The sequence below is a fragment of the Nocardioides sp. genome, assembly GCF_050246775.1.
Taxonomy (GTDB): domain Bacteria; phylum Actinomycetota; class Actinomycetes; order Propionibacteriales; family Nocardioidaceae; genus Nocardioides.
This window is the reverse complement of record NZ_JBFWVK010000002.1, coordinates 281721-338201: the sequence shown is the minus strand read 5'-3', so window position 1 is coordinate 338201 and position 56481 is coordinate 281721. Positions and strand designations below refer to the sequence as shown.

Genomic DNA, 56481 nt, shown 5'->3' with positions numbered 1-56481 from the left:
AGTAATCATTCAATGCCTTCTTGGATCGGATTCCCTCATGACCACTTCAGTCACCGCGCCGGCGGCTCCGGCCAGTCCCCCGCCGGCCGAGCCGGGTCGAGCCCGACGGCTGCCCCTGTGGGTCGCGATCGTGGCCACGTCACTGCCGATGTTCATGGCCACGCTGGACAACCTGGTGCTGACCAGCGCCCTCCCGGTCATCCAGGTCGACCTCGGCTCCTCGGTCGATCAGCTGGCGTGGTTCCTCAACGCCTACACCCTGACCTTCGCGACCTTCATGCTGCCCGCGGCCACCCTGGGCGACCGGATCGGTCGCAAGCGGGTGATGCTCGCCGGGATCACGCTCTTCACCATTGCCTCGATCGCCTCCGCGCTCAGCACCTCCTCGGAGGCTCTGATCGTCGCCCGGGCGTTCCAGGGCCTGGGTGCGGCTGCCGTCATGCCCCTGTCCCTCACCCTGCTCGCTGCGGCCGTCCCGCCCGCCATGCGGGCTGCGGCCATCGGCATCTGGGGCGGGGTCTCCGGTCTCGGCGTCGCGCTCGGCCCGGTGATCGGCGGCGCCGTGGTCGAGGGGGTGAACTGGCAGGCCATCTTCTGGCTCAACGTGCCGGTCGCGCTCGTCGCCATCCCGTTGCTCCACCTCGCGGTGGACGAGTCGCGCGGCACGTGGCAGAAGCTGGACGTGCGCGGCACCCTGCTGCTCGGCGGTGCGGTGTTCCTCGGCATCTGGGGGATCGTGCACGGCAACGACGACGGTTGGTCCTCCCCGGTGGTGCTGGGCTCGCTGGTCATCGCGACCCTGCTCCTGCCGGCCTACGTGCTGCACGCCCGTCGCCGGACGTACGCCGTACTGCCGCTGCGGCTGTTCGCCAGTCGCGGCTTCTCCAGCGCCAATGCGATCGGCCTCTTCTTCACGCTGGGGATGTTCGGCGCCGTGTTCCTGCTGGCGCAGTACCTGCAGATCGTGCAGGGCTACAGTCCCCTCGAGGCCGGCATCCGGACCCTTCCCTGGACGGCCGCCCCCATGGTCGTGGCCCCCTTGGCCGGTGCGTTCGCCTCCCGGACCGGGCTGCGGTCCCTCCTGCTGGCGGGTCTGTTGCTGCAGGCCGGTGCACTCGTCTGGTTGGCAACGCTGGCCGAGAACCTGTCGTCGTACTCCTCGTTCGTTCCGGCGCTCGCCATGGCCGGGATCGGGATGGGGCTGACCTTCGCACCCAATGCGACGGCCACCCTCGATGGACTTCCGGAGAGCGACTTCGCGGTCGCGAGCTCGGCCAACTCCACCATCCGCGAGTTCGGAGTGGCCCTGGGGATCGCGGTCCTGGTGGCGGTCTTCGAGGGCAACGGCGGGCAGCTCACCCCGACCGGCTACACCGACGCGATCGGTCCGGCTCTGCTCACCGGAGCGGGCGCGGTGGCCATCGCCGTGGTCGCAGCGCTCTTCGCCCCGGGGCGCAAGCGCTGAGGCGCCCCGGCCCCTGGGTGGCTCTCAGGCCGCCCAGAGGTCGGTCCACGCGTGCCCGAGCTCGGCCAGCAGGTCGCGCAGCAGCGGGAGGCTCACGCCGACCACGTTGTGGTGGTCCCCCTCGATCCCGGTCACGAACGCTCCACCGAGTCCGTCCACGGTGAAGGCACCCGCCACCTGGAGTGGCTCGCCGGTCGCGACGTAGGCGGTGATCTCGGCGTCGCTCACATCGGCGAAGTGCACCGTCGTCGAGGCGATGGCGGCCGCGACCCGGCCGGTGGCGACATCGTGCACGCTGTGGCCCGTGTGCAGGACCCCGCTTCGTCCGCGCATCGCCTGCCAGCGCCGGACCGCCTCGTCGGCCGAGTCGGGCTTGCCCAGGGCCTCGCCGTCCAGCTCGAGGACGGAGTCGCAGCCCAGCACGACGGCATCGTTGGGCACCCCGGGTCGTCCCAGCACCGTGGCCGCCTTGAGCTCCGCGAGCTGCAGGGCCAGCTCCGCGGGGGCCACGTCGGTGATCACCGACTCGTCGACGCCGCTGACGATCACCAGCGGCTCGACCCCCGCCTTCTGAAGCGTGGCCAGGCGGGCCGGGGACTGGGAGGCCAGGACGAGTCGGGTCACCCGCCCGAGGCTACCCACCCCCGATGGTCCCGAACATTCAGCACCGCGACACGCCGTCGGTCGGTGCCGAACGTTCGGGACTATCCCAAGGCGGAGGGGAAGGCGTCGCGGAACGACCGGATCCCCGCCGCGGAGGTCGCGGCGAGCATGGCCCGGGCCACCGCGCGGGTGACACAGTCGGCCGCGGCCTCGAGCAGCGCGTGGAACTCGAACGGATCGGGCGCGCCGCGCACCGCAGTGGCCAGCGTGAACAGGGTGTCCCCGTCGAACATGGTGTGCACCGGTCGGATGGCGCGGGCCAGGCCGTCATGGCCGATCCCGGAGACCTTGGAGCACTGGGCTTTGGTGAGGGTCCGGTCGGTCGCGATGACCCCGATGCTGGTGGCCAGGTGGGCTCCGGGGGTGAGCGTTGCCGCCTCTCGTGCGACCCGGAGCTCCTCCGGGCTCGGCCGCCCCAAGGTGGGTAGGTCGCCAGGCAGGCAGAACCGCGCGGAGTACAGCTCACCCGTGGCCGGATCCACACACGAACCGATCGCGTTGACTGCGACCAGGGCGCCGACCGTCGTGCCGTCCGGCAGTACGGCGGACGCCGTACCCACGCCGCCGCGCAGACCGCCGGCCCTGGCACCGGTGCCGGCCCCGACGCAGCCGAGCGCAGTGGAGTCGTGGGCCGCCGCGTAGGCCTGGGCTCCCAATGCGGCGTCGGGGGCGTTGCCGAAGACGCCACCGCGTCCGAGGTCGAAGAGGATCGCGGCCGGCACGATGGGAACGACCTCGCCCGGTGCCCCCATGGGGTAGCCGATGCCATCATCGAACAGGGCCCTGGCTACGCCGTCGGCGGCTGCCAGCCCCAGGGCCGAGCCGCCACTCAGCACGACGGCATGCACCCGCTCGACGAGATTGCGTGGATCGAGCACGTCGGTCTCGCGGGTGCCAGGACCCCCGCCTCGTACGTCGACTCCGCCCACCGCGCCGTCCGGGGGCGCCAGCACCACCGTCGTCCCGGTCAGCCAACCCTCGTCGGTGCGTTGAGCGTGCCCGACCCGGATGCCCTCGACATCGGTGATCGCATTCGTCGGCCCCGGCTGCATGCGTCCAACCTAGGCCCGGCGTGGGGGGAGGTTCATCAAGGTATGCAGGCGAACCTCCCGTTTCCACGGTGAATTCGCCATGGGAAGCGGAGGTTCGTCGAGGTGGGTGAGCCTTCGATTCGCTCTGCGAAGTCCAGCGCGGCCCGCTTGCCGTCCACATACCCGGAGTTGAACCCGCTCATCCACAGGTGCTCTGCTTCGGCTGTTGCCACGGCGTACGCCGACTCAACGATGGAGCGATGGACCCACTCCGCGTTCTTGACGACACCCAGGGCTTCTTCACCCGCAGCCAAGCCCGGGAGTTCGGCTACGACGACAAGGCCGTCTCCCGAGCACTACGACTGAAGGTGTGGCACCGGATCCGGCGCGGCTACTACACGCACACCGACGTCTGGGCGGGCCTGGATCAGGTGTCCCGGCATCTCGTCCTGGCTCACAGCGTTGCAGACTCCCTCGGCGACCGCGTCGCCCTGAGCGGGCCCACCGGGTGCCTGGCGCACGGCATCGCCACCTGGGACCTGGATCTCACCCGAGTTCATGTCACCCGGTTGGACGGCGGTGCTGGACGCATCGAGGGTGACGTCGTACATCACGAGGGCTTCTGGGCTCCCGAGGACCTGCGCAGAGTTCACGGCAGCCTCGTGCTGTCTCCGGAGCGGTGCGCTCTTGAGGCGGGATCACGAGTCAGGGGCGGGGCAAAGCTGGTGCTCCTCGACTCGCTGCTGAACCTTGGACTCGCGACACCCAAGGCGCTTGAGGACCAGTTCCGGCTCATGTGTCACTGGCCGTTCATGCGCTCCATGCAGATACCGGTCCGGATGGCCGATGCTGGTGCGCAGAGTCCGGGCGAGAGTCTGGGGCGCTACCTATTCTGGGCTGCACACCTCCCCGCTCCCCTTCTGCAGTTCACCGTGTACGACGAACGGGGAAACCTGGTGGGCACCTGCGACTGGGGCTGGCCCGACCATGGGCTGCTGGGCGAGTTCGACGGCCGGATCAAGTATGGGCGGCTTGTGCAGCCGGGGCAGTCCGCTGGTGATGTCGTCTTCAGCGAGAAGCAGCGCGAGGATCTGCTTCGCGAAGTCACCGGGTGGCCGATGGTCCGCTTGATCTGGGAGGACCTCAACCGCCCCAACCTGACGACTCAGCGCATGAGACGTTTTCTGCATAGACTCGGATGAGGCCTCACTGACCACGATGAACCGCCCCTTCCCACGATGAATTCACCACGGACAGCGGAGGTTCGGCTGCATACCTTGATGAACCTCCGCCAGGAACGACCGGAATCGTCAGCGCGGCAGACCGCTGGCCCGCCAGCCGCCCGGGCCGGCTGGGGGTAGGACGCGCAGCTTGCGCTGGTGTGCCTGCCAGGCGGGGGTGCGGCGGTCCGGGGCGGGGGCAGGTGACGAGCCCAGAGCCGAGAACACAGCCACGAGGGCGGCGATCTCCTCGTCGGTGGCGTCGGGGTTGATGACGCGAAGCAAGGGGGTCTCGACAGGCTCGACCACCGAATCGACAGGCTCGACCACCGGAGGCTCGCTCATAGGGGGATGTTCCCGTGCTTCTTGGCCGGCAGCGTCTCGCGTTTGGACTTGAGGAGTCGCAGGGCGCGGACGATCTCGAGGCGGGTCTCGTGGGGGGAGATGACGGCGTCGATGTAGCCGCGTTCGGCGGCGATGTAGGGGTTGGCGAGGGTGTCCTCGTAGGTGGTGATGAGTTCGGCGCGGCGTTCCTCGGCGTTGCCGGCGGCGGTGGCCTCGGCGATCTCCTTGCGGTAGAGGATGTTGACCGCGCCCTGGGCGCCCATCACCGCGATCTGGGCGGTGGGCCAGGCGACGTTGATGTCTGCCCCGAGGTGCTTGGAGCCCATCACGTCGTAGGCGCCGCCGTAGGCCTTGCGGGTGATGATCGTGATCAGCGGGACGGTGGCCTCGGCGTAGGCGTAGATCAACTTCGCGCCGCGCCGGATGATGCCGTTCCACTCCTGGTCGGTGCCGGGCAGGAACCCGGGGACGTCGACGAAGGTGATCACCGGGATGTTGAAGGCATCGCAGGTCCGCACGAACCGGGCGGCCTTCTCGGAGGCATCGATGTCGAGGGTGCCGGCGAACTGCATCGGCTGGTTGGCCACGATCCCGACCGGGCGCCCCTCGATGCGGCCGTAGCCGATGAGGATGTTGGGGGCGAACAGGGCCATCACCTCGAGGAACTCCTCGTCGTCCAGGACGGCCTCGATGACGGTGTGCATGTCGTAGGGCTGGTTGGGCGAGTCCGGGATGAGGACGTCGAGGGACAGGTCCAGGTCGGTGACCGACTCGATGGCTGGTTCGTCGTAGAGGACCGGCTCGTCGAGGTTGTTCTGCGGCAGGTAGGACAACAGGGCCTTGACGTAGTCGATGGCGTCGGCCTCGTCGGCGCCCATGTAGTGGGCGTTGCCGGACTTGGTGTTGTGGGTCCGGGCGCCCCCGAGCTCCTCCATCGTGACGTCCTCACCGGTGACGGTCTTGATCACGTCGGGCCCGGTGATGAACATGTTGGAGGTGCCGTCGACCATGATCGTGAAGTCGGTGACCGCGGGGGAGTAGACGTGCCCCCCGGCACACGAGCCCATGATCATCGAGATCTGCGGGATGACGCCCGAGGCGTGCACGTTGCGACGGAAGATCTCGCCGTAGAGCCCGAGCGAGACGACACCCTCCTGGATCCGGGCGCCGGCGCCCTCGTTGATCCCGATGATGGGGCACCCGGTCTTGATCGCCAGGTCCATCACCTTGGTGATCTTCTCGCCGTAGACCTCACCCAACGACCCGCCGAAGACGGTGAAGTCCTGGGAGAACACGCACACCTGACGCCCATCGATGGTGCCGTAGCCGGTGATGACCCCATCGCCGTAGGGGCGGTTGGCCTCCAGCCCGAACGCCGTCGAGCGGTGCCGGGCGAGCTCGTCGAGCTCCACGAACGACCCGTCGTCGAAGAGCTGCTCGATCCGCTCCCGCGCCGTCTGGCGGCCCTTCGCATGCTGCTTCTCGACCGCCTTGGCCGAGCCCGCATGCACCGCCTCATCCAACCGCCGCCCCAGATCAGCGAGCTTGCCCGCCGTGCTGTGCACATCGATCTCGGGGATCCCGGTCTCGGCTGACGTCGCCTCTGCACTCACAAGTGGCCTCCTTGGCTCTCCGTGCGTCAATGTAGTGCGCATGGCGGACAACGGCGTATGGCGCACATCACTCGACACCTCGCGGCTCGGCGCAGCACCCTGGCCGGTCGAGGTGCTGGCCGAGACGGGCTCGACCAACGCAGTCCTGGCTGACCGGGCCCGAGCCGGCGGCGCTGAGCAGGTGCTGGTCACCGAGCACCAGACCGCCGGGCGCGGACGACTGGACCGGACCTGGGACACCCCGGCACGGGCCGCGCTGACGTTCTCGGTGCTCCTGCGCCCTGCTGTCGAGCCCAGCCGGTGGCCGTTGCTTCCGCTGCTCGTCGGCTCCGCGGTGCGTACGGCGGTCGCGCGACTGGGCGTGCCGGCCACCGTGAAGTGGCCCAACGACGTCCTCATCGGTGAGCTGAAAGTGGCTGGGATCCTGGTCGAACGGGTCGACAGCCCCGCTGGAGCCGCGGCGGTCGTCGGCGTCGGACTCAACGTGTCCACCACCGCCGATGAGCTGCCGGTGCCGACGGCGACGTCGCTCACGCTGGAGCTGGCACGTGACCAGGGCCCCGGCCACGAGCCGGACCGCACCGCGCTGCTGCTCGATCTCCTGACCACCCTCGAGCGGGGGTACGGCGACTGGGTCGAGAAGGGCGACGGCTTCCTGCGGACGGCGTACGTCCCGCACTGCTCGACGCTGGGCCGTGAGGTCCGTGTCGACCTGCCTGGTGCGCGGACGCTGCGGGGCACCGCCCGGGACCTGGACGGCCTGGGCCGGTTGGTGGTGGACACGGCGGACGGGTCGACGTCGGTCGACGCCGGCGACGTGGTCCATGTCCGCCGGGACGATCAGTGACATGATTCGGTCGTGGCAATTTCCCGCAGTCTCCTGAACGACGGAGAGCATGTCGTCGTCGGCACTCGTACGCATCCCAAGGTCCTCGCACTCCCGGTCCTGCTGCTGGTCGTCCTCCTGGCTGCCGGAGTGGTGGTCGGCAACCTGATCGGCGACGCCGGTCAGAACGTGCCGCGCCTGGCGATCTGGGCGGTCGTGCTGATCGCGATCCTCTGGTTCGTCGTCCGCCCCGTGATCACCTGGTACACGACGACCTACACGTTCACCAACCGTCGCCTGATCACCCGCTCCGGCCTGATCGCCAAGGAGGGTCGCACGATCCCGCTCAACCGGATCAGCGGCGTCGACTTCGAGATGGGGGTCGTGGACCGCATGTTCGGCTGCGGCACCCTGGTCGTCTCCGACGCGAGCACCGACGGTCGCGTCGAGCTCCATGACATCCCGCACGTCGAGCAGGTGCAGCTCCAGGTGGCCGAAGAGCTCAACAGGCTCAGCGGCGAGCGCCATCACGATGGCTCCTGAGCGACGACACACCCGCGAGGACCTCGAAAGAGTCATTCTCGGCGAGCCGGCCACCCTCAGCGCCGGCGAGGTCGCCGAGCTCAGCGGTGCCGACGTCGAACTCACCCGGCGGCTGTGGCGGGCACTGGGCTTCCCCGAGCTCCAGGGCGAGATGCTGTTCACCGACGCGGACGCCCGAGCGGTGAGCACCTTGGTGAGCATCGTTGACGAGGGGCTCATCGACCTCGACACCGCCCTGAACATGACCCGCGGCGTGGGACAGACCATGGCGCGCCTGGCCGAGTGGGAGACCGCCTCGGTGGTGCCCAACCTGTTGAACATGGAACCCGACCAGAGCCGCTTGGACGCCTCGGTCGACCTGCTCGGTCGGATCGGTCGTCCGTTCGAGGAGCTGCTGATCTACTCCTGGCGCCGCCACCTCGCCGCGGCGGTGGCTCGGGCCGAGGCGTTGGGTGCCAACGACGAGGAGCTCAGCACGACCGAGGTGACGGTCGGTTTCGCCGACCTGGTCGCCTTCACAGCCTTGTCCAACGAGATGGCCGAGCACCGCATCGGTGACCTGGTGGAGACCTTCGAGTCGCGGGTGCACGACGTGATCGCCGCCCACTCCGGGCGGGCCATCAAGAGCCTGGGCGACTCGGTGCTCTTCGTGAACGACGATCCGGTGCGCGCGCTCGACACCGCCGAAGGCATCATCGAGGTGATCGGCCGCGACGACCGGATGCCCGACGTCCGCCTCGGGCTGGCCTCCGGCAACGTGGTGCTGCGCCTCGGCGACGTCTTCGGCCCACCGGTCAACCTGGCGGCCCGGCTGACCACGGTGGCTCGGCGCAATCGGGTGATCATCGACGAGGCCACCGCCCGGATGCTGCCGGGAACGGCCTGGGAGACCCGGCGACTGCCGCCTCGGCCGTTGCGCGGCTTCGGTCTCGTGGAGCCCGTGACCGTCCGCCGGCACTGAAAGATCTGGCGTTCTCTGGTCATTTTGGGGTTGTTGTGTGGCCCGATCGGCTGATCTTTGGAGATTTCACCGCCGATGGGCGTGTCGCATTTCTAACCTTGGCCCATGGCTCAGGTGCAGGACGTCCGGATCGACCCGGACGCACGAAAAGTGTGGCGGGCAGGACGGGAGATCCCGCTGTCGCGCAAGGAGTTCGACCTCCTTCAAGCGGTGATCACGCGACCGGGTCAGATCGTGCGCCGTGAAGAGCTCATGAAGGAGGTCTGGAACACCACGTTCTACACCTCGTCCAAGACGATCGACGTCCACCTGGGCTGGCTGCGCCGCAAGCTCGGCGACAACCCCCGCAGACCCACGCTGATCACCACGATCCGTGGTCAGGGACTCCGTTTCGAGCAGGTCCCGCCGCAGCACTAGCCTTGCTGCCTGTGACCTCATCTCTCGCTCCGACCCTCGCCATCATCGGGGGCGGTCAGCTCGCACGGATGCTCGCTCAGCCGGCCATCGCCCTCGGACTTCCGTTGCGGCTGCTGTCCGAGGCGCAGGGAGGGTCGGCCGCTCAGGTCATCGTCGACCACGAGGTCGGGGACTACCGCGATCTCGCCACCCTGCACCACATCACCCGGGGCTGCGCGGTCGTCACCTTCGACCACGAGCACGTCCCGACCGCGCATCTGCACGACCTCGAGTCCGGCGGCATCGCCGTACGTCCCGGCCCGGAGGCCCTCGTGCACGCCCAGGACAAGGGCGTGATGCGGGCCAGGTTGAGCGAGCTGGGGGTGCCCTGCCCGCGCCACGCGCTGGTCACCACGGCCGAGGAGGTGGCCGCGTTCGGCTTCCCGGCGGTCCTCAAGACGACCCGGGGCGGGTACGACGGCAAGGGGGTGTGGGTGGCCTGGTCTCTCGAGGACTGTGCCGACGCGTTCAGCACCGCGGCCGCTGCCGGCGTCCAGATCCTGGCCGAGGAGCTGGTCGACTTCCGTCGCGAGCTCTCCGCACTCGTCGCCCGGTCGCCGAGCGGCCAGGCTGCGGCGTACCCCGTCGTGGAGTCCACCCAGGTCGACGGTGTGTGCCGTGAGGTCATCGCCCCGGCGCCCGACCTCGACCCGGAGCTGGCCGGTCAGGCGCAGGCGATCGCGCTTCGCATCGCGGGGGCGCTCGGCGTGACGGGCATCCTCGCGGTCGAGCTGTTCGAGACCACCGATGGACGGATCCTGGTCAACGAGCTCGCCATGCGGCCGCACAACACCGGCCACTGGAGCCAGGACGGGGCGGTCACCTCGCAGTTCGAGAACCACCTGCGGGCCGTCATGGACCTGCCGCTCGGCTCGCCGCTGCCGCGGGCACGCTGGACGGTGATGGTCAACATCCTCGGGGGCGCCTCGGAGACCGGCCGACTGTACGACGGCTACCCCCACGCCATGGCCCGCGACCCGTTCCTACGCGTGCACCTCTACGGCAAGGAACTACGCCCTGGGCGAAAGGTCGGCCACGTCAACGCCTACGGCGACGACCTCGATGATTGTCTGGAGCGAGCGCGGCACGCAGCCGCCTGGTTCCGTGGCGATCTCGGCAACGAAAGCGAGTAGGGCAATGACTTCTGGGACTGTTGGCATCGTGATGGGTTCGGACTCCGACTGGCCCGTCATGAAGGCTGCAGCCGACGCGCTGGCCGAGTTCGAGGTGAGCTTCGAGGCAGACGTGGTCTCGGCGCATCGCATGCCCGAGGAGATGATCACCTACGGCCGCAGCGCGGTGGATCGGGGCCTGTCGGTGATCATCGCGGGCGCCGGCGGGGCGGCACACCTGCCCGGCATGCTGGCCGCGGTCACCCCGCTGCCCGTGATCGGGGTGCCGGTGGCACTCAAGCACCTCGGCGGGCTGGACTCGCTGCTCTCGATCGTGCAGATGCCCGCGGGCGTGCCGGTGGCGACGGTGGCCGTGGGCAACGCCCGCAACGCCGGTCTGCTCGCTGTCCGGATCCTGGCGGCCTCCGATGCGGCCCTGCGCCAGAGGATGGTCGACTTCCAGGCCGCCTTGCGCGACACCGCTCACGAGAAGGGCCAGGTGGTGCGGCGGGAGTCCGCCGGCCCCACGCGCCTGGGCTTCTGAGGCCCTCTCAGACGGCGAGACCGTGCTCGTGGGCGAACACCACGATCTGCACCCGGTCGCGCAGGCTGAGCTTGCGCAGGATGGCTCCGACGTGGGTCTTGACCGTGGACTCGCCGGCGTAGACGAGCGCCGCGATCTCGGTGTTGGACAGACCACGGGCGACGGCGGCGAACACCTCACGCTCCTTGTCGGTGAGTGACTGGTACGCCGCCGGAATGGCCGCGCGCGAGCGGAACTGCCCCTCCAGCAGGGCGGACAGGTCCTCCGGTGCGAGGACGGCGTTGCCGGCGTGCACGGTGCGGATGGCGTCGCTGAGCTGTTGGGGCGTCGTGTCCTTGAGCAGGAAGCCGCTGGCTCCGTGCCGGATGGCGGTTGCGGCGCGGTCATCGAGGTTGAAGGTGGTCAGGACGATCACGCGCACCGGCCGGTCGCGCTGCTGGACCCGGGTCGGCGCGAAGATCTGCCGGGTCGCCTCCACACCGTCCATCTCAGGCATCCGCACGTCCATGAGCACGACGTCGGGGGACACGCTCTCCACGAGGCGGACCGCCTCGATACCGTCGGCCGCCGAACCGACGACCTCCATGTCGGGCTGGGCGTCGATGATCACGCCCACCCCGGCCCGGAACAGTTCCTGGTCATCGACCAGCAGGACCCTGATCATCCGGCCGCTCGCAGTGGCACCCAGGCAGTGGTGGTGAACGTGGCGCCTGTCGGCTCCTCGCGGCGGCGTACGTCAAGGCGGCCACCGACCGCCTCCAGCCGGCGGCGCATGCCGTCGAGTCCCTGACCTGGGGCCGGGGCGGCCGGCGGTGGGGATCGGACGGCGATCGGGACGGTCTCGTCGCTGAGTGCCTCGACGACGTTGCGGACCTCGATGCGCAACTCGCCCTCCCAGTGTCGCTCGACGCTCACGGGTTCCCCGCGTCGTCCGTGTCGAATCGCATTCGTCAGCATCTCCTGCAGCACCCGATAGGCAACCACCTCCAGCTCGGGCGGCAGCGGTTGGGGGGTGCCCACCTCGCTGGAGGTCACGACGTGGCCACTGGAGCGGACCCCGTCGATCAGGCTCTCCAGTCCACCGGTGACTCGCTGCGCCGATGGGTGCGGGGTGGGGGTGAGCACCTGGCGCACGTCCTGCAGCGACGTCCGGGCAGACACGGCGATGTTCGCCATCGTCTTCTTCAGTGCGGCGTTGTCATCGTCCTTGAGGAACTGAGCCGACTCGGCCTGGGCCAGGATCACCGCCAGGGAGTGCCCGACCACGTCGTGCACGTCGCGGGCGAGGGTGGCCTGCTCGGCACGGAGCCGGGCGATCTCCTCGGCCTGGGAACGGGCCTCCTCTGCGGTGGCCTGCGCCACTCGCGACACCTGCGCCTGCTGCCGGATCCGCAGGGTCAGCCCCACCAGCCAGGGCACGCTGAGGGTGAGCAGCACCAGCACCCCGCCCAGCAGGACGGTCGTGAACGGCCTCCCGTTGGCCAGGTCCACGCCGAGCAGTCGTACGCCGAGCGTGGAGAACCAGGTCTCGCCGTACCCCAGCACCCAGACCAGGGCGATGGCCGAGCCCACCGGGATCGACAGGCCGCTGATCCACAGCACCGTGCGCGACCCGTAGCGAGCCGCACCGTAGGACACTCCGAGGGCGGCCAGCTCGACGAGCATCAGGTCGAGCCCGGACACCACCTGCAATCCGCACGCCAGCCACACGAGCAGGACCGCCACGGCCGGACGGCGGCGGTGCAGGCCGGCGGCCACCCCCATCCCGAGTGCGACCGCGACACCCCGGGTGGAGCCCTCGATCCACCAGGGTGCCCGGGTCAGCGCCTCCCAGATGCCGAACAGGGTGACGGCCACGCCGAGCGCGGCGTCCGGCCACCAGGCGGGCGACTGCCTGCTCGGTGGCCGGGTCATGCCGGCGTCGGGATCCGGGAGGGCAACCATCTGACCGGACCTCCTGCCAGGTGGGTGGGCATGTGACCCCGCAATGGAATCACGCCCAGGCTGTCGCAGGGACCGCGACAGCCGCGGAGTGAGGCCCCAGGCGTCACAGGGCCCCTCGCACCAGCAGGTCGAGCAGGTCGGGGTAGGGCAGTCCGCCGGCGGCGAACATCTTCGGCACCTGGGACTGCTCGGTCATTCCCGGCATGGTGTTGACCTCGTTGAGCACCGGGCCGTGCTCGGTCACGAAGAAGTCGATGCGGGCCACTCCTGCGCACCCCAGGGCCTCGTACATGGCAATAGCCGCGGTCTCCAGGTCCTTGCCCGCGACCTCGTCGAGGTCAGCGGGCAGCCGGAAGTCCGCGCTGCCGTCGTACTTCGTGCGCGTGTCGAAGACGTCGTCGACGACGATCTCCAACGCCGGAGCGACCATCAGGTCCCCACCGGGCAGGCGTAGCACCGCCAGGTCGATCTCACGTCCCACGATCACCTCCTCGACCAGCACCCGGTCGTCCAACGCCAAGGCGGACTCGAGGGCGTCGGCGAAGTCGTCGGCGTCTCGGACGAGAGAGACCCCGTGGCTCGAGCCCGCTGCTACCGGCTTCACGACGACGGGACCCGACCAGGCGATGGAGTCGGCTCTGCTGACCAGGACGCCCGTGGCGGTGCGGACTCCGATCGCCTCGGCGACCAGCTTCGTGGCCCACTTGTCCATAGCCAGCGCACCGGCGCGTACCCCGGAGCCGACACAGGGGACCCCGGCCAGGTCGCACAGGGCGGCCAGGGTGCCGTCCTCTCCGCGAGGGCCGTGGACCACGGGCAGCACCGCCGCGCAGGTCTGCAGGAGCTCGACGGCCGCGCCCAGTCCGACGACACCCCCGTGTTCGTCGGACCAGGCGCCGTCGCGGCCGATGGTCAACCTGACCACCTCGTAGCGTGCCGGGTCGAGTGCCGCCGCGACCGCGGCGGCCGATGCGAGCGACACCTCGTGCTCGCAGTTCTGACCTCCGCCGATCACCGCGACCCGGGTCGGCAGCGGGTTCACGACAGGCTCCGCAGCGGCTTGGCGATCCGGGTACGGCGCACCCGGGCGCCGATCCCGGTGACGATCTCGTGCTCGATCGTGTTGGCCCACCCGGCCCAGTCGGCCACCGTCGGCTCTCCGTCGTCGCCGGGCCCGAACACCGTGGCGAGATCTCCCGGCTCGGCCCGACCGGTCGGGCCGAGGTCGACCACGGTCTGGTCCATGGAGATGCGGCCGATGACCGGGCAGCGCCGACCGGCGACGAGGACCTCGGCTCCAGCGGAGGCAGCTCGCGGGAGTCCGTCGGCGTACCCGAGGGACAGCAGGGCCAGACGGGTAGCGGTCGTCGTGATGCCCGTGTGGCCGTAGCCGACGCCGGTTCCCGCGCGCACCCGACGGATGCTCACCACGGGAGCCGTGAGACGCAGACCGGGCTGGAGGGACGTGGTGCCCGACGGGTCGATGCCGACCAGGCCGGCGCCGATGCGCACCATCGTGTGATGCGAGCGTGGATCGGTCAGGGTCGCCGCCGTGGCAGCGAGGTGTCGTTGCGCCGGTCGCAGCCCCGATGCCCGGGCGACGTCGAGGCCCCAGGCGAACCTGGTGCGGCCCGTGGAGTTCTCCGGATCGCCGGGCAGGTCGGCACAGGCCAGATGGCCCATCACACCGATGACACGGAACGTCCCTTGGCGTTCCGCACGGCGCGCGGCGCGGCACAGCCGTCCCCAGAGCGCGGGGCTCGCGCCGTCCCGGGCCATGCCGGTGTCGAGGTGGAGGTGCACCCGGGCGGCGCGCCCGGTGGCGCGGGCTGCGGCACAGACTGCCTCGAGATGCTCGATCCCCGGGATGGCCAGGTCGACATCGGCTGCCAACGCGCTGGCGAAGTCGCCGTCGACCGGGTTGAGCCAGCTGAGGACCGGCGCCCTCAGGCCGGCGGCCCGCAACGGGAGCGCTTCCGCGACCGAGGTGACGCCGAGCCAGCTGGCGCCGTTGGCCAGGGCTGTCCTGGCCAGGTCCAGCGCTCCGTGGCCGAAACCGTCGGCCTTGACCACCGCCATCACGTCGGCGTCCGTGGCGGCGCGGAACAGTCGGGTGTTGGCGGCCACGGCATCCAGGTCGACGCACAGTTCGGGGACCGTGCCCGGCGCCGCGAGGAGCGTGCTGGCGAGCGCTTTCATGCTGCGCTGCGCAGGTCGGCGGGGCCATAGAGTGCGTGATCGGCTCCGGTCATCAGCGCCCAGTAGCGGTCCCCGAAGCTCCAGTGCCACCACTCGGTGGGGTAGTTGACCAGGCCGGCACCGGTCAAGGCGCCGGCCAGGAGTTCCCGATAGGCCCGGGCCTCGGCACTGATGTCCACGGCATCGAAGTAGCAGCGCCCAGCACTCTGTTCGGGGGTGGCATCGATCGGCGTGCCCAGATCGAGCTCGACGCCGTCAGATCCGACCAGCGTGAGGTCGACCGCAGCCCCGGCCACGTGCGGAGCCACCGCCAGGGGCGCCACGAACCTGCTCGACAAGCGCGCCAGGTCATCGGGCGAGATGCCCGGGTGCACAGCACACAGCTCGGCTGAGTACGACGCCACGATGGCTGCTTGGGCTGCCGCGGAGCGGTGTCCCTCCACCACGTGGAGCCGCACCCCTGGAGGCAGCATCGACTGGGCGTCGGCCAGCCGCTGGGCCAACCCCGAGCGCACGTGGCTGTGTCGCCCGAGACTACGGTCCAGCCGCACCAGGGGGTCGCCGTTGTCAACCAGCGGGACCCCGTGCACGCGCGGGTCCGAGAGCAGGATCGTCATGCGGGCAACGCTAGGAACTTCACGGCCAGGAGGCCTCCACCGGTGGTACCGAACCGCTGGCCCGGAGGTGGAGGCGGGGTCATTCGCTCTTGCTAGGGTCGAGACTCGTCCACGAGGGGAACCCATGACTGAGATCAGCAGACGAATCGAGGTCCCGGATCGCAAGGACCCGGACTACGCCGGCTTCGAGATCACCCAGGAACGGCTCGAACGAGGGGCGCACCGCGGCTTCGTCGGCGGCCACTGGGACCAGATGGGGCAGCTCCAGCGCAACTTCCTGGTCGAGCAGGGTCTCCAACCCCACCACCGCTTCCTCGATGTCGGCTGCGGTTCGCTGCGCGCCGGTCGGCTGCTCGTGGAGCACCTCGATCCCGGCCATTACTACGGCACCGACATCAACCACGACCTGATCGCCGCCGGCTACGACCACGAGCTCGACGACCACCAGCGCTCGCGGTTGCCCCTGGAGAACCTGCGCGTCACCGATCGCTTCGACAACGACTTCGGGGTGCCCTTCGACATGGCCATCGCCCAGTCGGTGTTCACCCATGTGCCGCTCAACATGATGCGGCTGTGCCTCTACCGTGTGGCCAAGGTGATGAAGCCGGGGGGCCGGTTCTTCGCGACGTTCTTCGAGCGCGGACCCGACTACCCGGTGGACGGCGTGTCGAAGAACGGCCATCAGTTCACCGAGCGCAACGCGTTCTGGTACTACCGCAACGACCTGCGCTGGGTCGCCCGTCGCTCGCCCTGGTCGTTTCGCTACATCGGCGCGTGGGAGCACCCCATGGGGCAACGGATGGTGGAGTACACCCGGCTTCCGGACTGAGCGCTACTCGTCGCTGACCGGGCCGCGGAGCTGTTTGACGCGGCCGCGCAGCTTCTTGCTCTGCAGGCGGCGGCGGCGTGAGCCCAGCGTGGGTTTGGTGGCTCGGCGAGGAGGCGGTGGCGGCGCCAGGCCGGCTCGCACGATGGCTGCGAGGCGCTCCCGGGCGGCCACCCTGTTGCGGTGCTGGGAGCGGTGCTCGGAGGCGACGACGACCAGACGTCCCCGCACCAGTTGCCCCGAGAGGTTGCGGGTCAGCCGCCGGCGCTGCGCGTCGCTCAGGCTCGAGGACCGCCCTACGTCGTACTCCAGCTCGACGCGCGTGTCCGAGGTGTTGACCGACTGCCCGCCCGGCCCTGGTGAGCGCGAGAAGCGCTCGACGAGGTCGGCGGCGGCGATGCTGAGGCCGTCCGGCAGGCCGGGCCCGGCCGCGATCTGCAGGTCCCCGCCCGGCCGGCTCATTCGCTGCGCTTGCGCCACTCGATGGCCGGACAGGTGTCCATCACCATGAGCACCCCCGCCTGGCGGGTTCGGGCGAACGCGCCCTCGTCGATCACCCCGAGCTGGAACCAGACTCCGCGCGCGCCGATGGCGACGGCCTGATCGGCGAACTCGCCGGCGGCCGAGGAACGCCGGAAGACATCGACGACGTCCACCGGGAAGGGGATGTCGGCCAGGGTGGCGTAGCCCTGCTCGCCGAGCACGACCGGTGCGGCAGGGTGCACCGGCACGATGCGCTTGCCGCGGTTCTGCAGCAGCTGTGCGATGCGGTACGCCGTCCTGCCGCGATCACCCGACAGCCCCACCACGGCCCAGGTCGCGGTGTCGTCGAGCATGGTGTCGACGGCGTGTTGGTCCTGCCACTCGCTGCCCATGCGTCCACCGTAGTGCGGGTCCGCCTGATCTAGTCAGCCTCCTCGCGAACCGGGGTTCCCCGGCAGGGTGGGCGGACGGCACGTATCCTCGACAGTGCCGAGGCGAGGGGGGCTCCCCTCGGCATCACCCGGGGGGGAACGAACATGGCACGAACGCCGTCCAATGCGCCGAAAAGCGTTGAAGTCGTCACGCTGGAGGGACACCGTTTGGGGGTCGCCCGCGTGCGCCATCCCACGTCCGGTGCCCAGTGCCTGGCGTTCAGCACCCTCGAGGGTCGCCGCGTCGCGCTGGTCGCGCGCGAGACCGTGAGCGATCTGAGGCAGCGGCTGTGGCAGCTGACGGCACCCGACGGCAGCTCCTACACCCTCGGGCCGATCGACATCGCGGTGGTCCGCAACCTCGCTGCCTGAAACCACGTTCGGCACCGTGGGGCCATGATCGAGCCTCGCGGCACGCATCTCACCCTGAGGGGTATGGCGGGCACGTCCTCCGGGCTGGTTCGCTGAATGACATGGCCACCACGACTGTTGTACCCAGCAAATTGCCCCGGCGGGAGGCCACCGCTGCACTCCTGGCTCAAGCCCAGGAGGCATCGGCCGAGGACCGGGCCTCGCTGCAGGACGAGGTGATCCGCATCAACATGCCGGTCGCCAGCGACGCAGCGCGGCGCTATCGCGGACGGGGCATCGCCGTCGACGACCTGGAGCAGGTCGCCTATCTCGGGCTCGTGAAAGCGGTACGCCGCTTCGAGCCCGACCGGCCCAGCGACTTCCTGAGCTACGCCGTGCCCACCATTCGGGGGGAGCTGCGCCGCCACTTCCGCGACTTCGGCTGGGTGGTGCGCCCACCTCGGTCCGTGCAGGAGCTGCAGGCCAGGCTGACGGCGGCTGATGCCGACCTGTGCCAACAGCTCGGCCGGGCACCGCGGCCCCAGGAGCTCGCCGAGCACCTCGGGGTGGACCTCCGCCTGGTCCTGGACTCCCAGGCGGCAGCCGGGTGCTTCACCCCCACCTCGCTGGACACGCCTGCCGGTGACGGCGACGGCGGGTTGATCGACTGGCTCGGGGGCGAGGACTCCGGATTCTCGAGCGCCGAGGCCCGTGTGGCCCTGGCACCGCTGGTCGCCGGGCTCGACGAACGGGAGCGACTGATCCTGGAGATGCGCTTCGTGCGAGGGTGCACCCAGGCCGAGATCGGGGTGGCCGTCGGCGTCACCCAGATGCAGGTCTCCCGGCTGATCACCGCACTGCTCGCCCGGCTGCGCCGCGAACTCGGCAGCGAAGCAGCCTGACGGTCCGGGCCGCACCGGGCTACGTTGGTCCGGTGCCTGGAGAAGTCCCACCCTGGAGCAGGTCGGAGCTGGAGAGCCGTCAGCTCGAGCGCCTGGCCGACACGCTGGCTCGGGCCTACGCCCACGTCCCCCACTACCGCCACGCCTTCGACGAGGCCGGCGTACACCCCGACCAGCTCGAGTCCCTGGCCGACCTGGCCCGGTTCCCCTTCACCACCAAGGCCGACCTGCGTGCCAACTACCCGTTCGGCATGTTCGCGGTGCCCCGCACCGACGTCAGCCGTGTGCACGCCTCGAGCGGTACGACGGGCAAGCCGACCGTCGTGGGCTACACCGCCGCGGACCTCGACACCTGGGCCGAGGTGATGGCGCGCTCGATCCGGGCCGCGGGCGGCCGTCGCGGCGACATGGTGCACGTGGCGTACGGCTACGGGCTGTTCACCGGCGGGCTGGGTGCCCACTACGGCGCAGAACGGCTCGGCTGCACGGTGGTCCCGGTCAGCGGTGGCATGACCGAGCGCCAGGTCCAGCTCATCGTGGACTTCGCGCCCCGGGTCATCATGGTCACCCCGTCGTACTTCCTGGCCATCCTGGACGAGATGGAGGCCCAGGGCATCGACCCGCGCTCGACCAGCCTGGAGATCGGCATCTTCGGTGCCGAACCCTGGACCGACGAGATGCGGCGCACCGTCGAGACCCGAGCCGGCATCCGGGCGGTGGACATCTACGGACTGAGTGAGGTGATGGGGCCGGGGGTGAGTCAGGAGTCAGCGGAGACCCAGGACGGCCTGCACATCTGGGAGGACCACTTCCTGCCCGAGATCATCGACCCCGTGACGCGCGAGGTCGTCGAGGACGGCCAGGAGGGCGAGCTGGTCTTCACCAGTCTCACCAAGCAGGCCATGCCGGTGATCCGCTACCGCACCAGGGATCTGACCCGGCTGCTCCCGGGGACGGCCTATCCGGCCTTCCGGCGCATGCAGAAGGTCACTGGCCGCACCGACGACATGATGATCGTGCGCGGCGTCAATGTCTTCCCCACCCAGATCGAGGAGCTGATCCTCACGGTGGAGGGGCTCACCCCCCACTACCTCTGTGTGCTGACCCGGCCGGGCAACCTGGATGAGCTGACCGTGCAGGTGGAGTCTGCCGGCCCGGTCGATCCCGCACTGGGCGACCGGTTGCGCGAGCGGATCAAGCACCGGATCGGCATTACCGTGGCCGTGGACGTGGTGGCTCCGCACGCCCTGGAGCGCTCACTCGGCAAGGCCAAGCGCATCAGCGACCGGCGCTGACGCGGCGTTCATCGGGTAGGCGAACACGATGTCCTCGCCCGGGCAACCGGTCGGGATCTCCGGGAAGGAGTCCGGCAGGTCGGCGCGGTCGAAGTGCGTGCCGCCGCCGGTGAAGCTGTCGCCGACCGCCAACTGGTCACCGACGGGAAGGGTCAGCACGGGGATCTCGTCCTTGGTGATGGTGGTGCCGTGCACCCAGACCGCCACGGACGGGTCGGCTGCGCCTTCCTCGTGCAGCCCCACGCAGTCACCGACCATGAGGACGACTCCGCTCACCTGGTCTGTGGGGGTCTCGACGTCCTCGCCGGCCACCAGGAGCACGGCGCCGTTGCCACCCTTCTCGACCGAGGCTCCGTTGCCGCAGCCGGCGAGGGTGGCACCCACCAGGAGTGACACGACCACCAGCTGGACGCGGCGCATGGCGGTCAGTGTCCCGAGGTCCGCTTGAGGTAGGCCCGGGCGGCCCAGCCCAGCACCCTGCTGTCGTCGGCCTTCTCCAGCGCAGCCGTCTTCAGACGGAAGGTCGCGGCGCGCCCCTCGCTGGCGAGCGCCTCTGACGATCTCGGAGCGGTGCGTCCCTTGCGCCTGGCGGCCCGCTGACGGTTGCGGCCCCAGAGCCGTGCCTGGTCGAGCGACACCGCGGCGAGCGCAGCCAGTGCGGCATCTGCGACCTCGCTGGCGGTCGGTTCGCTCGGGTGTGCGGGCCCCTCGGTCCCCGACTGCGGGGTCAGGTCCGCGAGCGACCCGACGATGGGATAGCCCCGCTCGGTCAGCTCGGTGACCATGGCCGCCGACCGTTGCGCGATCCAGTCGAGCTCTCCCGCGGGCACCGCGATGGGCTGCGAGTCGCGGTCCACCAGGCCAGCGCGGATGACCCGCATCAGGTTGAGGCGCTGGTTCTCCGCGAGCTGCCCGTCGAGCGCCTCGTTCAGGCGGCGTACCACTTCGGCTTCGGGTACGCCGACCGACGCGTTGCCGCGGCTGCGGCTGCCCCGCAGCAGCCCTGGTGGGGCCCCGATGACCTCCGCGAACCGGTCGTTGAGCAGGTCCGGGGCCTGTCCCGGGGACGGCAGGGTCACCACCCGGATATCAGAGCGCGGTACGGCGCTCTCCCAGGCGTTGAGGGTGCGGATCAGGTCCTGGCGCATCCAGAACCCGACCCCTGCGCTGGCCGACCCCGCGCCCGGGTCCCGGACCGCGGCAAGGAACTCGGGCAGGGTCTCGGTGCGGCCCATCATGACCATCTGCTGCCAGTAGGACCCCAGCACCCTGCCCAGGTCACGCACCGTGACCACCACGACCACGCGGCGCGGAGCCAGTGAGTCGACCAGGCGTCGGATCATCCGCGGGCGAGCCAGGGCGAGCATCTCCTCGGAGAAGACCACGGTGGGTGCGCTGGAGGCGACGATCGAGCGCGCGAACGGCTGCCAGGCTCCGGTCACCGCCGCGCTGTTGGCACCGCCGATCCGCCGGCCCATGAGGTCGTAGACGGCGCGGCGGGTGTCCTGGTGGCTACCGCCGGGGACGTGGATGCCGAACTCGCGCAACGCCTTCTGCTGCTCGGTGAGCGCCCGCTGGATGGTGCTGGTTCCGGTCTTCCCGAGACCGATGTGGACGTAGACCGTCCCGCCTCCGGTCATCCGGTCACGCTCTTGGGCAGTCCGGAGGGGGTGCACAGGCCCGCGGGGATGTTGTCGGCGTCGTCGTTGATGATCTTGTCGAACAACTGCTGGGAGCGGTCCTTGTCCCAGTGCACGGCGAGGTCCGCGATCGGGACCCCGCAGGTCAGGCCCTTGTCGCCGCTGACCCGGGTCATGGCCAGGAACATCTTCGCGGTCGCGATCGCGCTCGTGTTCTCGCCGACGACGATGGAGCCGGCGGCCGCGAAGTTGAGCCGCCAGTAGCGCACCGGGTTGATGAAGCTCCACGGCGAGACCGCTTCCTTGCCGATCGCCGAGATGACCTCGCGCTGCCGTCTGGCGCGGTCGATGTCGCCCAGGGCCTCGACGTGACGTGATCGCGAGTAGGCCAGCGCGGTCCTGCCGTCGACCTCCTGGCAGCCCTTCTTGATCTTGAGCTCGGCCTTGGGATCGTTCATGTTCCGCTTCGGGCAGACCTCGATGCCGCCCACGGCGTCGACCACGTCCACGAAACCGGTGAAGCCGATCTCGGCGTAGTCGTCGATGCGGATCCCGGTGCTCTGCTCGATGGTCCGGATCAGCAGGGGTGCCCCGCCGTACGCGAACGCGGCGTTGATCTTGCCGCTGCCGTGTCCGGGGATGTCCACGATCGAGTCGCGTGGGATGGACATGAGCACGTTCGGCCCGCTGCCGGTGTGCAGCACCATGATCGAGTCCGTGCGCGAGCCGGTGGTGTCGTCCTTGCGGGCATCCGAGCCGACCAGCAGGTAGGTCGTCCCCGGCTGGTCGTCGGGGCGTTTGCCGTCAGGGGTGTCCTCCACCTTCGAGACCTTGTTCCAGGCCAGGAGCGGGGTGACCACCAAGAAGACCAACCACACGACCAGGAGGTAGAGCACCCAGCGCAGCCGCGGCCGGAATCCTCGGCCACCACCGCCGCCACTGCGCCGGTCCCGTCGGTCGCCGGGAGGCGCGGGCGGTGGGGGAGGGGTCTGGTGCGGGCGCTGGTTGGGTTGGGTCACCTGTCCGGCCGGGGGGCGTCCATCCTGCTGTGCGGCCGCTTGACCGCGCGGCACTGCCGGCATCATCCGGGTCGCGTCCGGCTGCTGGGCAGGGCGCTGCGGGCGCCCGCCCGGACCGAGCACCTGAGTGGCGTCGTCGTCGCGGCCACCCGGGGCAGCGCCGTAGAGCCAGTCGTACTCGGGGGTTCCCTCGGCAGGGCCGCCCGGGTCGGGGGCGTTCGAGGAGGGGGGCCGTTCAGACATGGCCCCGACGCTACCGTGCGACCGGATGCCCGCGTCGAACCCACGTCGGGGACGATGGGGGCCTGATGACCCTCACCGACAGACTCCCCCCACCCGCGACGACAGGAGAGGTCGACGCCGACCTGCTCTTCGACGCCTTCGAGTCCTGGACCGGCGAACATGGCCTGCGGCTCTACCCCGCCCAGGAGGAGGCGCTCATCGAGGTGATGACCGGGGCCAACGTCATCCTGTCCACGCCCACCGGCTCGGGCAAGAGCCTGGTGGCCACCGGCGCCCACTTCGCAGCGCTCGCCGCGGGTCGGCGTACCTACTACACGGCGCCGATCAAGGCGTTGGTGAGTGAGAAGTTCTTCGCCCTCTGCGACATCTTCGGTGCGGCCAACGTGGGCATGCTCACCGGCGACAGCGCGGTCAACCGGGATGCCCGGATCATCTGCTGCACCGCCGAGGTGCTCGCCAACATCGCGCTGCGCGAGGGACCGCGTGCCGACGTGGGCCAGGTCGTGATGGACGAGTTCCACTTCTACTCCGAACCTGACCGGGGTTGGGCCTGGCAGGTGCCGCTGCTGACCCTGCCGCAGGCCCAGTTCCTCCTCATGTCGGCCACCCTCGGCGACGTCACCCGGTTCGTCGAGGACCTCACTCGCAGGACCGGTCGCGAGACCGCGGTGGTGACCTCCGCCCAGCGTCCGGTGCCCCTGAGCCACGCCTGGGCACTCACAGCGATGCACGAGACGCTGGAGGAGTTGCTCACCACCCATCAGGCGCCGGTCTACGTCGTGCACTTCACCCAGGCCGCGGCGCTCGAGCGGGCCCAGTCGCTGACCAGCATCAACGTGTGCACCCGGGAGGAGAAGGACCGGATCGCGGAGCTGATCGGTGGGTTCCGGTTCAGCCCGGGGTTCGGCAAGACCCTGGCTCGTCTCGTGCGCAACGGCATCGGGGTGCACCACGCCGGCATGCTGCCCAAGTACCGACGGCTGGTGGAGACGCTCGCCCAGGCCGGTCTGCTCAAGGTCATCTGTGGCACCGACACCTTGGGCGTGGGCATCAACGTGCCGATCCGCACGGTGGTGTTCACCGGGTTGACCAAGTTCGACGGCACCCGACAGCGGATGCTGAAGGCGCGCGAGTTCCACCAGATCGCAGGGCGGGCAGGTCGAGCCGGATTCGATACCTCCGGTGCCGTGGTGGTCCAGGCCCCCGACCACGTGGTGGAGAACCACAGGGCGCTGGCCAAGGCGGGCGACGATCCGAAGAAGCTCCGCAAGGTGCAGCGCAAGAAGCCTCCGGAGGGCTTCGTGTCCTGGACCGAGGACACCTTCGAGCGGCTCGTCGCGGCCGAGCCGGAGCCCCTGAAGTCCCGGATGCGCGTGAGTCATTCGCTGGTGCTCAACGTGCTCGCCCGCCAGGACGACCCGTTCGCCGCCATGTGTGCGCTGCTCCGCGACAACCACGAGGACCCCCGCAACCAGGTCCGACTGGTGCGGCGGGCCGTCGCCATCTACCGCACGTTGCTGGCGGCCGGGGTCGCGGAGACTCTCGAGGTCCCCGATGCTGCTGGTCGCCGGATGCGCCTGGTGGCCGATCTGCCACTCGACTTCGCGCTGAACAGGCCCCTGTCCACCTACGCCCTGGCCACGTTCGAGACGCTGGACCCGGAGTCTGCGACCTACGCCTTGGACATGGTCTCGGTGATCGAGGCCACCCTGGAGGACCCGCGACCGGTGCTGTCGGGGCAGCAGTTCAAGGCGCGTGGCGAGGCGGTGGCCGAGATGAAGTCGGACGGCATCGAGTACGAGGAGCGCATGGAGCTGCTCGACGACGTCACCTGGCCAAAGCCGCTGGTGGAGCTGCTCGAGGCGACGTACGAGCTCTATCGGCAGGGCCATCCGTGGATCTCGGAGAGCGCACTGTCGCCCAAGTCGGTGGTGCGCGACCTCTGGGAACGCGCGATGACCTTCGGGGAGTACGTCGCCTACTACGGCCTCACCCGCTCCGAGGGTCTGGTGTTGCGCTACCTGTCCGACGCCTACAAGGCCCTGCGGCAGACGGTCCCGGAGTCGGCGCGCACCGAGGAGCTGACTGATCTCATCGAATGGCTCGGCGAGCTGGTGCGCCAGACGGACTCCAGCCTGCTCGACGAGTGGGAGCAGCTGGTGGATCCCGATCGACCCGACCGGCCGGCCGTGGCGGTGCCGATCGTCGCCGGATCCCTGACCAGCCACGTGCGGGCCTTCACGGTGATGGTGCGCAACGCGATGTTCCGCCGGGTCGAGCTGCTGGCCCGCCGCGCCTACACCGCCCTCGGGGAGCTCGACGGGGAAGGGGGGATGGACGCGGACGCGTGGCGTGCGGCAGCGGAGGACTACTACTCCGAGCACGACGGTGTCGACACGGGGCCGGACTCACGCGGTCCGTCGATGCTGCTGCTCGAGAAGGAGCCGGGGCAGTGGCTGGTGCAGCAGATCGTGGGCGATCCGGAGGGCGAGCACGACTGGCGGATCTTCGCTACCGTGGATCTGGAGGCGAGCGACGAGGCCGGAGAACTGGCCCTCCGGGTGACCGGTCTGCGACCGCTCTGAAGGCGTTCAATTCTGCATGTTTATGCAACGCCCAAACCTGCAAAATCATGAGTGGGCGATTTGGGACAACTTCCGACAAAAGGACGCACACTTGTATTCAGGTGGTCAGCACGACACCGGGGACCGCCCCTCACCCCCCCACGATGCGGTCCCAGAGCAACAACTCCATAGACCTGAGACGAGGATTCGACACACCCCCCCCACAATGTCGATCCCAGTGCCACCCCCCCCGGCCCGTCTCAGCCACGAGGGCAGCCGATCCCCATCGGCTGCCCTCGATTAATTTCGTGGCCTTCCGCAGCCGAACGGGCGGGGAGCCGGTCAGGACGCAGGGAACCGGAGTGAGATCGGCCGGTCCGCGACGCGGCCGGTGGCCCGTGCGGTGGCCAGTGGCGTCAGGTCGTTCCAGCGCAGTCGCAGCCGGGCCGGGGCAGCGCCCGGACCCCTGACGGTGAGTCGGGCCGTGACCCAGCCGGACTGCCGGTTCCAGTCCATGCGCCCGGACACCGCCACGTCGCGCACCCATCGCACCCGTCTCAGCTGCCAGGTCACGACCGGATGGGGGCGGGTGAAGTCGCCGCCGCGCACGGTGAAGTGGCCGCCGCGCAGGCCCACGCCGCGGGTGCCGTACATGGACAGCCACCTGGCCATCACGTCGGCGGCCGTCGCGGCGGCGATCCGGACGGGTCTCTCACGTCCCTGCCAGCCGGTGCCGGCGCCCGTGCGAGCGAACCGGGCGACGAGTCGGTTCTCGTGGTAGCGCCTCGCGCAGGACGTGTCGCCGGCCTCACGCAGGCGCACGAACCGGCGGACCAACACGGAGGCGCACTGGTCGAAGTCCACGAGTGCACTGACGTGCACCGAGTTGGCGGTCTCCACGAACGTCGAGTTCCCGAACGCCTGTGCCGCGGCTCGCCCACCCTCAGGGGAGGTCAGGGAGTCGAGGTCTCCGTTGATGACCAGCGTGGGCACGTCGGGGTAGGTCGCGCCGGTCGGCACCGGGGGCACCCAGCGGCTGGGTCGCGGCCAGCGCAGGCAGTCATCGAAGTAGCCGTAGTCGGAGTCCACCCACTCTCGTGTCCTGAAGGGGGCGAAGAGACCGGGTCGCGACCGGTGCAGCGCTCCGATCGCTCTGCGGAACTGGGACTGACGCTGGGCCATCGGTGCCGTCACGTCGTAGGCCTGGGGGTAGTCGTTGCACGCCACCGCCACGTAGAGGCCCTCGGAGTAGGACGCGGCTGGCCCGGCGCCACCGACATAGGTGGTCTCGCGGGCCAGGCGGAGCAGCGGCTTTCGATAGGGATGTGGAGCCAGCACCGCCCTGGCTGCCGCGTCGAGCTCTCGGTAGACGGTCGGCGTGGTGGCGGCCGCGTTGACGATGTCGATGAGCGTGTCGAGGGTGACCGTCGTAAGCCGTACCTGCCCGTCCGCGTTGGGTGCGCGGCCGGTGACCGGGTGGCCTCGCAGCAGATCGGCCAAACGGGCGATGCGTGCCATCGGGCGCCCAGGACGACGCGCGCACGCCGGACTCCGTCGACAGGCGACGGTGAAGGCATGGCGCAGCGCCCGGTTGGTGTCGGCGTACCACGGGTCGGTGCCGGAGACGTCGTAGGCGCCGTCCAGGATCAGGGTGCGGAGCCGGTCGGGGTGACGCAGAGCGAAGGTCTGTCCCAGGAACGTCCCGTAGGAGTCGCCGTAGAGATCGACCTGGTCGATGCCCAAGGAGTCGAGGACGGCGGCCAGGTCGTCGGCGGCGAAGGCGCTGCCGTAGAGATCGGACGTCGCGCCGAGATGGCGACCGCAGGCGGCGATGGCCGCGTTGCGGTTGCCCCGGTAGGACTGCAGCCGGGGGCAGCGGACAGGCTCCGAGGTCCCCGTGCCGCGGTTGTCGACCAGGAGCAGCTGGCGGCGCTCCATGAGCGGCTCGAACAGGTCGAGGTAGTAGCTCCGGCTGTCGGTGGTGGCGTAGCCCGGTCCGCCCTCGACGGCCACGATGGTGCCCAGTGCTGGACGGGTGCGGTCGCGGCGGGGGTGGAGCTCGTAGCCGATCCCGATCCGGCGCGAGCCCGGGTCGGCGGGGTCGAGCTGACGCTCCAGTGTGCCGCGAGTCACGCGGGGGTCGGGGACGGCGGAGGTGGCGGCCGGAACGGCGATCCCGGCGGCGAGCAGCACCACCCCCAGCAGGCTGATCCCGTTGCTCCGACGCATCGTGCTCCCCATGTGTGTCCCGCAGGTGAGTGTCGTCGCGTGGCTCGGGAGGGTCAAGGTCGACTCGTCTCGGCGCGTCGAGCAGGATGTTACTGATGTGACTGGTGATACTGGGCGGGCTACTTCCCCAGCAGAGAGGCACCCCGATGCCACCCGCATCTTCCCCCGGGTTGCACGGCGACTCGAGCGCCGGCTCGACCTTCGGCGTACGCCCGCAACGCCTCGCCGAAGACCGTGCCGCCAAGGTCCGCTTCCGCCGCGCCATCACCCTGATGCTGATGACGCTGGTGGTGCCCGGCTCCGCTCAGGTGGTGGCGGGCAACCGTCGCGTCGGGTGGAACGCGATCTGGACCTGGCTCGCGCTGATCGTGATCGGGTCGCTCACCCTGCTGGTGGCCGCGCTCTCGCACACCTTCGCCCTCAAGCTCGTGCTCAGTCCGTTCTGGCTCGGCCTGTTCCGCACCCTGCTGATCGCGCTGGCCATCGGCTGGGCTGCCCTGATCGTGGATGCGTGGCGCATCGGCCAGCCCCTGACGTTGCGACAGAACCATCGCCTGGCCGTCGTCGGTCTCAACGGCGTGCTGTGTTTCTCGGTCGCCGGGACGTTGTTGTTCGGTGCTCACCTGGTGACGGTCCAGCGTGACTTCATCATCACCATGTTCGGCGACGGGACGACGACGGCCGCCCACGACGGCCGCTACAACGTGCTGCTCCTCGGGGGCGACTCAGGCGCCGGTCGCTGGGGGCTGCGGCCGGACTCGATGACGATCGCGAGCATCGACGCGGAGACGGGGAAGACGGTCCTGTTCGGGCTGCCCCGCAACATGGAGAACTTCCCGTTCGCCAAGGGCTCGGTCATGGCCGAGCAGTTCCCCGACGGATTCGACTGCGACGGGTGCTACCTCAACGGCGTCTCGACCTGGGCCGGCGACAACACCGAGCTGTTCAAGCACCGCAAGACGGCCGGCACCGACGCGACGATCATGGCGGTGGAGGGCATCACCGGCCTGAAGATCAACTACTGGGCCATGGTCAACCTCGAAGGGTTCAAGGATCTGGTGGACGCGGTCGGTGGGGTCACGCTCAACGTGCGCCAGCCGATCCCTGTCGGTGGGCTGGGCGACAAGGTCACCGGCTACATCGATCCTGGTGTGCGCAAGCTCAACGGGCACGACACGCTCTGGTACGCCCGGGCCCGCGACGGCTCCGACGACTACTCGCGGATGGCTCGCCAGAAGTGTGTGATGAGCGCCATGCTCAACCAGATCGACCCCAAGACCATGGTCACCAACTTCCAGTCGATCGCCAAGGCCACCACCGGCATGGTGCAGACCGACCTGCCGGCCGGTGACCTGGGCCGCTTCATGCAGCTCGCCCTGAAGGCGAAGTCCCAGAAGGTCGCGACCGTCTCCTTCGTGCCGCCGATGATCAACACCGCAGACCCCGACATCAAGCTCATCAAGAAGACGGTCAAGGACGCGATCGACCGTGCCGAGGGCTCGTCCGAGACGCCGGGCAAGGCGAAGAAGAAGAAGCACGCCCAGGTCACCGGGGGGTCGCTCGGCACCCGCGACAGCGGTTACACCGCCAACTCCTCAGACGACCTCGGGGCAGCCTGCTGACACCTCACAGCGCGAAATGCAGATGGCGTTGTCGGACGGGCGCGACATACTGCTGCCATGGCGTACGACGAGGTCCTTGCGGGACGGATCCGGCAGCTGGTGGCAGGTGCTCCCGGGCTGAGCGAGAAGCGGATGTTCGGCGGATATGCCTTCCTCATCGACGGTCACCTGGCGGTCAGTGCCAGCAGTCGAGGAGGCCTCCTGCTCCGGGTGGACCCGGCTCACACCGACGAGCTGGTCGACGATCTCCACGTCCGGCGTTTCGAGATGGCCGGGCGGGCGATGGATGGCTGGCTCGGGATCGACGCCGAAGCGGTGGAGAGCGAGGACGATCTGCGGGCGTGGATCAGTCGCGGGATCTCCTACGCCCGCAGCCTGCCGGCGACCTAGGTGTTGCGCACGTTTCAGGGTGCTGACGCGACGGTGCTGGCCTGCCATGTGGTGGGTGCCGGGGCGCCCCTGGTCTGCGTGCCTGGTGGCCCGATGCAGGCATCGGGCTACCTGGGTGAGCTCGGCGGTCTGTCGGCTCATCACCAGTTGATGCTGTTCGACCTGCGCGGCACCGGGGCCTCCGAGACCCCGGTCGACCCCGAGTCCTACCGTTGCGACCGACTGGTCGATGACCTCGAGGCGCTGCGTCGGCATCTCGGGGTGGATCAGGTCCGGCTGTTGGCACACTCGGCTGGTGCGAATCTCGCCGTCCTCTACGCAGCTCGGCATCCCGAGCGGGTCGACTCGCTGGTCCTGGTGACTCCCAGCTCCTTCGCCGTCGGCCTCGAGATCAGCAGCCGCCACCGTCGCGAACTGGTGGAGCTCCGGCGGGCCGAGCCGTGGTACGCCGAGGCCGCACTCGCCTTCGCAGCGGTGGCCGCGGGTCGCGCGGGCGCAGTCGACTGGGAGGCCATCACGCCGTTCACCTACGGCCGGTGGGATGACGCGGCGCGCGCTCATCACGAGCTGGGCGAGGCTCAGCGAAACGATGAGGCTGCCGCGATCTTCGGCAGCCCAGGAGCCTACGACCCGCCGAGGGCCCGAGCAGCACTGTCGACTCTCCAGGCGCCGGTGCTCATCGTGGCCGGCGAGGTCGACGTGGGCGCGCCTCCTCGGGTGATGGCCGACTATGCCGACCTGTTCCCGCACGGCTCGCTGAGGATCCAGCCCGGCGCCGGACACTTCCCGTGGCTCGACGATCCGGAGGCCTTCAGGTCGAGCGTGGACACGTTCCTCGCCCGTCGAGGTTGACTGGTTGATCGCAGTCACCTGGTGACTGCGATCAACCACCTCAGTCCCCGGAATCGGTCGCAGCCGCTCACCCGTAGGGTGTACGGCGTGCCCGAACCCGCCCTGAGCTCCCGCATCGTGGCGGTCGTGGTGACCTTCAACCGGCGTGCCCTCCTCGAGAGGCTGCTCATCGCCCTGCGCCGCACACCCCACCTCTCCGAGATCGTCGTGGTCGACAACGCCTCGAGCGACGGGACCGCCGGCTGGGTGCGCGAGGCGGCCCGTGACCCTGGCGTGCCGCTGCACCTGGTCGCCTTGAGCAGCAACACCGGGGGAGCGGGCGGGTTCCACACCGGGATGCTGACCGCCCTCGAGCGCGGGGCGGACCTGGTGTGGCTGATGGACGACGACGGGGTCCCGGACGAGGACTGTCTCGAACGCCTCCTGCCGCTGGTCGTCGACGGCTACGAGTTCGTCGGACCCGTGGTCGTCACCGAGGGTCGTGAGGACGAGTTGGTCTTCCCCATCCGGCTGCCCGGCACCGCTCGCGTGTTGAAGCGCCTCGATGACGTCGCTGCCGCGGCGAGGCACGGTGTGCTGGACAAGGTGGTGATCCCGTTCAACGGTGTCCTGCTCACCAGCGACCTGATCCGTCGGATCGGCACCGCGGAGGCGAAGTACTTCATCTGGGGTGACGACGTCGAGTACCTCTGGCGAGCCCAGCAGGCGCACGCTCGCATCGCCACCGTGGCCGACGCCAGGTTCCTCCATCCGTCCGTCGGCGAACTCGGCACCCCGATGGCGTTCGGCCAGACCTACAACCACTCGCCGAGCGAGCTCAAGGCCTATTGCATGGCGCGCAACAACGTCGTCAACCTGCGCACCTACCGGGGGCCCCTCCATGCGCTGGCCTTCGTGGCCAAGACGGTCTGGTTCTACCTCTTCACTCGTCCCGACCTCACCCGACTGCGCCTCAGCCTCGGGGCCATGAGAGATGGCTGGCGCGGACGCTGGGGACGGCACGAGAGGTACCTGCGATGAGCGTTGCGGTCGTCATCGTGACCTTCAATCGCGCCGACCTGCTCGACCGGATGCTCGACGGACTCGTGGCGCAGACCCACCCGCCCGATGCCGTCTATGTGATCGACAACGCCAGCAGCGACCACACCGCCGACGTCCTGCGCCGCCGGACCGACCTCCCGCTCCACGTCACCACGAGTCCGGAGAACCTGGGTGGTGCCGGCGGCTTCCACCTCGGCCTCAAACAGGCGTACGACGGGGGGCACGCCCGGCTCTGGTTGATGGACGACGACGTGGTCCCGGCCCCTGACTGCCTCGCGGTGATGCTGGCCCACGACGGCCCGTGCCTGGCTGCTGTCCGCGAGGACCTCCAGGGTCGGCTGGTCGAGAAGGCAGCCATCACCTTCGACCTGGCCAACCCGCTGAGCATCAGGCCCAAGACCGCGAGTGTGGAGTCGACGTACCCCGATCGGGCCGCCATGCCGGCGGAGGTGGAGGTCCAGAACGTCGCCTTCGAGGGCTTCATGGTCAAGCGTGAGGTCATCGCCGCCATCGGGTTGCCGGACCCGTCGTACTTCATCTTCTACGACGACGTCGACTTCGCCATCCGGGCGCGTAGGGCCGGGTTCCCGATCGTGGCGCTGCGCGACGCCGTCCTGGTGCGCCAGCTCGACTTCGACCAGCAGCACGCCCTCGACACCTGGAAGGGGTTCTACATGTTCCGCAACCTCTTCGTGGTGCACTTCCGCTACGGCGAGAACACCCTGGTGCGGCTCAAGCCGTGGCTCATCACGCTGGGGGTGGTCCTGCTCAGCCCGGTCCGGGGAGGTCGAGGCGAGGCCGGCAACGTGCTGCGGGCGATCTGGTCGGCGCGCACGATGAAGCGACTCCCGTCCGTATCCGTAGACTGACTCACCGCGTCCACCCCGAGGAGATCTTTCGCGTGTCCACCCCTGACCTTGTCGTCGTCGGCTCCGGCTTCTTCGGACTCACCATCGCTGAGCGCTGTGCCACCCAACTGGGGCTGAAGGTCCTGGTCATCGAGCGCCGCCACCACCTCGGCGGCAACGCCTACAGCGAGAAGGACCCCGAGACCGGGATCGAGGTGCACGTCTACGGCACCCACCTGTTCCACACCTCCAACAAGAAGGTGTGGGACTACGTCACCCAGTTCACCACGTTCACGAACTACCAGCACCGGGTCTTCGGGAACTACCAGGGGCAGGTCTACTCGCTGCCCATGAACCTGGGGCTGATCAACCAGTTCTTCGGACGCAGCCACACCCCCGCCGAGGCCCGGGCGCTGATCGCTGCGCAGGCCAGCGAGATCGCTACCTCCGATGCCACCAACCTCGAGGAGAAGGGCATCAGCCTCATCGGCCGCCCGCTCTACGAGGCCTTCATCAAGGGCTACACCGCCAAGCAGTGGCAGACCGACCCCACCGAGCTCAGTCCCGACATCATCACCAGGCTCCCGGTGCGCTACACCTTCGACAACCGCTACTTCAACGACACCTACGAGGGCCTGCCCACCGACGGCTACACCGCGTGGCTGGAGCGGATGGCTGAGCACCCCAACATCGAGGTCCGCCTCAACACCGACTTCCTCGACGCCTCCAACCAGGTGGCCGAGGAGTTCAAGGGCAAGGTTCCGATCGTCTACACCGGTCCGGTCGACGAGTATTTCGCGAACTCCGAGGGTCGGCTCTCCTGGCGCACGGTCGACCTCGAGGCCGAGACCCTCGACGTGGACGACTTCCAGGGCACCGGGGTGGTCAACTACAACGACCAGGATGTGCCGTTCACCCGGATCCTGGAGTTCAAGCACCTGCATCCCGAGCGGACCTACCTGCCCGGCAAGACGATCGTCGTGCACGAGTACTCCAGGTTCGCCGAGGAGGACGACGAGCCCTACTACCCGATCAACACCGCCGAGGACCGGGCCAAGCTCCTCAAATACCGCGAACTGGCCAAGAAGGAACCCATGGTCCTCTTCGGAGGCCGCCTGGGCACCTACAAGTACCTCGACATGCACATGGCCATCGGCTCGGCCCTGACGATGTTCGAGAACAAGCTGAAGCCGCACTTCGCCGAGGGCGTCGCGCTGACCAGCGGAGGAGTGGACGAATGAGCACCAGACTGCTGCAACGCCAGATCCTGCCCGTCGACCGGGACTCCGACGTCTTCCGGCTCTACGTCGACCCCGAGGCAGCGATCCTGGATGCCGACAAGTACGAGATCGGCTCCAACCGCGGTGCCAAGGAGCTCAACAACGCCAACCTGCGCCAGTCGATCTCCACGGGCACGGTGATCCACCCCGACCAGATCGTCAACCGCACCGACATGCGGGTGCCGGCCACCGAGCGCCTGTCGTTCGGGACCTACTTCAACGCCTTCCCGGCGAGCTATTGGCGGCGCTGGACGGTCGTCACCGACGTCACGCTCACCGTCAAGCTGGTGGGGGCCGCCGCAGCCGTGACCGTCTACCGGTCCATGGCCAACGGTCGCTCGCAACGGGTCGACACCGCGACCACGGGCAGCGCCAGCGAGGGCACCTTCAGCTTCGACCTCCCGCTCAAGCCGTTCGTCGACGGGGGCTGGTACTGGTACGACGTGGTCGCGGCCGACGAGGACGTGGTGGTGTCGGCGCAGTGGACCGCCGAGGTGCCCGACGACCGACTGGCCCACGGCACCGTCGACATCGCGATCACCACCATGAACCGCCCGGACTTCTGCGCCAAGCTCCTGGGACAGATCGGCGAGGACGACATCCTGCGCCCGTACCTCGACGAGGTCCTGGTCATGGAGCAGGGCACCCAGAAGGTCGTCGACTCCCCGGACTTCCCGCGGGCTCAGGAGCTCCTGGGCTCGACCCTGCGCATGATCGAGCAGGGCAACCTCGGCGGTTCGGGGGGCTATGCCCGCGGCCAGCTCGAGTCGGTCCGCAAGGGCACTGCGACCTACCTCATGTGTATGGACGACGACGTCATCTGTGAGCCCGAGGGCATCATCCGCGCGATCACCTTCGGTGACCTGGCTCGCCGTCCCACGATCGTGGGCGGGCACATGTTCAGCCTGTTCTCGCGTTCGCGCCTGCACAGCTACGGCGAGATCATCCAGCCGTGGCGGTTCTGGTGGCAGTCGCCGCCCGACGTACACAACGACTGGGACTTCGCCGCCCGCAACCTGCGCTCGTCGAGGTGGCTCCACAAGCGGGTGGACGTGGACTTCAACGGCTGGTTCATGTGCCTGATCCCGCGTCAGGTCCTGGCCGAGATCGGCCTCTCGTTGCCGCTGTTCATCAAGTGGGACGACTCCGAGTTCGGGCTTCGTGCGAAGGCTGCCGGCTACCCGACCGTCTCGTTCCCCGGTGCAGCGGTCTGGCACGTCCCGTGGACCGACAAGAACGACGCACTGGATTGGCAGGCCTACTTCCACCAGCGCAACCGGTTCATCGCTGCCCTGTTGCACTCGCAGTACCCCACCGGTGGCCGGATGCTCCGGGAGAGCCGCAACCACCAGATCAAGCACCTGGTGTCCATGCAGTACTCGACCGTCGAACTGCGCCACATGGCCCTCGAGGATGTCCTCGCCGGACCGGACGCCCTCCATGGCGACCTGGCCACCAAGCTCGGTGAGGTCCGGGAGTTCGTCAAGGCGTTCAGCGACGCGCGGCTGGAGTCCGACCCCGACGCGTTCGCGCCCGTACGGCGCAAGAAGCCCCCGCGCAGAGGCAAGGACGGCACCGAGGTCCCGGGTCGGCTCTCCCAGCTCCTCACCGCAGGCATGGCTCCTCTGCGCCAGCTGCGCGCGACGCGTGAGATGTCGCGGGAGTTCCCCGAGGCGGAGCTGCCAGCCATGGATGCCAAGTGGTACCGCCTGGCGCGCTACGACTCCGCGATCGTCTCGATGCCCGACGGCACGTCGGCCGCGCTGTACCAGCGTGATCCGGAGAAGTTCAAGGAGCTCACCCGCAAGACCTTCGAGATCCATGAGCAGCTGCGCAAGGAGTGGCCGCGGCTCTCGGCCGAGTACCGCGCGAAGCTCGCCGACATCACCTCGCCCGAGGCGTGGGACGACACCTTCAAGCCGTGGACCAGCTGACGCAGGCGGTCGTCGGCACGCCAAGAACTTGACAAATCGGGAAATCATCGGCGTGTCGACTGGAAATTACAAGATTGTAGTTACTCAGATCCTCTAGGTAACCAGTGTGACTGGTGTGAAACTTGCTACTCGTGTGAACCTTCCCCCGCACTGGAGTAGCCCGCATGCACCCGAGCAAGGCCCGCTTTGTGACCGCCTGCCAGCAACTGCTGGCTCTCGGCGCCGTACTTGCCGTCCTGGCCCCCGCGACGGGTGTGATCTCCCTCGACGTCATCAGCCAGCACCCGGGTACGTCGCAGGGCACATTGTCGGCTCCCGACCAGGGCGCGACCTACCGGGCACCCGTGGGAGGCAAGGGCGCGGCGGGCGACCCCGCGACCTCGTCGGACGCACGCCCTGCGAAGGTCCCGGCGGCCCCGGTCGACGCGCTCGTGGAGGAAGTGCCCCTCACCGCTGAGACCTCAGCGTCGGCCGGCCTCGAGGACGATCCAGGGGATGCGGCCGCGGAACCGACCCCCGACAAGGTGATCAGCGAACCCGAGGCCATCGACGGCTTCGGCACGGTCGGTGTCACCTGGAGCAAGGACGCGGCGATCGCCGATGGCGACCTGAGCGTGAAGGTGCGCACCCAGAAGGACGGTCACTGGTCGGCCTGGAGCGACGTTCCCTACGACGCCGACCACGGGCCCGATCCGGGCAGTGTGGAGGCCGAGAACGTCCGTCCCGGCACCGACGCCGTGGTGGTCGGTGACGTGGACAACGTCCAGGTGAAGGCGGAAGGGCTGAACGGTTCGACCCCGGCCGACATGAAGCTGGCCGTCATCGACCCCGGCAAGGCCGCAGCGAGCAAGGTCGAGGACCCCGAGATCGACACCTCGCTGATCGAGACGCCTGGCGACACCGGTCTCGCTCCGGACGACCAGTCGGGCGATGCTCCAGCCGACGCGGCGGGCTCCGACGCGATCGCCCTGCAGTCGGCGAGCGTGATCACCACCAAGCCGAAGATCTTCTCGCGGGCCCAGTGGGGCGCCGACGAGCGGCTGCGTGACCCCGGTTCGCTGCACTACTTCGAGGTGCACGCGGGCTTCGTGCACCACACGGTGAACGCCAACAACTACACGCGGGCCGAGGTTCCCGGCATCCTGCGCAGCATCTACGCCTACCACACCCAGTCCAAGGGCTGGTCCGACATCGGCTACAACTTCCTGGTGGATCGCTTCGGACGGATCTGGGAGGGTCGCTACGGTGGCGTCTCGCTGCCGGTCGTGGGCGCGCACACCCTGGGCTACAACGACTACGCGTTCGCGATGTCGGCGATCGGCAACTTCGAGACCGCTCGTCCCAGCGCCGCCATGCTGGATGCCTACGCGCGACTGTTCGCCTGGAAGCTGTCACTGCACGGCGTGGACGTCTCCTCCACGAAGCAGTGGGTGGGCACCAAGTACTTCCAGGCCATCAACGGCCACCGTGACGCCGGGCAGACGGCCTGCCCGGGCAAGTACCTCTATGCCAAGATCCCCACGATCAGGACCCTGGCGGGGCGGTACCAGGCCTCGTGGGCCGGTCGACAGCGCGACGTGAACGCCGTATCGACGCCGTACCCCGACATCTTCCTGCGCCGCACCAGCGACAATGCCGGCTTCGTCCTGCCCACGCAGGGGCTCTTGCGGTTCGCGGCGGGAAAGATCGCGGACGCCGGTGGCTGGGATGCCATGGACACCATCATCGCCGTGCCGGACGTGACAGGTGATCGCAAGAACGACGTGTTCGCCCGCGACGCCGCCACCGGCATCGCCATGGTCTACCCGGGCGACGGCACCGGCCACTTCGGCGACGGCATCCGGGCCACGAGCATCTTCAAGGGCTTCGACCAGATCACGGCGGTCGGCGACCTCGATGCCGACGGCCGCAACGACCTGGTCGGGCGCAACCCGCAGACGGGTCGGCTCCGGCTGTTCTCCGGAGGTGGGCACGGCGGGTTCCGACCCTCTGTCATCTCCACCCACTGGGCCAGCTACGACAAGACGATCGGCACCGGTGACTTCAACGGGGACGGCAACGCCGACCTCCTGGCCCGAGACACCTCAGGCACCCTGTGGCTGCACCCGGGCAAGGGCAGGGCCGGGCTGGGCACCCGGGTGCGTCTCAGCGGCACCTGGAGCGGGTACGACGTGATCACCGGCTACGGCGACTACAACCACGACAAGCGCCCTGACCTGTTCGTTCGCAGCGCTGCCACGAAGAAGGCCTATGTCTTCCCCAACCTGGGCTCCAACAAGGTCGGTCACTGGCTCGGACCGCTGCTCGCCTTCGGCAAGACCGAGCTGCTGAGCTCCGGAGGCAACCTCGTCAACGGTGGTCCCACCGATGTCCTGGGTCGCCGGGGCGACAGCCTCGTGGTGATCGCGCACCGGGGCACCTGGAACACGAGCACCCCCGTGGCCACGGGCCTCAACCTCGGACAGGCCCAGATGCTGCTCAACGTCGGGGACTGGGACCGCGACGGCGACGGCGACCTCGTCGTCCGCACCCTCAGCGGGGGACTCAACCTGCGGCTGTCGAACGGCGACGGCACGTTCGGGCGAGCCACCCCGATCGGCTCGGGGTTCAACAAGGTGAGCCTGCTCAGTGCCGTCGGTGACATGACCGGCGACGGCTACCCCGACCTGATGGGGCAGCCCGCTGGGGGAGCGATGCGGATCTACCCCGGCAACGGCACCGCCGGGCTGGCCGCCAGCTTCGTGGCCCACGGCCGCATCGGTGCCACCCGTCAGCTCGGTGCGGGACTCTGGAACAGCGACGGCTCACCGGACAGCATCTTCCGCGTCGACAACCGGCTGGTGCTCTATCCGGGCAATGGGCCCGGCGGTCTCACCAGCGCCAAGTCCCTCGGCGAGGACGTCGCCGGCTACGACTGGGTGCTCGGGGTCGGGGACATCAGCGGCTCCGGACACGCCGACGTGATCGTGCGGCAGAAGGGCACGGGCTACCTGTGGCTGCTGCCGGGCTCGGCCACCGGCTTCGGTGACCGGGTGTTCCTGGCCGAGGGGTTCGCCGGTTACGACCTCGCCGGCTGATCCGCCGTGGCGCGTTCGTCGTCGTAGGTGCGCTGCCAGGCCTCCGGGTCGGGGTGTCGCACCCAGACGGTCGACCCGCCCACCAGCAGGGGGCCCACGAAGGTCTCGATGCCCTCGGGGGTCACCGGGTTGGCTGCGGTCAGCAGGCGGCAGCCCGGATCCTGGCCACCGGACCCGGCGAGCAGTTCGCCCTGACTGCGCCCGAGGACGGCGAGGTCGTCGGGCCCGGGCGGGTCCCACGGGACGAACGCGTCCGGCTGGGACCACACCTCGACCCCGAAGTCGTGTACGCCGGGCGGCAGCGGGTCGGCGAAGCGGGTCCCCATCGGCCGCAGGGAGCACGCGATGGCCGCCGGGTGCGCCTGCCACCGCGCCAACGTGTCCGGCCCGCACACCACCAGGTCGACGTCATCCTCGAAGCTCACCACCAGGCCGACCGTCCACGCCGCCCCGAGGAACACCGGCCCCAACCAGTGCGTGGGCAGGTCGATGCGGATCGAACCGCCGCGCTCGGCGTCGAACTCCTCCACGAGCAGGGAGCTGGTCTTGGCGACCCAGTTGGCGTAGGTCGCGACCGACAGCTCGACCCGCTCACCGCTCGCGTGGTCGTAGAAGGTCACGACCGGCCGGCCCGGATCGCGGCGCAGCAGATCGGCGAGCACAGCGGCGAAGGTGGTCATCTCGCCAAGGGTAGGCTCGCGCACCATGCGAGTGAACGCCGCACCGATCCCCGGCTTCTGGGCGGTGGTCCCGGCAGGCGGGGCCGGCACCAGGCTGTGGCCGCTCTCCCGGGCCGAGAACCCCAAGTTCCTCCATGACCTCACCGGCTCCGGCGCCTCCCTGCTCCAGGACACCGTCACCCGCCTGACACCCCTGGTGGCGCAGCGCTGCCTCGTCGTGACCGGCGCGGCCCACCGGGACCGGGTGCTCTCGCAGCTGCCCCATGTGCCTGCCGACCAGGTGCTGGGCGAGCCTTCCCCACGCGACTCGATGGCCGCGATCGGGCTGGCCGCCGCGCTCCTGGAGGTGCGTGAACCCGACGCGGTCCTGGGTTCGTTCGCCGCCGACCACGTCATCACCGATCTGCCGGCGTTCGAGGCCGCCGTACGCCGCTCCGTCGAGGTGGCACGCGCCGGGTGGCTGGTCACGATCGGCATCGAACCGACCGGGCCGGCCACCGGGTTCGGCTACATCCACCAAGGTCCGGAGCTGCCAGGGCACGACGGGGCGCGCGAGGTCCTGGATTTCGTGGAGAAGCCGACCGCCGAGGTGGCCTCCGCCTACCTCGCGAGCGGCGACTACCGCTGGAACGCAGGAATGTTCGTGGTGCGTCCTGGGGTGCTGCTCGACCTGCTCGCCGAGAACCACCCCGAGCTGGCGGCTGGTCTGCGCGCGATCGCCTCGGGGGAGCAGGACCTGACGCGGGCGTGGCCGGGGTTGAGCAGGATCGCGATCGACCATGCGGTGGCCGAGCCGGCAGCGGCCCGAGGCCGGGTGGCGACCGTGCCCGGCTCGTTCGGCTGGGAGGACGTCGGTGATTTCGCTGCGCTGGGCGACCTGCTCCCGGCCCAGGACTCGGGCCTGCGGGTGCTCGGTGATCCCGCCCTGGTGCGCGGTGTGGACGCCTCCGGCCTCGTCGTCGCGGCGGGTGGGCGCACGATCGCTGTCGTCGGTCTCGACGACGTCGTGGTCGTCGACACGGGTGACGCGCTGTTGGTCACCACGCGAGCGCGGGCACAGGACGTCAAGCAGGTCGTGGAGGCCCTCAGGCTCGAGGGTCGCGCCGACCTGTCCTGAACCGAGGCGCGAGACGGGCCGGAGGTCAGACCGCGTTGGGCTCGGGGGAGTCGAGGTAGGGGTAGTCCAGCATGAACTGCTGAAGTGCCTCGCCCGAGACACCGGAGCAGTACTGCCAGACACCCACCTGGTCCTCGACGTTCGTGTTGCCGGCACCGCCGGCCGACCAGTGCGTCATGGCGACGTGCTTGCCGTCGGGGAAGGCCTTGCCGTCCTCGTCGGAGCTCTCCCACGGCGCCGCGATGAACTTGAGCCGCAGGTTGCTCGTGCCCTTCAGCTTCTCGGCCACCCCGCGCAGGTCCGACATCGCGCCGGCGTCGCCGGCGATGGTCTCGTCGTACCAGAGGATCGTGAAGCCGTGCTCCAGGTTGTGCACCAGGTAGCCCAGGTCCGGGCGGTCGTCGCTCGTGTAGAGCTTGCGCCCCATCGGCTCCCACACGGGATAGTGACTGCCGAAGGCGGGCGGGGCATCGGTGTAGTCGACGGCGCTGCCCTCGGGCACGTGATCCTGGTTGCCGGTGGCCTTCTTCGTGGTCACCTTGCCGCACACCGACGCCGGTTGGCCGATCGAGGCGAGGTCGACGCCCTTGAACTTGCGCAGGTCCCACCAGTTCTTGATCGGCTGGTAGGCCGCGGCCGCGATGATGAGCAGGGCGACCATCGCGCAGACGGTGATGATCATCCGCGACTTGCGCTTCTCGGCGCGCGACTGCTTGCGGCGGAGGTCGTCGGCAACCGCTCGGCGCGAGGACTTATCCGGCTTGCCGGGCTTGTCGGACTTGTCAAAACTGGTGGCCACGAATTCAGGCTTTCGGCGTCGGGAGATCGAAGGTCAGGTAACGATGGCAGAGTCTACGGAGTGACCGGTGGCAACCGGAGCCGGATCGCCGAATCGAGACCTGATCGGTCCACGACCCATCCGTGGGCGAAGGCGACCAGCGCGACCCGATCGACCGAGTCCCCCTCCACGGCGACAAGTCCAGGGCCCTCCACCGTGACCGCGGCGTCGGTGGCCCTACGCAGGGCAGCGATGAGCTCGCTGCTGTCGACCGGTGCCCCGAACGCACGTGGATCCGTGCCCCTGACCGCGGCGATGACGGCCTCACGCGAGCCGTAGCCGAAGAGGTCCTCGGCCTCGGGCCTGATCAGGGCTGCGGCCCCGGGGCCGTCGTCGCCCACGGGCAGCACCAGGTCGGCCCTGCCGCGCAGGAGGGCGAAGGGCCGGGCGGCCAGCTTGCCCTGCGCGAGCTCGGCGGCACCGGCGAGCTCGTCGGCCACGGCGGGCTCGGTGACCTGCAGTGCGTTGCCGCGGGCGTCGTGCCGGCCCACGAAGCTCTCGCTCACCCTCAGCCCGGCGGCCCCGATGGCGATGTCGGTCTGGCCGGTGCGCCAGGCCCGACCCGCGGTGTCGGTGATGATCACCGCGACGTTGCGACCGCTGAGCCGCAGCAGCCCCGCTCGTAGCCGGCGCGCCGACTCGTCGGGGTCCTCGGGCAGCAGGGCGATCCAGTCCCGGTCCACGTTGGAGGCATCGATCCCGGCGGCGGCCATGGTGAGTCCGTGTCGGGTCCGCACGATGGAGGTCGCGCCCCGTCGGGCCACCAGGCGCGCGGTCTCCGCGGCCAGGGCGTCCTCGCGACCGCCGTGACGCAGGCGTCCCTCAGCCTTGCTGACGACCTTGCTGGTGACGGCCACGACGTCGCCGTCGACCAGGTCCAACACCTGCAGCACCAGGGCGGCAAGGTCATCGCCCGGCCGGATCTCGGGCACCCCGTCGGGCGCGCTGACGGTGAGGGTCATCGCGTGAGGTCGCCGATCAGGTCCACCGCGGCCATCGCCAAGGCGGCGGTGGCCGCGTGATCGGTCATCATCAGCGGTACGGCGCGGCAGCGGACGCCGGATGACTCCACCTCCGAGACCTGACCTGAGTCGACCGAGTCGACCAGCCAGCCGTCCAGCACGCCGCCTGCCGTCCGAGCCCCGTAGTGCCGCCCGACTGCCCCTGCGCTCACCTCGACCCCGATCGAGGCCAGCAGCTGGTCGGCCATCCCACGCACGTGCCCGCCCCCGACGATGGGCGAGAGCCCCACGACCGGTGCGGACGTGGCGCGCAGGGCGTCACGGATGCCCGGGACACCCAAGATGGTGCCGATCGAGACCACCGGGTTGGACGGCGGCAGGATCACCAGGTCGGCGTCTGCGATCGCCTCGAGGACCCCCGGGGCGGGGGAGCTCGTCTCCAGGCCCACGAACAACACGCTGCGGGCAGCGACCGCGGCGCGCAGCCGGATCCAGTACTCCTGGAAGTGCACCACCCGCTGGCCACTGGGGGACTCCTCGTCGTCGACGGCGATGTGCGTCTCGATGCGATCGTCGCTCATCGGGAGCAGGGCCACCCCCGGCTGCCAGCGCTCACACAGCGCCCTGGTCACCGCCGAGAGCGGATAGCCGGCCTCGAGCATCTGGGTGCGCACCAAGTGGGTTGCCAGGTCTCGGTCACCCAGACCGAACCAGGTGGGTTCCACGCCGTACGCCGCGAGCTCCTCCTTGGCGTTCCACGTCTCCTCGCGTCGACCCCATCCGCGCTGGGGGTCGATGCCGTCACCCAACGTGTACATGACCGTGTCCAGGTCCGGGCACACCTTCAGGCCATGGATCCAGACGTCGTCGGCAGTGTTGGTGATCACCGTGATGCTCGTGTCGGCGGGCAGGAGGCCCTCGGTGACGGCGTGCTGGAGGCCCTGGAGGAACCGGGCGCCACCGACGCCTCCGGACAGGACGGTGAGTTTTCGAGGTGCGAACGGCATGGGGTAACGATGCCCGATCGGTCGAACCTCGATGACCCGGGTGGGCCACATAGCAGATCCGGGCTTGACTTCCGGGGTACGACAGGCATGTAATTCCCACAGTGTCGTTTACTGAACAGATGGTCCGTCGGGGTCATCGGAATGACAGGGTCGAAAGGGCGATTGCCGTGAGAGAACTGTTTCTCCTCGACGGAGACGCCGAAGAGATGGGCTGGCAAGAGCGCGCATTGTGCGCTCAGACCGACCCTGAGGCGTTCTTCCCCGAAAAGGGTGGATCAACGCGTGAGGCGAAGAAGGTCTGCCTGACGTGCGACGTTCGAGACAGCTGCCTCGAATACGCATTGATGAACGACGAGCGCTTCGGCATCTGGGGCGGGCTGTCCGAGCGTGAGCGCCGCAAGTTGAAGAAGCGCGCGGTTTAGTCGCCCATCAGGGCAGCCCGTAGGGTTGTCCGCCGTGGGTGAGCAGCGTGGGCCGGAGAGCGTCGGTCGAGAGCACAGGACCGGTGGCGTGGCCGTCGTCCTGGTCAGCCATGACGGCTCTCGCTGGCTCCCGGCCGTCCTCGACGGGCTGCGTGCCCAGCGGGTGACCCCCGAGCAGGTGGTGGCGGTCGACACCGGCAGCCGGGATGAATCGGCCGACCTCCTGATCGCCGCCCTCGGCACCACCGCCGTCGTGCGCGAGAAGCTGACGATGACCTTCCCCCAGGCGATCGCCCGGGGCCTGGACGCCCTCGACTCCACCGGATCGTGCGCAGAGTGGATCTGGATCCTGCACGACGACGCCAACCCTGATCCGGGTGCCCTCGAAGCGCTCCTCGCGGCCGCTGAGGACGAGCCGACGGCCGATGTGCTCGGCCCCAAGCTGCGCGAGTGGCCCTCGCTGCGCCGGCTGCTCGAGCTGGGGGTGACGATCTCGGGCACGGGGCGACGCGAGACCAGGCTCGAGCGCGGCGAGTACGACCAGGGCCAGCACGACGACGTCCGTCAGGTGCTCGCGGTCAACACCGCCGGGATGCTGGTACGCCGAGCGGTGCTCGACGAGCTCGGAGGCTTCGACGAGCAGATGCCGATCTTCGGCAACGACATCGACTTCGGGTGGCGCGCGGCGCGCGCGGGGCACACCACGCTCATCGTCCCGCAGGCCGTGGTGTTCCACGCCGAGGCCGCGCACCGCGGCCTGCGCAAGACGTCCCTGACCGGACGCCACACCCATCTGGCCGAACGCACCGCAGCCATCTACACCCTGCTGGCCAACTCGACCGCAGCCCTCCTGCCGTTCCAGCTCGTGCGGCTGTTCTTCGGATCGATGCTGCGGGCTCTGGGGTTCCTCGCCGTGCGGTCCCCAGGAGAGGCGATCGACGAGTTCGCCGCCGTCCTGTCGGTCTACCTCCGTCCCCAGACCATCATCGCCGCGCGACGCGCCAGATCGCCGCTGGCGGCCAACGACGACCGGGTACGCAGTCTGCTGGCGCCACGCTGGCTGCCCTACCGACACGGGCTGGACGCCGTCAGCGACCTCGCCGCCGCGGCCACCAACCAGGCAGCCGACGTAGCCGAGCGGCGCCGCGCGGCCAGCTATGCCGAACGCGGCGAGACCCCGCCGCGCCACACCACCGACGACGAGCTGGGCGAAGACAGCGGCCTGGTCGTCAAGTTCCTCACCAACCCGGTGGCGCTGGTCATGACCGGCTTCCTGCTCGTGGCGCTCTGGCTCTCTCGCGACGCCCTCGGGAGCGCGTCGCTCTCGGGGCCCGGGCTGTCCCCGGCGCCGGCGGATGCCCTGGACTGGTGGCGGCTGCACGCCCAGTCGTGGCATGCCCTCGGCCAGGGCAGTGACGTGGCCGCACCGGCCTACGTGCTGCCGCTCGCGGTGGCCGCGACGCTCCTGCTCGGCCATCCCGGTGGCGTCGTGGCCCTCCTCTTCCTGCTGGCGGTCCCGGTCGCCACCTGGGGCGCGTGGCGCTTCCTGCGAGTGCTCGGACGACTCGCCGATCCTCGGGGTGCCTCGCGGTGGCTGCTCGCCTGGGGCTCGATCACCTACGGGCTCGTGCCCTTCGTCAGCGGCGCGTGGGCCCAGGGGCGGTTCGGCACCGTCCTCGCGGCCGCGCTGCTGCCCTGGCTGGCGCACGCGGCCCTCGGGTTCGCCGACCCGACGCCGGACCGTCGCTGGCGCTCGGCCTGGCGCTCGGCCCTGCTGCTCGCGGTCATCGCCGCGTTCGCTCCCGTGGCCTGGGCGTACGCCGTGGTGGGCACGGTGCTCGTGCTCGTGCTCGGGCTCGTCTTCGCCCGGGGCCTGATCACCGACCGCACGATCTGGGCGCCCCTGGTCACCCCCGTCCTCGCGACCCCGGTGCTGCTGCTGCCGTGGTTCGTGCCCATGCTGGTCCAGGGTCACGGGTCGGCGCTGCTGCTCGAAGTGGGTCGACCTCCCGGACCGGTCGCCGGTGCCCTGGACCTGGTCTCCGGTCGCCTGTCCGGCCTGGCGGCGCCACACTGGGCCGGCCTGCTGCTCATCGCCCTCGCCCTGGCGGCCCTCGTCCTGCACCGATCCCGCGGTCTTGTGCTCGTTGCGTGGTGCATTGCCGCCCTCGCTGCGCTTCTTGCCGCCCCGCTCAGCCACCTGCTGCTCGAGTTGCCCACCATCGACGCGCGTCCCGCCACCGGCTTCCTGATCGTGATGATCCAGGCCGCAGCCGTCGTGGCAGTCACGATGGCCGTCCAGCGACTGTGGGTCGGAGCCAGTTCCGGTGACCGGGCCCATCACCCCTTCCTGGCGCTGGGAGCCTTGGCCGTCGCGGCGGTCGTGCCCGCTGCCGGACTGGGATGGGCCCTCTTCTCGGGCCAGCAGTCCCTGGCTCAGGACGCCGACACCGGGATCCCGGCGTACATGACGCAGGCGGCTGTGCTGGGACCGGAGCACGGCATCCTGGTGCTGACCGGCTCCGTGGCCGAGGGCCTGACCTACACCGTCCAGCGTGGGGCTGGGGTGACGCTGGGCGAGGACGAGGTGCTGACCCTGACCGAGTCGGACCCGACGCTGAGCGATGACATCTCCACCCTGCTGTCGGAGCCTTCTCCCCAGGTCGTCGAGGACCTGGCCGCGCAGGGCATCGAGTACGTCGTCCTGACCGCGCCGGCCGATGGCCAGGTGGCGGCCGGGCTCGACGCGACCGCCGGTCTCGACCAGGCGAGTGCCGAGGATCCGGCAACGCGTGCCTGGCACCTGGTCCCCGAACCGTCCGCGAGTTTCCTCGAGGCTCGCACGTCCTGGTTCCGGCTGCTCCTGCTGGCCTTGCAGGGGGTGGCCTTCCTCACGGTCGCTGTGTTGGCTGGGCCCACGCGCAAGGAGTCGAGATGAGCGCCGAACGCCGGTCCGCGCCGGCCCGTGCGTCGGGACGCCGGGTCGCAGCCACCGGGCCCGCCCGTCCGAGCCGGCTCTCGCTGGTCGTCGCGGTGCTGGTGCCGTTGGTGACCCTCGGTGCGATCGCACTCACCGACGGATCACCTGCCCCCACCCGCGCCGGCGTGCCTCCGACCGACTCAGCGTTGACCAGCCTCCAGGTCGTCTGTCCGGCTCCCCTCGACGAGGGCGACCTCCTGCTGTCCAGCGCCCGGTCGAGCGGCCAGGCCACCCTGCGCCTCGGCGCTGACCAGTCCAGTGTGGACCTGGCCCAGGACGCGACGACGGTCATCACCGGACGAACCCGGGCGGCCACGCTCGACGGTCGCGGTGACCTGGCCCCGGGCCTGGTCGCCACGAGCACCAGCGGTGAGGGGGACGCGGCGACGGTCTGCGCTCCTCCCCAGTCCGAGTACTGGTTCACCGGGGGCGGCTCGGCGTCGATCCACTCCTCGGTGCTCGAGCTCGTCAACTCCGACTCCGGCCCCGCGGTCGCCGACGTCGAGATCCGCAGCCAGCGCGGCCGGCTGTCGGTCAACGCGCTGCGCGGGGTCACCGTGCCGGGGGGCACCGCCACCAGCATCGATCTGGCCAGCACCGCTCCCAACCGCTTCGACCTGTCCGTGCACGTGACCATCACCCGGGGCCGCCTCGGTGCCTCGCTCCTCGACCGGATCTCCGACACCACGGACGTCGCCGACTGGCTGTCAGCGACACCGGCGCCCTCGACCAGCCACGTCCTGCTCGGACTCACCGAGGGCCGAGGGGAGCGGCAACTGGTGATCTCGAACCCGGGAGAGGACCAGGCGCGGTTGCAGGTCAAGGTGATCGGCTCGGACTCGACCTTCGCCCCCGTCGGCCTCGGCGAGATCTCGGTCCCACCCCAGGGCACCCTGGTCACCGACGTCAGCGACGTCGTGCGCACCGCCATGGCCAAGGAGGTGTCCGGACTGCTCATCACCTCCACCGTCCCGGTGACTGCAGGGATGCGCTCGCTGACCGGCTCCCCGAAGGACCTCAGCCACGCTGTCGATGCGATCGCGATGCAGGAGTCGGCGACGCTCATCCCTGTCGGGCAGAAGAAGTCGACGGCCACCCTGGTCCTGGCTGCCCCCGAGGAGAGCGGTGCCGCGATGGTCACGGCGTACGACGCAGACGGCGCCGAGCTCGACAGCCAGCGGGTGGCCGTCAAGCGCCTCACCAGCGGCGCCTTCGAGCTCCCCGACAAGACCGCCCTCGTCTCGGTGGTGGCCGACGATGTCCCCCTGCCCGGCGCGATCACCGTGACCGGCCCGCAGGGCTCGTTCGTCCTGCCCCTGACCGACCTGGTGCTGACCGCTCTCGTGCCCTCGGTGACCCCGGGGAACCCCTCGGTGCTGTCGGGGTCGGTGTCGAGTCAGTCCTCGCCGTAGCGCGGGTCGATCTCCTCGACCGGCACGCCGAGCAGCTCGGCCACCTGCTCGACCAGCACCGTATGCACCATGGCCTCAAGCTCGGGCCGGGTCTGGCAACGGTGCTCGATCGGGCGACGGAACACCACGATGCGGGCCGGGTCGGTGCCACCGGCCCGGATCAGCGACGACAGCGGGACCCGGTCGGGTTGCCAGTCGTCGGGGATCTGCGGGGCGTCCTCGACGGCGTACTCCACCAGGCCGAGGCGCTGCTGCCAGCGGTCCTCGATGCCCTCCACGGTCGCCAGGACCAGATCGTCGAACAGCTCCCGCGCGGTGGGCCGCTCCGGCGTGCCCAAGCGGCGGGGCAGGATCGCGGGCCCACGCAACCCCCGGCCGCGGCGGTCCCGGGTGCGGCGCCGACGTGGTCTCAGCACCGCGTCGGCCCCTCCGGCCGGGGATCCGGCCTGGTCGTCGGGCAGCCCGCGGAGTTCGCTCACGCAGCGAGCCTAATCGGCTGCCGTCCCTACCCGGGGTAGCGTCGCCCTCGTGAGTCCTGCCCGCCGTTGTTCGCGCACAGCGTGTGGTCGCCCTGCGGTCAACACCCTGACCTACGTCTACGGCGACCAGACCGCTGTGCTCGGACCGCTGGCGACCTACGCGGAGCCGCATGCCTACGACCTGTGCCACCTGCACAGCGAGCGGCTCTCCGCACCCCGCGGTTGGGAGGTCATGCGGCTGGCTCCCGACCCCGCTGCCTCCGGACCCTCCACCGATGACCTCCTCGCACTGGCTGACGCCGTGCGCGAGGTCGGTCGACCAGCCGCCGTCCCCGAGCTCACCGGGCCGCAGGGACTGGCCGGGGAGACTGGCCGCGAGACCGGGCGACGCGGTCACCTGCGCATCCTCAGTTCCGACTGAGGCGCGTCCCGCTCCGGCTGCCCGAGCTTCGCCGGGTCGCTATAGGCTCACGGCCATGGCATCAACGAGCGATTCCGCGAACCTGGCTGCCATCTTCAAGGCCTACGACGTCCGCGGGATCGTGCCCGACCAGCTCGACGACGCACTGGCCCGGTCGGTGGGGGCCGCGTTCGTGCACGTGACCGGGGCGCCCCAGGTGGTCGTCGGCCACGACATGCGGCCCAGCTCGCCCGGCATGGCCGGAGCGTTCGCCGACGGTGCCGCGAGCGCCGGCGCCGACGTCGTCCACATCGGTCTCGCCTCGACCGACCAGCTCTACTTCGCCTCGGGGCACCTGGGCATGGCCGGCGTCATGTTCACCGCCAGCCACAACCCGGCGCAGTACAACGGGATCAAGATGTGCCGAGCGCACGCCGTGCCCATCGGGGCCGAGACCGGGTTGCTGGAGATTCGTGACGCCGTCGCGGACGCCGCCTCTCGTCCGGCCGGCCGGCAGGGTGAACTCAGCGAGCACAACGTGCTCGAGGCCTATGCCGCACACCTCCTCTCCCTTGCCCCGGTGCGTGGACGGCGCCTGAGAGTCGTCGTCGACGCCGGCAACGGGATGGCAGGGCTGACGGCCCCGACCGTCTTCGGGCGCCTCGGCTCCGACCAGGTCGAGCTGGTGCCCATGTACTTCGAGCTCGACGGCTCCTTCCCCCACCACGAGGCCAACCCGATCGACCCGGCCAACCTGGTCGACCTCCAGGAGCGCGTGGTGGCCGAGCGCGCCGACATCGGCCTCGCCTTCGACGGGGATGCGGATCGTTGCTTCATCGTCGACGAGCGCGGTCGGGCCGTGCCGCCCTCGACCCTGACCGCCCTGATCGCGACCCGGGAACTCGCCCGGGAGCCCGGGGCAACCGTGATCCACAACCTGATCAGCAGCCGCGCCGTACCCGAGATCGTGCGAGAACACGGCGGCATCCCGGTGCGGACCCGCGTGGGCCACTCGTTCATCAAGGCGACGATGGCCCAGACCGGTGCGATCTTCGGCGGCGAGCACAGCGGTCACTTCTACTTCCGGGACTTCTGGAAGGCCGACTCGGGCATGCTGGCGGCGCTGCACGCCCTCGCCGCGCTGGCCGAGGTCGACGTAGAACTCTCGGTGTTGCTGCACGACTACGAGCGGTTCGTGGCCAGCGGCGAGATCAACACCCTCGTGCACGACCAGCAGGCCGTGCTCGAGGAGCTCGAGAAGACGTACGACGGGCGATCCGACATCACTCTCGACCACCTGGACGGCCTCACCGTCTCGGCGGCCAACGGGTGGTTCAACGTCCGAGGTTCCAACACCGAACCCCTGCTCCGGCTCAACGCCGAGGGCGAGGACGAGGTGACCATGACCCGCATCCGCGACGAGGTGCTCGCGGTGATCAGGAGAGACGCATGAAGATCGACCCCAAGCTGATGGAGATCATCGTCTGCCCGTCGTGCCACGGCGCGCTGGAGGCCGGCAGCCACGACGGCACCGACGAGCTGGTGTGCACCGGATGCGGCCTGGCCTACCCGGTGCGCGACGACATTCCCGTGCTGCTGGTCGACGAGGCTCGTCGCCCGTCATGACCGCCTGGTTCGACGAGGCCAGGCTCGACGACGAGCAGGTGCTGCGCGCCTTCGACCCGATGCTGCGCAACCTGGCCGAGTCCGGGGCCCGGGTCCGACGCGAGGCCGGTGACGGGGCGGCGGCCACCGCTGAGGCGGTGGTCCGCAGCCAGGAGATCCGCCCGCGGGCGGTGATCGCTGCCGGGCCGGACTCGCGCCTCTTGCGGGCCGTGCTCGAACCGACGTGTCCGGTGCCGTTCGTGGCCTGGCCGGGTCCCGCGCTGCCCGGGTGGGCCGGATCGCTCGACCTCGTGGTCATGCTGGCGCCCGACGGCTCCGATGCCGCCGCCGCCTCGGCGGTCGCCGAGGCGGTACGGCGCGGGTGCCAGGTCGTCGTGGCCTGCCCGGCGGGCTCGATGGTGGCCGAGCACGCGGCCGGCCGGGACACCTCCCTGCTTCCGGTGACCACCCGCGACCAGCTGGCGACTGCGGTCGTCGTGCTGGAGTACCTCGACCGGGTCGACCTCGGTCCGCGCACGGATGCCGACCAGGTGGCGCAGGCCCTCGACGACGTCGCGGTGAGCTGTTCGCCGCACCGCGATCTGGCCGTGAACCCGGCCAAGATGCTCGCCATCGCCATCGCCGACGCCAATCCGATCATCTGGGGCGGCTCGGCGCTGGCGGCCCGCGCGGCCCGGCGGGTGGCCGAGTCGATCCGCCGCACCACCGGGCGCGGGGCCCTGGCCGGCGACGCCGAGCACCTGCTCCCGGTCATCGAGGCCACTCGCCCACGCAACGTGTTCGACGACCCGTTCGCCGACGAGAGCCGGGAGGCGCGACCGGTCCTGGTGGTGCTCGACGACGGGTCGGACGACCCGGTGGTCAGGGAGCAGCGCGGTCGCCTCCAGGCCTCCGCGGCCGAGCGCGGCGTCCGTGTGGAGACGGTCGTGGCCGACGAGGGGTCGCAGGTGGCGCGCTATGCGTCCCTGCTGCTGAGCGGCACCTATACCGCGGCGTACCTCCAGGTCGGCCTCGTCGTCGACTGACCAAGCTCTTCGATAGCCTTCGGCCATGGCAACCGATGGTGGGAACAAAGCAGTCATCGCTGCGCTGCTGGCGAACACCGGCATCGCGATCACGAAGTTCCTCGCGTTCTTTCTCACCGGGTTCTCCTCGATGCTCGCGGAGGCGATCCACTCGGTCGCCGACGCGGGGAACCAGGGCCTGCTGTTGCTGGGTGCGAAGAAGTCGAAGAAGGAGGCGACCGAGGAACACCCGTTCGGCTACGGACGTGAGCGCTACATCTACTCGTTCATCGTGGCCATCGTGCTGTTCTCCGTCGGCGGACTGTTCGCCCTCTACGAGGCGTACCACAAGTTCCACGAGATCCATTCCGGTCACGCGGAGATCGTGGACAACTGGAAGCGCTTCGTGCCCGTGGGGGTGCTGCTGGTCGCCATCGTGCTGGAATCGCTGTCGTTGCGCACGGCCATCATCGAGACCAACAAGGTTCGGGGCAAGGCGTCGTTCGCGACCTTCATCCGGCGTGCCAAGCAGCCAGAGCTGCCGGTGATCCTGCTCGAGGACATCGCTGCCCTGCTGGGGCTGGTGTTCGCCCTGCTGGGTGTCGGTCTGATGCTGATCACCGGCAACCAGTACTTCGACGTCGCGGGCACCGCGCTGATCGGGATACTTCTGGTCATCGTCGCCGTGATCCTGGCCATCGAGACCAAGAGCCTGCTGCTCGGTGAGTCGGCCAGTGACGACGCCAAGCAGCACATCCGCGACGCCGTCGCGGCCACGGCCGGCGTGGAGCGGATCATCCACATGAAGACGCTCCACCTCGGGCCCGAGGAACTCCTCGTGGCGGCCAAGATCGGGGTGAGCCAGGGCGCCTCCGCCGAGGAGGTGGCCGCCGCCATCGACGCGGCCGAGAAGGCCATTCGGGAGGCCGAGCCCACGGCGGCCGCGATCTACCTCGAGCCCGACATCTACCGTGCCGACTACGTGCCGCCCGAGCGTCCGGCGCCGCCACCCCCACCGTCCCACTGACCGGTGAGTGGTGCCCCCGGCCTGTCGAGTGGCGTCGGCATCCGTGGCGGGTGGGGCTGACCTGACCCAGGGCGCGAGGATTCTGTGGAACGGGAGGGCCGGAAGTAATCTGGACGTCGAACCGATCGGCGCACCACTCTCGTGAGGACCCACCATGGACTACAAGGTTGCTGACCTGAACCTGGCCGACTTCGGCCGCACTGAGATCCAGCTGGCTGAGCACGAAATGCCGGGTCTGATGGCGATGCGTGCGCGCTACGGCGACAGCAAGCCGCTGGCCGGTGCCCGGATCGCGGGCTCCCTGCACATGACGATCCAGACCGCCGTTCTGATCGAGACCCTGGTCGCACTCGGCGCCGAGGTCCGCTGGGCGTCGTGCAACATCTTCTCGACCCAGGACCACGCCGCCGCTGCCGTCGCGGTCGGTCCCCACGGCACCGTCGAGGACCTCCAGGGCGTCCCGGTGTTCGCCTGGAAGGGCGAGACGCTGGAGGACTACTGGTGGTGCACCCAGCAGATCCTCAACTGGCCCGGTGGTTCCTTCGCCAACATGATCCTCGACGACGGGGGCGACGCGACCATGCTCGTCCACCTGGGTGTCGAGGCGGAGAAGACCGGGATCGCGCCGGACCCGGCCACCGCTGCCAGCCACGAGCAGAAGATCGTCTTCGACGTCCTCAACGCCTCCCTGGCCGAGAGCAAGGACCGCTACTCCAAGATCGCCAACGAGCTCATGGGCGTCACCGAGGAGACCACCACCGGTGTCCTGCGTCTCTACGACATGATGAAGGAAGGCTCGCTGCTCTTCCCGGCCATCAACGTCAACGACTCGGTGACCAAGTCCAAGTTCGACAACAAGTACGGCTGCCGCCACTCCCTGATCGACGGCATCAACCGCGCCACCGATGTCCTCATCGGCGGCAAGGTCGCCGTGGTCTGCGGGTACGGCGACGTCGGCAAGGGCTGCGCGGAGTCCCTGCGCGGCCAGGGTGCCCGGGTCATCATCACCGAGATCGACCCGATCTGTGCCCTCCAGGCCGCCATGGACGGCTACCAGGTCGCCACGCTGGAAGACGTGCTCGACGTGGCTGACATCATCATCACCGCGACCGGCAACAAGGACGTCGTCACCGTCGAGCAGATGGCGCGGATGAAGCACCAGGCGATCCTGGGCAACATCGGCCACTTCGACAACGAGATCGACATGGCCGGACTGGAGTCCTTCGAGGGCGTCGTCCGCAAGAACGTGAAGCCGCAGGTCGACGTCTGGACCTTCCCCGGTGGGCCCTCGATCATCGTGCTCTCCGAGGGTCGCCTGATGAACCTCGGCAACGCGACCGGCCACCCGAGCTTCGTGATGTCGAACTCGTTCACCAACCAGGTGCTGGCCCAGATCGAGCTGTTCACCAAGCCCGAGGACTACCCGGTCGGCGTCTACGTGCTGCCCAAGCACCTCGACGAGGAGGTCGCCCGACTGCACCTCGACTCGCTGGGCGTGCGCCTGACCGAGCTCACCACTTCGCAGGCGGAGTACCTTGGCGTTGCGGTCCAGGGGCCGTACAAGGCAGACAGCTACCGCTACTGAGTAGCCATGGGCACCAAGGGGTCACAGTGACGCAGCCGGAGTTCGGCGGCAAGGGGCGGGTTTCTCGTCGTCGACGACGACGCCTCGCTCGCCGAGATGCTCTCGATCGTGCTGCGCCAGGAAGGCTTCGACAGCCGGGTGTGTGCGCGTGGTGACCTGGCTCTTGCTGAGTTCCGTGACTACAAGCCCGACGTCCTCCTGCTCGACCTGATGCTGCCCGGCAAGGACGGCATCGACGTGTGCAAGGAGATCCGGGCCGAGTCCGGGGTGCCGATCGTCATGCTCACCGCGAAGAGCGACACGATCGACGTGGTCGTCGGCCTCGAGTCCGGGGCCGACGACTACGTCGTCAAGCCGTTCAAGCCCAAGGAGCTGGTGGCCCGCATCCGGGCCCGGGTCCGGCGTTTCGAGGCGGCCAGCCCGGAGTCCCTGACCATCGGCGACCTCGCCATCGACGTGGCCGGTCACTCGGTCACCCGCGACGGCGTTGCGATCAGCCTGACGCCCTTGGAGTTCGACCTGCTCGTCTGCCTGGCCCGCAAGCCCTGGCAGGTCTTCACCCGCGAGGTGTTGCTGGAGAAGGTGTGGGGCTATCGCCACGCCGCCGACACCCGGCTGGTCAACGTGCACGTGCAACGGCTGCGTTCGAAGGTGGAGCATGACCCGGAGAACCCCGAGATCGTCGTGACCGTGCGCGGGGTGGGCTACAAGGCCGGGTCAGCCCCGGCCGCATGACGGCCGGCCATGGCTAGGCAACGCATCGCCGGCGGTTCGATCGCACCCGGCGCCGTACGCCGGGCCCTCACGTTCTGGCGCCGTTCGATCCAGGCCAGGGTGGTGGCCAGCACCCTGCTGCTGTCGGCCCTGGTGTTCGGCGCGGTCGGCTGGTTCCTGCTGCAACAGACCCGCGACGGACTGCTGGACGGCCGGGTCAAGGCGGTGGTGGCCGAGGCGAGCAACGAGACCGCCGAGGCCGAACAGCGCCTGGAGAGCGTCCCGGGCAACGAGTCAGAGCCGGTGCGTCAGACCGAGCAGCTCGTGCAGCCCATCATCGAGCGTGGTGCCACCCGTGGCTGGACGGTCGTGCTGACCGGTCCCATGGGCGACGGTGACCTGGGGCTCGACGCCGGCGGCAACCGTTCCTCGCCGTCCCTGGTGACCTCGAGTGTCCCCCTGGTGCTCCAGCGGCACTTCGACACGGCCGCGGGCACGGCGTGGGCCTACGGTCGGATCAGCTACAACGACGGCAGCGACTCCGTGCCGGGCGTGGTGGTCGGGTCCCAGATCACCCTTCCGGCGGACGGTCAGATCTACACGATCTACTACCTCTTCCCGCTCACCCAGGAGCAGCAGACGCTCGGTCTGGTCTCACGTGCCCTGCTCACCGCGGGCCTCCTCCTGCTGGTGCTCATGGCCGGAGTCACCCTGCTGGTGACCCAGCAGGTGGTCGCACCGATCCGGATGGCGCGCCGGGTGGCCGAGCGACTGGCCGCGGGCCAGCTCGAGGAACGGCTCCGGGTCTCCGGCGACGACGACATCGCCCGGCTCGCGACCTCCTTCAACCAGATGGCCTCCAACCTGCAGCGCCAGATCCGTCAGCTCGAGGAGCTCAGCCGGGTCCAGCGCCGCTTCGTCTCCGACGTCTCACACGAGTTGCGCACGCCGCTGACCACCGTGCGGATGGCCGGTGACGTGTTGCACGATGCCCGTGACGACTTCGACCCGGTCACCAAACGCTCTGCCGAGCTCCTGCAGACCGAGCTCGACCGCTTCGAGGGGCTGCTGACCGACCTGCTCGAGATCAGCCGGTTCGACGCGGGTGCCGCCGTACTGGATCTCGACGACGTCAACCTGGTCGACGTCGCCTACCGGATCGTGGACGTGACCGCGGCCATGGCCCGCCAGCGCGGCACCCGGGTGGTGGTCCGGGCGCCCGCGACCGCCTGTCTCGCCGAGGCAGACGTACGTCGCGTGGAGCGCATCGTGCGCAACCTGGTCACCAACGCCATCGACCACGCCGAGTCCGGCGATGTCGTGATCCACGTCGCCGGCGACTCGAAGTCGGCCGCGATCGCGGTGCGCGACTACGGCGTGGGACTGGCACCGGGGGAGTCGGCCATGGTGTTCAACCGGTTCTGGCGGGCCGATCCGGCGCGGGCGCGGACCAGTGGAGGCACCGGCCTGGGTCTGTCGATCTCGCTGGAGGACACCCATCTGCACGGTGGCTGGTTGCAGGCCTGGGGTCAGCCCGGTGGGGGAGCCCAGTTCAGGTTGACGCTGCCGCGTCATGTCGGGGGCGCGTTGCGCCACAGCCCGCTGCCCCTGGTGCCCCAGGACGCCGTGGGCTCGGAGCCCGTCTCGCGGGCGCCCGGTGCG

General features: G+C 69.7%; 52 protein-coding genes and 1 pseudogene (1 of these 53 cut by a window edge). 33 read left to right on the top strand and 20 right to left on the bottom strand.

All coding sequences use genetic code 11. From position 1 onward, the window contains the following. The first annotated feature begins 37 nt into the window (after positions 1-37). Positions 38-1465, top strand: coding sequence for an MFS transporter (locus AB7I40_RS11490; RefSeq protein WP_428345969.1), 1428 nt, complete (start codon positions 38-40; stop codon positions 1463-1465). A 24-nt stretch (positions 1466-1489) separates the two neighbouring features. On the opposite strand, the gene AB7I40_RS11485 is transcribed toward AB7I40_RS11490, so the two are convergent. Both AB7I40_RS11485 and AB7I40_RS11480 read right to left on the bottom strand, forming a co-directional pair. Beyond that, positions 1490-2089 (bottom strand): Maf family protein, encoded by a 600-nt coding sequence (locus tag AB7I40_RS11485; RefSeq protein WP_428345970.1) that lies wholly within the window; start codon positions 2087-2089, stop codon positions 1490-1492. An 80-nt stretch (positions 2090-2169) separates the two neighbouring features. Continuing rightward, a complete protein-coding gene (locus AB7I40_RS11480) occupies positions 2170-3180 on the bottom strand; it encodes a P1 family peptidase (RefSeq protein WP_428345971.1) in 1011 nt (336 codons plus the stop codon). 239 nt (positions 3181-3419) lie between these two features. Here AB7I40_RS11480 and AB7I40_RS11475 point away from each other — a divergent pair, with 239 nt between their 5' ends. Further along, positions 3420-4361, top strand: a complete 942-nt coding sequence (locus AB7I40_RS11475) for a type IV toxin-antitoxin system AbiEi family antitoxin domain-containing protein (protein ID WP_428345972.1) — start codon at positions 3420-3422, stop codon at positions 4359-4361. A gap of 108 nt (positions 4362-4469) precedes the next feature. Here the strand turns inward: AB7I40_RS11475 and AB7I40_RS11470 are convergent, their stop codons facing one another. Both AB7I40_RS11470 and AB7I40_RS11465 read right to left on the bottom strand, forming a co-directional pair. Next, a complete protein-coding gene (locus AB7I40_RS11470) occupies positions 4470-4724 on the bottom strand; it encodes an acyl-CoA carboxylase subunit epsilon (protein WP_428345973.1) in 255 nt (84 codons plus the stop codon). Further along, on the bottom strand, positions 4721-6337 hold the full coding sequence (locus AB7I40_RS11465; protein ID WP_428347958.1) for an acyl-CoA carboxylase subunit beta: 1617 nt from the start codon (positions 6335-6337) through the stop codon (positions 4721-4723). Before AB7I40_RS11465 ends, AB7I40_RS11470 begins: the two co-directional genes overlap by 4 nt. 40 nt (positions 6338-6377) lie before the next feature. Here AB7I40_RS11465 and AB7I40_RS11460 point away from each other — a divergent pair, with 40 nt between their 5' ends. The 6 genes from AB7I40_RS11460 to purE all read left to right on the top strand — a co-directional run bounded on the left by AB7I40_RS11460 (position 6378) and on the right by purE (position 10779). Next, positions 6378-7184, top strand: a complete 807-nt coding sequence (locus AB7I40_RS11460) for a biotin--[acetyl-CoA-carboxylase] ligase (RefSeq protein WP_428345974.1) — start codon at positions 6378-6380, stop codon at positions 7182-7184. A gap of 12 nt (positions 7185-7196) precedes the next feature. Continuing rightward, a complete protein-coding gene (locus AB7I40_RS11455) occupies positions 7197-7706 on the top strand; it encodes a PH domain-containing protein (protein WP_428345975.1) in 510 nt (169 codons plus the stop codon). Beyond that, positions 7696-8667, top strand: coding sequence for an adenylate/guanylate cyclase domain-containing protein (locus tag AB7I40_RS11450; RefSeq protein ID WP_428345976.1), 972 nt, complete (start codon positions 7696-7698; stop codon positions 8665-8667). Before AB7I40_RS11455 ends, AB7I40_RS11450 begins: the two co-directional genes overlap by 11 nt. A gap of 105 nt (positions 8668-8772) precedes the next feature. After that, the gene (locus AB7I40_RS11445; protein WP_428345977.1) at positions 8773-9084 is read left to right on the top strand and encodes a winged helix-turn-helix domain-containing protein; all 312 of its coding nucleotides are present in this window, start codon (positions 8773-8775) and stop codon (positions 9082-9084) included. Between the two features lie 11 nt (positions 9085-9095). Continuing rightward, on the top strand, positions 9096-10256 hold the full coding sequence (locus AB7I40_RS11440) for a 5-(carboxyamino)imidazole ribonucleotide synthase (RefSeq protein ID WP_428345978.1): 1161 nt from the start codon (positions 9096-9098) through the stop codon (positions 10254-10256). 4 nt (positions 10257-10260) lie between these two features. Beyond that, complete coding sequence (purE, locus tag AB7I40_RS11435) at positions 10261-10779, top strand: 5-(carboxyamino)imidazole ribonucleotide mutase (protein WP_428345979.1); 519 nt, start codon at positions 10261-10263, stop codon at positions 10777-10779. Positions 10780-10786: 7 nt separating this feature from the next. Here the strand turns inward: purE and AB7I40_RS11430 are convergent, their stop codons facing one another. The 5 genes from AB7I40_RS11430 to AB7I40_RS11410 all read right to left on the bottom strand — a co-directional run bounded on the left by AB7I40_RS11430 (position 10787) and on the right by AB7I40_RS11410 (position 15539). Beyond that, positions 10787-11443, bottom strand: a complete 657-nt coding sequence (locus AB7I40_RS11430) for a response regulator (RefSeq protein ID WP_428345980.1) — start codon at positions 11441-11443, stop codon at positions 10787-10789. After that, positions 11440-12723: a sensor histidine kinase gene (locus AB7I40_RS11425; RefSeq protein ID WP_428345981.1), complete on the bottom strand. Its 1284-nt coding sequence runs from the start codon at positions 12721-12723 to the stop codon at positions 11440-11442. The genes AB7I40_RS11430 and AB7I40_RS11425 overlap by 4 nt, the downstream gene beginning before the upstream one ends. A 103-nt stretch (positions 12724-12826) precedes the next feature. Then, on the bottom strand, positions 12827-13765 hold the full coding sequence (locus tag AB7I40_RS11420) for a D-alanine--D-alanine ligase family protein (RefSeq protein WP_428345982.1): 939 nt from the start codon (positions 13763-13765) through the stop codon (positions 12827-12829). Beyond that, a complete protein-coding gene (alr, locus tag AB7I40_RS11415; protein WP_428345983.1) occupies positions 13762-14922 on the bottom strand; it encodes an alanine racemase in 1161 nt (386 codons plus the stop codon). The genes AB7I40_RS11420 and alr overlap by 4 nt, the downstream gene beginning before the upstream one ends. Beyond that, positions 14919-15539, bottom strand: a complete 621-nt coding sequence (locus AB7I40_RS11410) for a M15 family metallopeptidase (RefSeq protein WP_428345984.1) — start codon at positions 15537-15539, stop codon at positions 14919-14921. Before AB7I40_RS11410 ends, alr begins: the two co-directional genes overlap by 4 nt. Before the next feature lie 124 nt (positions 15540-15663). Here AB7I40_RS11410 and AB7I40_RS11405 point away from each other — a divergent pair, with 124 nt between their 5' ends. Further along, the gene (locus AB7I40_RS11405; protein WP_428345985.1) at positions 15664-16368 is read left to right on the top strand and encodes a class I SAM-dependent methyltransferase; all 705 of its coding nucleotides are present in this window, start codon (positions 15664-15666) and stop codon (positions 16366-16368) included. A 3-nt stretch (positions 16369-16371) separates the two neighbouring features. Here AB7I40_RS11405 and arfB read toward each other — a convergent pair whose 3' ends face one another. Beyond that, positions 16372-16827, bottom strand: coding sequence for an alternative ribosome rescue aminoacyl-tRNA hydrolase ArfB (arfB, locus tag AB7I40_RS11400; protein ID WP_428345986.1), 456 nt, complete (start codon positions 16825-16827; stop codon positions 16372-16374). After that, positions 16824-17240 carry a CoA-binding protein gene (locus AB7I40_RS11395; protein ID WP_428345987.1) on the bottom strand — a complete coding sequence of 139 codons (417 nt, stop codon included), beginning with the start codon at positions 17238-17240 and terminating at the stop codon, positions 16824-16826. The genes arfB and AB7I40_RS11395 overlap by 4 nt, the downstream gene beginning before the upstream one ends. 222 nt (positions 17241-17462) lie before the next feature. On the opposite strand from AB7I40_RS11395, the gene AB7I40_RS11390 reads away from it, so the two are divergent. From AB7I40_RS11390 to paaK, 3 genes are all read left to right on the top strand, one after another. Further along, positions 17463-17651, top strand: coding sequence for a hypothetical protein (locus tag AB7I40_RS11390; protein ID WP_428345988.1), 189 nt, complete (start codon positions 17463-17465; stop codon positions 17649-17651). A 101-nt stretch (positions 17652-17752) separates the two neighbouring features. Beyond that, entirely contained in the window at positions 17753-18532 is a 780-nt protein-coding gene (locus AB7I40_RS11385) for a sigma-70 family RNA polymerase sigma factor (protein ID WP_428345989.1), read from the top strand. A 32-nt stretch (positions 18533-18564) separates the two neighbouring features. Then, positions 18565-19827, top strand: a complete 1263-nt coding sequence (gene paaK, locus AB7I40_RS11380) for a phenylacetate--CoA ligase PaaK (protein WP_428345990.1) — start codon at positions 18565-18567, stop codon at positions 19825-19827. Here the strand turns inward: paaK and AB7I40_RS11375 are convergent. Genes AB7I40_RS11375 through AB7I40_RS11365 form a run of 3 tightly spaced genes read right to left on the bottom strand, consistent with a single transcriptional unit; the run spans position 19789 to position 22729 of the window. Beyond that, on the bottom strand, positions 19789-20247 hold the full coding sequence (locus AB7I40_RS11375) for a hypothetical protein (RefSeq protein ID WP_428345991.1): 459 nt from the start codon (positions 20245-20247) through the stop codon (positions 19789-19791). The two genes, paaK and AB7I40_RS11375, sit on opposite strands and share 39 nt — an antisense overlap. Positions 20248-20252: 5 nt before the next feature. Beyond that, a complete protein-coding gene (locus AB7I40_RS11370; protein WP_428345992.1) occupies positions 20253-21467 on the bottom strand; it encodes a hypothetical protein in 1215 nt (404 codons plus the stop codon). Then, positions 21464-22729, bottom strand: coding sequence for an LCP family protein (locus tag AB7I40_RS11365; protein WP_428345993.1), 1266 nt, complete (start codon positions 22727-22729; stop codon positions 21464-21466). The genes AB7I40_RS11370 and AB7I40_RS11365 overlap by 4 nt, the downstream gene beginning before the upstream one ends. A gap of 65 nt (positions 22730-22794) precedes the next feature. Here AB7I40_RS11365 and AB7I40_RS11360 point away from each other — a divergent pair, with 65 nt between their 5' ends. Next, positions 22795-25314, top strand: coding sequence for a DEAD/DEAH box helicase (locus AB7I40_RS11360; protein WP_428345994.1), 2520 nt, complete (start codon positions 22795-22797; stop codon positions 25312-25314). A gap of 321 nt (positions 25315-25635) precedes the next feature. Here the strand turns inward: AB7I40_RS11360 and AB7I40_RS11355 are convergent, their stop codons facing one another. Then, on the bottom strand, positions 25636-27522 hold the full coding sequence (locus AB7I40_RS11355) for an alpha/beta hydrolase (protein ID WP_428345995.1): 1887 nt from the start codon (positions 27520-27522) through the stop codon (positions 25636-25638). A gap of 146 nt (positions 27523-27668) precedes the next feature. Here AB7I40_RS11355 and AB7I40_RS11350 point away from each other — a divergent pair, with 146 nt between their 5' ends. From AB7I40_RS11350 to AB7I40_RS11315, 8 genes are all read left to right on the top strand, one after another. Beyond that, the gene (locus AB7I40_RS11350; protein ID WP_428345996.1) at positions 27669-29144 is read left to right on the top strand and encodes an LCP family protein; all 1476 of its coding nucleotides are present in this window, start codon (positions 27669-27671) and stop codon (positions 29142-29144) included. Between the two features lie 57 nt (positions 29145-29201). After that, positions 29202-29534, top strand: coding sequence for a TfoX/Sxy family protein (locus tag AB7I40_RS11345; RefSeq protein ID WP_428345997.1), 333 nt, complete (start codon positions 29202-29204; stop codon positions 29532-29534). Continuing rightward, the gene (locus AB7I40_RS11340; RefSeq protein ID WP_428345998.1) at positions 29535-30386 is read left to right on the top strand and encodes an alpha/beta fold hydrolase; all 852 of its coding nucleotides are present in this window, start codon (positions 29535-29537) and stop codon (positions 30384-30386) included. It begins immediately after the preceding gene. Between the two features lie 87 nt (positions 30387-30473). After that, positions 30474-31406: a glycosyltransferase gene (locus tag AB7I40_RS11335; protein ID WP_428345999.1), complete on the top strand. Its 933-nt coding sequence runs from the start codon at positions 30474-30476 to the stop codon at positions 31404-31406. Next, positions 31403-32296 carry a glycosyltransferase family 2 protein gene (locus AB7I40_RS11330; protein ID WP_428346000.1) on the top strand — a complete coding sequence of 298 codons (894 nt, stop codon included), beginning with the start codon at positions 31403-31405 and terminating at the stop codon, positions 32294-32296. The genes AB7I40_RS11335 and AB7I40_RS11330 overlap by 4 nt, the downstream gene beginning before the upstream one ends. A gap of 32 nt (positions 32297-32328) precedes the next feature. Further along, a complete protein-coding gene (glf, locus tag AB7I40_RS11325) occupies positions 32329-33516 on the top strand; it encodes a UDP-galactopyranose mutase (protein WP_428346001.1) in 1188 nt (395 codons plus the stop codon). Further along, positions 33513-35489 (top strand): glycosyltransferase, encoded by a 1977-nt coding sequence (locus tag AB7I40_RS11320; protein WP_428346002.1) that lies wholly within the window; start codon positions 33513-33515, stop codon positions 35487-35489. The genes glf and AB7I40_RS11320 overlap by 4 nt, the downstream gene beginning before the upstream one ends. 164 nt (positions 35490-35653) lie before the next feature. Next, positions 35654-38566, top strand: a complete 2913-nt coding sequence (locus AB7I40_RS11315) for an FG-GAP-like repeat-containing protein (protein ID WP_428346003.1) — start codon at positions 35654-35656, stop codon at positions 38564-38566. Here AB7I40_RS11315 and AB7I40_RS11310 read toward each other — a convergent pair. Then, the gene (locus AB7I40_RS11310) at positions 38548-39246 is read right to left on the bottom strand and encodes a TIGR03089 family protein (RefSeq protein WP_428346004.1); all 699 of its coding nucleotides are present in this window, start codon (positions 39244-39246) and stop codon (positions 38548-38550) included. The genes AB7I40_RS11315 and AB7I40_RS11310 overlap by 19 nt on opposite strands. Before the next feature lie 25 nt (positions 39247-39271). Here AB7I40_RS11310 and AB7I40_RS11305 point away from each other — a divergent pair, with 25 nt between their 5' ends. Continuing rightward, entirely contained in the window at positions 39272-40363 is a 1092-nt protein-coding gene (locus AB7I40_RS11305; protein WP_428346005.1) for a mannose-1-phosphate guanylyltransferase, read from the top strand. A 25-nt stretch (positions 40364-40388) separates the two neighbouring features. On the opposite strand, the gene AB7I40_RS11300 is transcribed toward AB7I40_RS11305, so the two are convergent. From AB7I40_RS11300 to cofD, 3 genes are read right to left on the bottom strand one after another with little or no spacing between them, the layout of a single operon-like run. Next, a complete protein-coding gene (locus AB7I40_RS11300) occupies positions 40389-41162 on the bottom strand; it encodes a DUF3105 domain-containing protein (protein ID WP_428346006.1) in 774 nt (257 codons plus the stop codon). Between the two features lie 53 nt (positions 41163-41215). After that, positions 41216-42163: a coenzyme F420-0:L-glutamate ligase gene (locus AB7I40_RS11295; RefSeq protein ID WP_428346007.1), complete on the bottom strand. Its 948-nt coding sequence runs from the start codon at positions 42161-42163 to the stop codon at positions 41216-41218. After that, complete coding sequence (gene cofD, locus AB7I40_RS11290) at positions 42160-43170, bottom strand: 2-phospho-L-lactate transferase (RefSeq protein WP_428346008.1); 1011 nt, start codon at positions 43168-43170, stop codon at positions 42160-42162. Before cofD ends, AB7I40_RS11295 begins: the two co-directional genes overlap by 4 nt. Positions 43171-43376: 206 nt before the next feature. On the opposite strand from cofD, the gene AB7I40_RS11285 reads away from it, so the two are divergent. From AB7I40_RS11285 to AB7I40_RS11275, 3 genes are read left to right on the top strand one after another with little or no spacing between them, the layout of a single operon-like run. Beyond that, positions 43377-43592, top strand: coding sequence for a WhiB family transcriptional regulator (locus AB7I40_RS11285; RefSeq protein ID WP_428348100.1), 216 nt, complete (start codon positions 43377-43379; stop codon positions 43590-43592). Between the two features lie 34 nt (positions 43593-43626). Beyond that, entirely contained in the window at positions 43627-46530 is a 2904-nt protein-coding gene (locus tag AB7I40_RS11280; protein ID WP_428346009.1) for a glycosyltransferase family 2 protein, read from the top strand. Beyond that, positions 46527-47984, top strand: coding sequence for a DUF5719 family protein (locus tag AB7I40_RS11275; RefSeq protein WP_428346010.1), 1458 nt, complete (start codon positions 46527-46529; stop codon positions 47982-47984). Before AB7I40_RS11280 ends, AB7I40_RS11275 begins: the two co-directional genes overlap by 4 nt. On the opposite strand, the gene AB7I40_RS11270 is transcribed toward AB7I40_RS11275, so the two are convergent. Further along, positions 47969-48463: a metallopeptidase family protein gene (locus tag AB7I40_RS11270; protein WP_428346011.1), complete on the bottom strand. Its 495-nt coding sequence runs from the start codon at positions 48461-48463 to the stop codon at positions 47969-47971. The two genes, AB7I40_RS11275 and AB7I40_RS11270, sit on opposite strands and share 16 nt — an antisense overlap. Positions 48464-48512: 49 nt before the next feature. On the opposite strand from AB7I40_RS11270, the gene AB7I40_RS11265 reads away from it, so the two are divergent. From AB7I40_RS11265 to mtrB, 8 genes and pseudogenes are all read left to right on the top strand, one after another. Further along, the gene (locus tag AB7I40_RS11265) at positions 48513-48884 is read left to right on the top strand and encodes a DUF3499 domain-containing protein (protein WP_428346012.1); all 372 of its coding nucleotides are present in this window, start codon (positions 48513-48515) and stop codon (positions 48882-48884) included. 55 nt (positions 48885-48939) lie between these two features. Beyond that, entirely contained in the window at positions 48940-50316 is a 1377-nt protein-coding gene (locus tag AB7I40_RS11260; RefSeq protein ID WP_428346013.1) for a phosphomannomutase/phosphoglucomutase, read from the top strand. Next, positions 50313-50489, top strand: a complete 177-nt coding sequence (locus tag AB7I40_RS11255) for a Trm112 family protein (RefSeq protein ID WP_428346014.1) — start codon at positions 50313-50315, stop codon at positions 50487-50489. The genes AB7I40_RS11260 and AB7I40_RS11255 overlap by 4 nt, the downstream gene beginning before the upstream one ends. After that, positions 50486-51514: an SIS domain-containing protein gene (locus tag AB7I40_RS11250; protein ID WP_428346015.1), complete on the top strand. Its 1029-nt coding sequence runs from the start codon at positions 50486-50488 to the stop codon at positions 51512-51514. Before AB7I40_RS11255 ends, AB7I40_RS11250 begins: the two co-directional genes overlap by 4 nt. A gap of 25 nt (positions 51515-51539) precedes the next feature. Further along, entirely contained in the window at positions 51540-52520 is a 981-nt protein-coding gene (locus AB7I40_RS11245; protein ID WP_428346016.1) for a cation diffusion facilitator family transporter, read from the top strand. A 154-nt stretch (positions 52521-52674) separates the two neighbouring features. Beyond that, on the top strand, positions 52675-54105 hold the full coding sequence (ahcY, locus tag AB7I40_RS11240) for an adenosylhomocysteinase (protein WP_428346017.1): 1431 nt from the start codon (positions 52675-52677) through the stop codon (positions 54103-54105). Positions 54106-54156: 51 nt separating this feature from the next. Beyond that, positions 54157-54840, top strand: a pseudogene (gene mtrA / locus AB7I40_RS11235) (MtrAB system response regulator MtrA); the annotation flags it as partial. Between the two features lie 9 nt (positions 54841-54849). Next, positions 54850-56481 carry the 5' portion of an MtrAB system histidine kinase MtrB gene (gene mtrB, locus AB7I40_RS11230; protein ID WP_428346018.1) on the top strand. 27 nt of this gene lie beyond the right edge of the window, so only the first 1632 of its 1659 coding nucleotides appear in the window; its start codon is at positions 54850-54852; the stop codon falls past the right edge of the window.

What these genes read in the sequence shown, in the direction of transcription:
- AB7I40_RS11490 (WP_428345969.1), top strand. Translation starts at nt 38, where the DNA reads ATGACCACTTCAGTCACCGCGCCGGCGGCTCCGGCCAGTCCCCCGCCG.
- AB7I40_RS11480 (WP_428345971.1), bottom strand. Translation starts at nt 3,180, where the DNA reads ATGCAGCCGGGGCCGACGAATGCGATCACCGATGTCGAGGGCATCCGG.
- AB7I40_RS11475 (WP_428345972.1), top strand. Translation starts at nt 3,420, where the DNA reads ATGGACCCACTCCGCGTTCTTGACGACACCCAGGGCTTCTTCACCCGC.
- AB7I40_RS11470 (WP_428345973.1), bottom strand. Translation starts at nt 4,724, where the DNA reads ATGAGCGAGCCTCCGGTGGTCGAGCCTGTCGATTCGGTGGTCGAGCCT.
- AB7I40_RS11460 (WP_428345974.1), top strand. Translation starts at nt 6,378, where the DNA reads ATGGCGGACAACGGCGTATGGCGCACATCACTCGACACCTCGCGGCTC.
- AB7I40_RS11450 (WP_428345976.1), top strand. Translation starts at nt 7,696, where the DNA reads ATGGCTCCTGAGCGACGACACACCCGCGAGGACCTCGAAAGAGTCATT.
- AB7I40_RS11445 (WP_428345977.1), top strand. Translation starts at nt 8,773, where the DNA reads ATGGCTCAGGTGCAGGACGTCCGGATCGACCCGGACGCACGAAAAGTG.
- purE (WP_428345979.1), top strand. Translation starts at nt 10,261, where the DNA reads ATGACTTCTGGGACTGTTGGCATCGTGATGGGTTCGGACTCCGACTGG.
- AB7I40_RS11430 (WP_428345980.1), bottom strand. Translation starts at nt 11,443, where the DNA reads ATGATCAGGGTCCTGCTGGTCGATGACCAGGAACTGTTCCGGGCCGGG.
- AB7I40_RS11425 (WP_428345981.1), bottom strand. Translation starts at nt 12,723, where the DNA reads ATGGTTGCCCTCCCGGATCCCGACGCCGGCATGACCCGGCCACCGAGC.
- alr (WP_428345983.1), bottom strand. Translation starts at nt 14,922, where the DNA reads ATGAAAGCGCTCGCCAGCACGCTCCTCGCGGCGCCGGGCACGGTCCCC.
- AB7I40_RS11410 (WP_428345984.1), bottom strand. Translation starts at nt 15,539, where the DNA reads ATGACGATCCTGCTCTCGGACCCGCGCGTGCACGGGGTCCCGCTGGTT.
- AB7I40_RS11405 (WP_428345985.1), top strand. Translation starts at nt 15,664, where the DNA reads ATGACTGAGATCAGCAGACGAATCGAGGTCCCGGATCGCAAGGACCCG.
- arfB (WP_428345986.1), bottom strand. Translation starts at nt 16,827, where the DNA reads ATGAGCCGGCCGGGCGGGGACCTGCAGATCGCGGCCGGGCCCGGCCTG.
- AB7I40_RS11395 (WP_428345987.1), bottom strand. Translation starts at nt 17,240, where the DNA reads ATGGGCAGCGAGTGGCAGGACCAACACGCCGTCGACACCATGCTCGAC.
- AB7I40_RS11385 (WP_428345989.1), top strand. Translation starts at nt 17,753, where the DNA reads ATGGCCACCACGACTGTTGTACCCAGCAAATTGCCCCGGCGGGAGGCC.
- AB7I40_RS11375 (WP_428345991.1), bottom strand. Translation starts at nt 20,247, where the DNA reads ATGCGCCGCGTCCAGCTGGTGGTCGTGTCACTCCTGGTGGGTGCCACC.
- AB7I40_RS11370 (WP_428345992.1), bottom strand. Translation starts at nt 21,467, where the DNA reads ATGACCGGAGGCGGGACGGTCTACGTCCACATCGGTCTCGGGAAGACC.
- AB7I40_RS11365 (WP_428345993.1), bottom strand. Translation starts at nt 22,729, where the DNA reads ATGTCTGAACGGCCCCCCTCCTCGAACGCCCCCGACCCGGGCGGCCCT.
- AB7I40_RS11360 (WP_428345994.1), top strand. Translation starts at nt 22,795, where the DNA reads ATGACCCTCACCGACAGACTCCCCCCACCCGCGACGACAGGAGAGGTC.
- AB7I40_RS11355 (WP_428345995.1), bottom strand. Translation starts at nt 27,522, where the DNA reads ATGCGTCGGAGCAACGGGATCAGCCTGCTGGGGGTGGTGCTGCTCGCC.
- AB7I40_RS11350 (WP_428345996.1), top strand. Translation starts at nt 27,669, where the DNA reads ATGCCACCCGCATCTTCCCCCGGGTTGCACGGCGACTCGAGCGCCGGC.
- AB7I40_RS11345 (WP_428345997.1), top strand. Translation starts at nt 29,202, where the DNA reads ATGGCGTACGACGAGGTCCTTGCGGGACGGATCCGGCAGCTGGTGGCA.
- AB7I40_RS11330 (WP_428346000.1), top strand. Translation starts at nt 31,403, where the DNA reads ATGAGCGTTGCGGTCGTCATCGTGACCTTCAATCGCGCCGACCTGCTC.
- AB7I40_RS11320 (WP_428346002.1), top strand. Translation starts at nt 33,513, where the DNA reads ATGAGCACCAGACTGCTGCAACGCCAGATCCTGCCCGTCGACCGGGAC.
- AB7I40_RS11315 (WP_428346003.1), top strand. Translation starts at nt 35,654, where the DNA reads ATGCACCCGAGCAAGGCCCGCTTTGTGACCGCCTGCCAGCAACTGCTG.
- AB7I40_RS11310 (WP_428346004.1), bottom strand. Translation starts at nt 39,246, where the DNA reads ATGACCACCTTCGCCGCTGTGCTCGCCGATCTGCTGCGCCGCGATCCG.
- AB7I40_RS11305 (WP_428346005.1), top strand. Translation starts at nt 39,272, where the DNA reads ATGCGAGTGAACGCCGCACCGATCCCCGGCTTCTGGGCGGTGGTCCCG.
- AB7I40_RS11295 (WP_428346007.1), bottom strand. Translation starts at nt 42,163, where the DNA reads ATGACCCTCACCGTCAGCGCGCCCGACGGGGTGCCCGAGATCCGGCCG.
- cofD (WP_428346008.1), bottom strand. Translation starts at nt 43,170, where the DNA reads ATGCCGTTCGCACCTCGAAAACTCACCGTCCTGTCCGGAGGCGTCGGT.
- AB7I40_RS11285 (WP_428348100.1), top strand. Translation starts at nt 43,377, where the DNA reads ATGGGCTGGCAAGAGCGCGCATTGTGCGCTCAGACCGACCCTGAGGCG.
- AB7I40_RS11275 (WP_428346010.1), top strand. Translation starts at nt 46,527, where the DNA reads ATGAGCGCCGAACGCCGGTCCGCGCCGGCCCGTGCGTCGGGACGCCGG.
- AB7I40_RS11260 (WP_428346013.1), top strand. Translation starts at nt 48,940, where the DNA reads ATGGCATCAACGAGCGATTCCGCGAACCTGGCTGCCATCTTCAAGGCC.
- AB7I40_RS11255 (WP_428346014.1), top strand. Translation starts at nt 50,313, where the DNA reads ATGAAGATCGACCCCAAGCTGATGGAGATCATCGTCTGCCCGTCGTGC.
- AB7I40_RS11250 (WP_428346015.1), top strand. Translation starts at nt 50,486, where the DNA reads ATGACCGCCTGGTTCGACGAGGCCAGGCTCGACGACGAGCAGGTGCTG.
- AB7I40_RS11245 (WP_428346016.1), top strand. Translation starts at nt 51,540, where the DNA reads ATGGCAACCGATGGTGGGAACAAAGCAGTCATCGCTGCGCTGCTGGCG.
- ahcY (WP_428346017.1), top strand. Translation starts at nt 52,675, where the DNA reads ATGGACTACAAGGTTGCTGACCTGAACCTGGCCGACTTCGGCCGCACT.